Here is a 57,671-nt window from a genome sequence, read left to right on the forward strand (position 1 = left end):
CCGGATCGAGGCAGCTTGAGCCGCGTCCAGGCCGCGTCGGATTGCCGACATTGCTGCAAGATGCGCGCCACAGCGTGCGGCGGGTGCGCAGCGGAGTGAGCGACGGGCGGGGCGGCGCTGCCCGTGCACGGCAGCCGGTGCACGTGGGCAATGGCGGGCGTCAGGCGGCCTGGCGCGCCCGGCGAATGGCGGCGGCGTGGACGCACCGGGCTGCACCTGCGGCAGGCCGGGTCACGCCAGGCGGCCTGCCGTCTTCGTGTAGTCCAGGCGCACCTGGGTGTCCTTGCGTCAGCGTGGGCGCCGGCGACCGGTCTGCAGCAAACGTTGCAGGTGCAGCGCGTTGGGCACCGCCAGCCCGGCGGCGGTATTGTCGAAGATCACCCAGCGTTCTGCCTGTGGATGCGCCGCATCGTGCGCCGGTTTGCGCACCGCGTCGGCCAGTGCCTGCAGCGCACTGTCGTCGTAGCTGCTGTAGTAAATGCGTGGTGCGCCATGCCAGCGCCAGTACTGCGGGCCGGCTGTCGTCCCCGGTGTGGCGGCGTCCGGCACCGGTGCCGGGTCGGCGGCGCAGCGTGCGATGCGGTGGCGCGCCAGCAGCGCCTGTGCCTGCGGCAGGAACCAGCTGGCATGGCGCGGTTCGCAGACCACGCCGCCGTCCCAGCGCCGCCGCAGCATGGCAAAAAACCTGGCCGCCACTGCCGCATCGAAGACGGCGCTGGGCGGCAGTTGCAGCAGCAGGCAGCCCAGCCGCGTGCCAAGCGCGCCGGCCTGGGCGAGGAATGCATCCAGCAATGGGCCGGTGCCCTGCAGGCGTGCATCGTGGCTGATGCTGCGTGGCAGCTTGACTGAAAAGCGGAAATCCTCCGGCACGCTGTCGGCCCAGCGTGCATAGGTCCCGGCACGGTGCGGGCGATGGAACGAGGAGTTGATTTCCACTGCATCAAAACGTGTGGCATAGCGCTGCAAGACGCTGGTGCCATCGCCGAATGCGGCGCGGTCGGCGGCCGGAATCGACCAGCCCGCGCAGCCACAGCGCACGCGCGGCAGGGCGACGGATGAACGAGCTTGCATAGGGTGTGCGCAAGTCCAGTGGGCAGCACTCTATGCATGCGCGCGCGTCAGCGCCGCGTGTGCACCGCGCTCACGGGCGACTCACCGACGACTTCGATACTGGGCACATGCCAGAAGGCCCCTCCCTTGTCATCCTGCGCGAACAGACCGAGGCGTTTGTCGGTCGCAAGATCCTGCGCGTGTCCGGCAACAGCAAGCAGGACATCGCGCGGCTGGGGCAGCAGAAGGTGCTGGCGTTACGCAGCTGGGGCAAGCACTTCCTGATCGAGTGCGCGCAGTTCAGCGTGCGCATCCACTTCCTGTTGTTCGGCAGTTATCGCATCGACGAAGACAAGCCGAATGCGGTGCCGCGCCTGTGTCTGGAATTTTCCAAGGGCCAGCGCCTGAATTTCTACGCCTGCTCGGTGCAGTTCATCGAGCGCCCGCTGGATGAGGTCTACGACTGGACGGCCGATGTCATGAACCCGCACTGGGATGGCGCGCAGGCACGGCGCAAGTTGCGCGCCGCGCCCAGCATGCTCGCCGCCGATGCATTGCTGGACCAGGACATCTTTGCCGGCGTCGGCAACATCATCAAGAACGAAGTGCTGCATCGCATCCGTGTGCACCCGGAAAGCCCGGTGGGCGCGTTGCCGGCGCGCAAGCTTGGCGAGCTGGTCACCCAGGCGCGCGCGTACAGTTTCGATTTCTACACCTGGAAAAAAGCCTTCGTGTTGAAGAAGCATTACCAGGTGCATACCAAAAACAGCTGCCCGCGCGACGGCGCGCCGTTGCAGTATCGCAAGCACCTGGGCAAGGCCGGGCGGCGGGCATTCTTCTGCGAGGTCTGCCAGCGGCTGTACCGCTCGGAGGACGGCTGAGGCGGGTCCCGCACCAGCGAGCGTGGTCGGTCGTGATGGGCGTGCGCCCGGTGCACGGCAGGAAGGATGCGTGCCGTTGGGGCAGTGGCTGAGGCCGTTGGCAGGCGCTGCAATGACCCGCCGTGCTTGCCAATGTGAATGGCGGCTGGCGTTTGCCGCCCAAACAACGAATTTCAAACGCGCGCTGGCGCCGCGCCCGCTAGATTTGCGCATCCTGCACCGGGTTCACGGTGCGCGCACGCATCCCCCATCTCATCGGTCTCCCGCATTGTGATTACCCGCAGGAAGGAAACGCTTGTCCCGCATGTCGCTGCTGTCGCATGCACGGGCGCCATCCTGTTCTTTCTTGCCTGTCTGTTGCTGTACATGCCGCCGCCGCGCGACCCGGTGCGACGCGACGACAGTTTGCAGGTGTATTTCGTGCCGCGTCCGCAATTGACGCTGCCGGCGCCGGTGACGCCGCCGCCGCAACGCGACCCCACACCGCGCGTTGCGCCGGCCGCGGCCTCATCCGCCCGCACTGCGCCACCACCGACACGCACCCCGCCGCCGCAGCGGCAGGTGGCGGCCGCCAATGCGCCGGCTGGCGAGTCGATGGCGGCCCAGCTCTACACCGGGCAAGGCCGCTTGCGCATGCCGCGTGACGCGCAGGTCGACCCGATGGCGCAGCCCGGTGCAGCGCCGCCGGGCATGACCGACGAACGCGCGCAGGCCAAGGCGCGCAACGTGATGGAACGGGTCAATCCGGTGCAGTACCAGGACACGCGCTTTGCCAAGGACTGGAAGAGCGACGGCACGCTGGGCGATGTGGCGATGCAGGAAATGAATCGCGGCATGAAGAAGTTCAACGACATGCTCAACGGGCCGCAGACGCAGGTGGCCAAGGCGCGGCCACCGCCGGATGTGCGCTTCAACCCCGCGTTGGCCGGCAACCAGGCCGAGATGGGCAGCGAAGCGACCGGCGATGCCTACAAGGCCGCGCCAATCGCGCACGAGACGCCGCCCGACCTCAAGGGCGAAGCCAGCCGCCGTATCCGCGAGGCGCTGGCAGCGCTGGAACAACGCAGCGCGCGCTGCGATGCGTCCAAGCGCAAATCCCTGTTGTCGCCGGTGCGTACGCATCTGGGCGACCTGGAACGCGCCGAACACGCCTTGAACAACGGCGCCGACCCGGTGATGGCCGCGCAGATGCTGCCGCGCCAGGCCGATAGCGCCTACGACCTGGCCCGCCGCGCGCTGTGGTATGCGGACCGCCAGTTGAAGCAGTGCGCGATCGGGTGAGTGGTTCGGTGAGCGCGTTTGCCTGCTTTGCGCTGTAGGTGGCTGACAGCACCTTTAGAACGCTGCTGACAAAACGACTGAATGTCAGGGCGTCGCGGTATCTGGGTGTAGTCAACAGCTCGGCGAGTCGAGTGCGCGGTGCCTTACCGCTTGTGGGACACGCCGTGAACCGGTCCCGCAACCGGCGAGGGCACCGCACCAGACAGTTGGTCGGCGCTCATCTGAAAAGCTGTCTGTCGTGCGGTGTGCATCAGACCTGGAGCCGATGCTTCGATGATCGAACAAGACGTATCCGGCACCGCTCTTGCCATGCACACCGACCATCCCGACTGGTCCTTGCCCGCCTACCGTCGCGGGACCTTACGCGGCATGGATGCCGCGTAAAAGCCTACAAGGATGTACTTGCGGCGTGTCCTGCGATGGTGGGCGGGCAAGGACTCTGCAGCCAAACCGCAGCTCCGCGGCTCTGCAACCGACTCACCCACACCGCTCAATCACCTGGTCGCCGCGCGAAGTGGAAGTGGACGAGTGAGGAAGGTGGTGTGGTCGGAGACAGCCAGGAGCTATGAAAGCTTGCATGCCAAGCGCGCCGCACGAGCGCGTAGCAACCGCACCCTCATCCGGCGCTGCGCGCCACCTTCTCCCGGTGGGAGAAGGGAAGCGTCCCGACAGGAATTGAAGAAGTAAGGCAGTAATTGAAGAAGTAGGCAGTCTTCGTCAGATATCGCAAATAGACCCCCTCCCGCCGGGGCGAGAAGGCACGGCTTTCGCAGCGAGGGCGCGTGTGCCTTGGAGCGCCCGCGCCGCAAGCGCGGTTGGAGGCGCGCAGCGGAAGGTGTGAGGGCACGTCTATGAAACGGCGGATCAGCCGGCAGCCGGACTGTCGCCCGCGCTACATCAGGCGCTGAGTCCGTCCTGCGCCAGACTCTGGCGGTAACGGTCCTTCTCCGCACTCAGCGCGACTTCGGCACGTAGGAACACTTGCCCGATCGGCTCGTCGCCGCGGGTTGCCTGCGCCTGGCCGATCAGCACCGTCAGGCCGTGGGCATGCTGTTGGTGGGCGATATCGCGCAGGCGCTGCAGCTTCTGGTCGGCATCTGCGCCGCGCAGCACGGCGATGAATTCGGCACTGTCGGTCACCCGGTCCACGCTGTCGCCGTCGGCTTGTGCCTGCGCTGCCAGGGCCTGGTCGAGCTGTTGCAAGGCGCGGCCCAGCAGCCGCTCGCTTTGTTTTTCGGCCAGCGCGGCCAGTTCCTGCACTTCCAGGATCACCAGGTAATAGCCGGTGTCGGCGGCCGCCGGGGCGGCAACCGGTGCCACCGGCTGCAGGATCGCTTCGCGCTCGAGCTGCAACTCGCGCTTGCGCTCGTCCAGCAGGCGCATGGTGACGCGTGCCAATGCCTGCAGCCCGGTGCGTTGCATGTCGGTGAGCGTGCGCGGCTCGGTGTCGAGCACGCAGACCGTGCCCAGGGCCACGCCGTCGGAGGTGACCAGCGGCATGCCGGCATAGAAGCGCGCACCGGTCTCGCCGGTGACGACCGAGACGTCCGCAAAGCGGCTGTCCTGGGTGAGGTCGGGCACTTCCATCAGTTGCTCTGGGCTGCGGATGGCGTGATCGCACACCGCCTGGCTGCGGTCGGTCTGCTGCATGCCCAGGCCGAGCTGGGCCTTGAACCATTGGCGGTCACGGTCGACCAGCGACATCAGGGCGATCGGTGTGTCGCACAGCGAGGCCGCCACCTGCACGATGTCTTGGTAGGTGTCCTCGGGCAGGCTGTCGACGATGCGATAGCCGTCCAGGACCTGTTGGCGAGAGGCTTCGTCAGCCGGGGGCATGTGCTTCATCGAATAAGCCGGGCAAGCGCGAACGAGAAAGATGCCACGATACCGGCGCTGCCGATAACGCGGCGTGGATATCGGCCACGCGCCCTGGCGTGACCTCACGGGCGGATCCGGATCCGCATCCATGTCGCACTGCGCAGGCGAGGAAGCAGGAACCGGCGGGCTGAAGCGCCGGGGGCCAGCTTGCCAGCCCGCGTGGGATGCCTGCGTCTTGCGCGCAGGAGCCGGGTACTGAGACGCACACACGCCATTGCGTACCGCGCACCTGGCGACGGCGCGGCTCGCAGGCCGCGCCGTCGGTGTGCGACTGATCAGCCTCAGCGCTTGACCGGCTTGCCGTCCACGTCCAGCACCTGCACCTCACCCAGCTTGAGCGCCCGCACCGGGGCCTCGATCTTCTTCAGGTCGCCCACGATCACCCAGGTCATCGCATTGGGGGCGATGATTTCCTTGATGGCGGCCTGCGCGGCCGGCTGGTCGATCGCTTCCAGGCGCGGCTTGAGCGTCTGCACGTAATCGTCGGGGCGGTCGAACTGCACGATGCCCTCGATCGCACCCAGCACCGCGCCGGTGGTTTCGAAGCTGCCGGGCAGGGCGCGGATGCGCTGGTTCTTGATCTTCTCGATCTCGTCGGAGGTCAGCGGCTTGTCGCCGATGACCGCGCTGGCTTCCTTGAGGATCTCGTTGGCCGACTCGGCGGTCTTGTCGGTCTGCACCGGCGCGGAGAACATGTACGGCCGCTGGCCCTGCGCATCCAGCATGCGGGTGCCGGCGCCGTAGGCCCAGCGCTTGTTCTCGCGCAGGTTCATGTTCAGGCGCGAGGTGAAGGTGCCGCCGAAGGCACCGTTGGCCACGCCGATCGCCAGGTTGTCCGGCGCCTTGGTGGACGGTGCGAGCAGGCCGGCCAGGATCACCGACTGCGGCGCATCCGGCCGGTTGATCAGGTACACGCGCGGCTTGGGCTGCGCGGCGACGTTGACCAGGTTCTTCTTCGGCAGGGGCGTGGCCGGCGCCTTCCAGTCGCCGAAGGCGGCATCGAGCTGCGGGATGATCTGCGCCAGCGTGGTGTCGCCGGCCACCAGGATGCGCAGGTTGTCCGGACGCAGCCACTGGCGGTGGAAGGCCTGCAGGTCCTGGGCATTGAGGCTCTTGATCGCCGCCTCGGTGCCGCTGCCGGTGAGCGGGATGCCGTAGGGGTGGTTCTGGCCGAACAGCAACGGCGGCAGCGCACGCAACGCCAGGCTGTTGGGCTGGGTCTTTTCCTGCGCAATGCCGGCCAGCCATTGGCCGCGGATGCGCTCGATGTCGGCAGCCTTGAAGGCCGGGTTGCGCACGATGTCGGCGAACAATTGCAGCGACGGCTGCAGCTGGTCGTTGAGCGCATCCAGCGAGGCGCTGCAGCTGTCCAGGTCGCAGCCGACCGCGGTGATCGCGCCCAGGCGCTGGCGACGCTGCGCCACTTCCACCGAATCCAGCGCCGCGGTGCTCTCGTTCATCAGCGCGGCGCTGAAGCTGGCGGTACCGAGCTTGTTGCCCTGGTCGGCCGCATAACCGGCATCGAACAGCAGCTCCACCTGGGTGACCGGAATGGTGTGGCGCTCGGCCAGGATCACCTCGATGCCGTTCTTCAACTTGCCGCGCTGCAATTGCGGGAAGCTCAGGTCGGGGAACTGGCTGGTCTGCGGCACGCCCTTGCCGCGGTCCAGTGTGGAGGCGGTGACGTTGTACTTGCCGGCGGCCGGCAGCTTGGGCACCGGCTTGCCGGGTTCGGCGCCACGGGCGACCACCGCCTTGTCTTCGGCGGCGGGGTCGAAGCCCTTGCCGGCCGGCAGCACGGTGAGCAGGTAGTCGCCCTTGCCGAACCAGGTGGCGGCGGTCTGCTTGACGCTGTCCACGGTGGCGGCCTGGCCGCGCTGCAGATCCTGCTTGTAGGCGCCCGGGTCGCCGCGATAGACCTGGCCCTCGGCCAGGATCACCGCCTTGCCACCGAAGCCGCCGACCTTTTCCAGCCCGCGCACGAAGCCGGCGCGGTAGGCCACCTGCGCGCGCTGCAGTTCGTCGGCGGTCGGGCCCTGGGCGATGAACTTCCTGAGTTCCTCGTCGATGATCGCCTCCACCTTGGCCGGGTCCACGCCGTCCTTCACGTCGGCCTGGATCTGCACCTGGCTGGACAGCGCGAACGGCTGGATCGCCGCGGACACGTCATCGACCAGATTGTCCTGATAGACCAGGCGCTGATACAGCCGCGAGGTCTTGCCGCCGCCGAGCACGGTGGTGGCCAGATCCAGCTGGATCGCCGCATCGCTGCCCAGTTGCGGCGCCACCCAGGTGCGATAGATGCGCGGCTGCGAGACGTGGTCGTGCTGCACGCCACGCTTCTGCGCGGCCAGCGGGGTCACCCACGGCTGCTGGCGTGCCACCGGCTTGCCGGACGGAATGTCGCCGAAGTACTGCAGCGCCTTGGCGCGCGCCTGCGCCACGGTGATGTCGCCGGCCAGCACCAGGGTGGTGTTGGCGGCGCCGTAGTTGTCGTTGAACCACTGTTTGACGTCGGCCAGCGAGGCCGCGTCCAGGTCTTCCATCGAGCCGATGGTGTCGTGCTGGTACGGATGGTTGGCCGGGAACAGGTTGGACAGGATGTTCTGGTCCACGCGGCCGTAGGGGCGGTTCTCGCCCTGGCGCTTCTCGTTCTGCACCACGCCGCGCTGGGTATCGAGTTCTTCCTGGCCGATCGCGCCAAGCAGGTGGCCCATGCGGTCCGATTCCAGCCACAGCGCGGTGTCCAGCGCAGTGGTCGGCACGGTCTCGAAGTAGTTGGTACGGTCGAACCAGGTGGTGCCGTTCATGTCGGTGGTGCCGACCTTTTCCAGCGGCGCAAAGAAGCTGCCCTTGTTGTTTTCCGAGCCGGAGAACATCAGGTGCTCGAACAGGTGCGCAAAGCCGGTCTTGCCGGCCGGCTCGTCACCGGAACCGATGTGGTACCAGATGCTCACCGCCACCACCGGCGCCTTGTGGTCTTCGTGCACCACCACGGTCAGGCCGTTGGGCAGGGTGAAGCGGGTGTAGCCGATCTCGGGGATGGCACTGCTGGCCGCAGGCTTGGACAGGCTGGCCGGGGCGGCCGCGACGGCGGGGGCAACGGGACCGGCAGCGGCGCCGAGCACACCGGCGATCAACAGGGACAGCGGACGCAGCATGTGACACTCCAGGGGCAAGACAATCGGCCGAGGGTAGTGGCTGGCTGGCGGCGTCGCAAATGCTGTCCGGCAGGGGGGGGCATGTGCGGGTGCCGGCAGGGCGGCAGGTGAACGAGGCCGGCTCGGGCGTCGGCCAGGGCGCGGCGGTCGGACCGGGCACCTTCGGGCGTGCCGGAGCGGCCCCCGATCCCAACCCGGGCCTGACGGCAAGGCGCGTGCAGGTGGCCTGGGTCATTCGCTCCCCCGCCGGGCGCGGTCGATTGCGCAGGCACGGCAAGTGCACCGGGCCGAGCAGCGAAGCCTTGCGACATTCAGATGCCAGCGGATCTGCCGGCGCGCACTGCGACCGCGCTGACCAGCCATCAAGCAGGCCCGGCCGCACATGCTCAAGTTGCCCGTCGCTTCGCCGTTACCTGGGGCGACCTACCTTGCCCAGACCTGACCTGCCGACCACGCCATGACCGTCCTGTTGCCGCCCGTGCCCGTTCCCGCCGACGACGCCTTGCGCGTGGAGGCGGTACGTCGGTTGGGGGTGCTGGACACCGAGCCGGAGGCCGAGTTCGACGATATCGCCTGGCTGGCTGCACACATCACCGGCGCCCCGATGGCGCTGGTGTCGCTGCTGGACGCCGACCGCCAGTGGTTCAAGGCACGTTGCGGCACCGATCTGGAAGGCACCCCGCGCGCCATGTCGTTCTGTTCCTATACGGTGATGGGGACCGAGCTGCTGGAAGTGCCCGATGCCGTGGCCGATGCGCGTTTTGCGCGCAACCCGCTGGTCACCGCCGCGCCAGGGGTACGTTCGTATGTGGGCGTTCCGCTGATCGGCCGCGAGGGCTATGCCTACGGCACCCTGTGTACGCTCAGCACCCAGTCGCGCCTGCTCGACGAGAGCCAGAAGCAAGGCCTGATCCGTCTGGCGCGCCAGGCGGTCAGCCAACTGGAGGCGCGCCGCGACCGGCTGGCCGCGCAAGCGCAGCGGCAGACCCTGAGCCGCCTGCTGGAAGCCATGCCCGATGGCGTGGTGTCCTGCGACAGCGACGGGCTGCTGCATGAGTTCAACCACGCCGCGCGGCAATGGCACGGCACCGATCCGCGCCTGTTGCCGCCATCGCAATGGGCGCAGCACTTCGACCTCTACACTGCCGACGGCAGTGCGCTGCTGCCCACCGAGGCCATTCCGCTGGTGCGCGCCTGGGCCGGCGAGCACGTGCGCAATGCCGAGATGGTGATCCGCTCCACCGGCCAGCCGGCACGCAGCGTGCTGTGCAATGCCGATCCGGTGGTCAGCGACCAGGGCGTCGCCCTGGGTGCCGTGTGCGTGATGCATGACATCACCCAACTGCGCGATGCCTCGGCTGCGTTGGCGGGCGAGCGCGCACGCCTGCAGTCGCTGGTGGACGCTTCGCAGGATGTGGCGATCATCGCGTTCGATCCGAACGGGCGCATCGAATTGTTCAATCCCGGTGCCGAGCGCCTGCTGGGCTACGCGGCGGACGAGGTGGTGGGCAGCTGCCCGGCGCAGTTCCATCTGCCGGCCGAGCTGGAGCGGCACATGGCCACGCTGGCGTTGTCGCCGCCGTCCTACCTCAAGCTGGCCGCCGCCGCCGCGGGCGATCAGCTGGAAGAAGAAATCTGGACCCTGGTGCGAAAAGACGGCGGACTGCGGCGCGTGCGGCTGTGCTTCAACATCATCCACGACGCACAGCAGGGGGTGTCCGGCTACCTGGCCATGGCCATCGACGTCACCGCCGAGCTGCAGGCGCAGGCCGCCGCGCAGCTGGCGGCGGAACACTTCAGGGGGGCGTTCGAAACCGCCCCGCAGGGCATGGCGATCGTCTCGCTGGACGGCGCCTGGCGCGACGTCAACCCGTCGCTGTGCAGCATCCTGGGATATCCGCGCGAGCAGTTGTTGCGCACCACCTTCCAGACCATCACGCATCCGGACGACCTGGATATGGACCTGCGCCTGGTGGAAGAGCTGATCGACGGCAAACGCGACAACTACAGCCTGGCCAAGCGCTACATCAGCCAGCAGGGCGCGCTGATCTGGGCGCAACTGTCGGTGTCGCTGGTGCGCGACAGCAGCGGCGCGCCGGTGCATTTCGTCTCGCAGATCCAGGACGTGACCGAACGCCATGTCGCCGCCGAACGCCTGGCCGAAAGCGAAGCGCGGCTGCGTGCGATCAGCGATGCCACGCCCACCCTGGTGGGGCACTACGATGCCGCCCAGCGCTGCCTGTTCGCCAACCAGGCGCACCGCGACTGGCTCGGCGTGGAGCCGGCCAGCCTGGTCGGCTCCACGATCACCCAGGTGCTGGGCGAGGACCTCGGTGCGGACGCGCGCGCTGCGCTGGCGCAGGTGAGCGCCGGGCAACGGGCCAGCTTCGAACACGTCCTGCGTGGCGGCGCGACACCGCGCGATGTGGAAATCACCCTGGTGCCGGAAATGCAGGGCACGGCGACGCAGGCACAGGGATTCTTCCTGATGGCGCACGATGTCACTGCGCACAAGTCCCTGCACCGGCTGATGCACGAACGCGCCACCCGCGATGCCTTGACCGGCTTGCCGAATCGCCACGCCTGGTCCGAGGCGCTGCAGGTCGCGGTGACCCAGGCGCAACAGCAGCAGTGCGCGGTCGCGGTGATGTTCCTGGACCTGGACGGCTTCAAACGCATCAACGATGTCCATGGCCACCGTGCCGGCGACGCGGTGCTGGTCGCCTTCGGCCGCTGCCTGCAGCAGGCCGCAGGCAGCCGCTATCTGGTGGCACGCCTGGCCGGCGACGAGTTCGTGGTGTTGCTGGACGACCTGCAGGATCCGCAGACCGAATGCGCCGCAATGGCAGAACGGATTCGCGCCGCGGCCGCAGCGGGCGCCGTGTTCGGGGAGCAGCATCTGCCGATCCACCCAAGCATCGGCGTCGCCTGGCAACGCGGCCAACACGCCGACGCTGCCAGCCTGATGCATGCGGCAGACGAAGCGATGTACGCCGCCAAACGCGCCCGCTGCGGCAACGCCACCACCCCCACCGGACGCGACGCCTCGCGCTGACGCAATGCATCCAGCACCACTCCCTTCTCCCCGGGAGAAGGCGCCCGCAGGGCGGATGAGGGCACGGTCGACCCGCAAAGCTGCATCAACCAGGAACATACCCTTCCCCCTCCGGGAGACAGTGCCCGCAGGGCGGATGAGGACACGGCCGACCCGCAAAGCTGCATCAACCAGGAACATACCCTTCCCCCTCCGGGAGACAGTGCCCGCAGGGCGGATGAGGACACGGCCGACCCGCAAAGCTGCATCAACCAGGAACACACCCTTCTCCCTCCGGCAGAAGGTGCCCGAAGGGCGGATGAGGGCACGGCCGACTCGCAAAGCTGCATCAACCACGAACACTCCCTTCTCCCTCCGGGAGAAGGTGCCCGAAGGGCGGATGAGGGCATGCCCTGCCCATAAAGTCGCGTCAGTCAGAAGTGCGCACTGCACGGATCGATGTGGCGCTGGCAATGCAATCGCATCGATCGATGGTCACTGTCCGCGGCGTTGAAGCTCTAGATCCCTGTCGTGTTTAGAGGCGATAACCGTATGGAAGCGTCGATTGCACAGCGGCTGATCTGCGGCCTGGCTGCAGGTCCCTTGCCCGCCCACCATCGCGGGGACACGCTGCAAGTACGTCCATGTCAGCTCCTAGGCGGCGCCCACGCCGCGTAAGTTCCCGCGACGGCGGTGAGACAAGGAACCGTCAGAAGGGTCGGTGCGCATGGTTACGAGCAGGACAGGGGCGTGCGTTGTCCGGATCACCGCGCCCCCGATCCGCCGCCCCCGATCCGCTGCTCCCAGGCAGGCGCACCAGTGGCGTGCCTGCCGTTTCTTCCCGCCGCGCAAAAACGCGGGCGATCACCCCATCGATCAAGCCGCCTGCACGACCGAGCGCCGTTGCGGCAGCGCAGCCTGCTGCGGCACCAGGCGGAACACTGCCACGGCGCGCGTCAGATCCGCCGCCTGATCTTCCATGCTGCGTGCAGCGGCGGTGGCTTCTTCCACCAGCGCCGCGTTCTGCTGGGTCATTTCATCCAGCTGCATCACCGTGGTGCTGACCTGCTCGATGCCGGCGCTTTGCTCGGTGCTGGCGGCGGTGATCTCGGCCATGATGTCGGTCACCCGCTTCACCGAGCTGACCACCTCGGTCATCGTGCTGCCGGCCTGCTGCACCAGGTCCGAGCCCTGCGCCACTTTTTCCACCGAATCGGAGATCAGCTGCTTGATCTCCTTGGCGGCGCCGGCCGAACGCTGCGCCAGTGCGCGCACTTCGGTGGCCACCACCGCAAATCCGCGGCCCTGCTCACCGGCGCGTGCCGCTTCCACCGCCGCGTTCAGGGCCAGGATATTGGTCTGGAACGCGATGCCGTCGATCACCCCGATGATGTCGGAGATGCGCGCCGACGATTGCGTGATCGCCTGCATGGTGGTGACCACTTCCTGCACCACGCGCCCACCGCTCTCGGCCACCTCGCCGGTGCCCTTGACCAGCTGATTGGCCTGGCGCGCGTTGTCGGCGTTCTGGCGCACGGTGGAGGTGAGTTCTTCCATCGACGCGGCGGTTTCTTCCAGGTTCGCGGCCTGATGCTCGGTACGCGTGGACAGGTCGGCATTGCCGCTGGCGATCTCGCCGGCGGCGGTGTTGATCATCTCGGCCGAGTGCTGGATGCCCTGCACGATGGTGGTCAGCTGGATCGCGGTGCGGTTGGCCGCATTGGCCAGGCGGCCGAATGCGCCCTCGTAATGCGATTCCACCCGCTGCGACAGGTCGCCATCGGCAATCGCGGCCATGATGCGGCCGACATCGTCCAGGCCTGCATCGGCCTGCTGCATCAGCCGGTTCAAGGCCTGCACCATCTCGGCGAACGCGAACTGGTAGCGTGCCTGCTCGCCGCGTGCGGAGAAGTCGCCGCGCGCGGCCGCATCGGCCAGGCGTGCGATGTCGCTGTTGATCGCCGACAGATTGCCCTTCACCGTATCCAGCGCCTCATGCAGCGCCGCGCGCTGGCCGGGCAGGCGGCGCATGTCGCGGCGCAGATCGCCACGGCCATACTCGCCCATCAGGTCCATCGCCTCGTTGATGGCATCCAGATGCTCGAATACCACCGTGTTCACGCCGTGCGCCAGGGTGCCGTAATCGCCGGGGAAATCCTCCGGAATGCGGTGCGCGATGTTCTCGCCCTGCTGCAGCCGGATCATGGTCTGCATCTCGCCGTTGAAGCGCTGCAACTGGGTCTGCATCTGCTGCATGCTGTGCATCAGCTGGCCGGTTTCGTCGCGCGACTCGACCCGGATATCGTTATCGAAGCGGCCCGAGGCAATCGCCTCTGCAGTGCGCGATGCTGCACGTAGCGGTGCCGCCATCGCCGAGGCGATCAACCAGCACAGGCCGATCACCATGGCCACCAGGGCGCCGCCGATCAAGGTCAGGGTGCGGGTGAAACCCCAGGCCTGCACCTGGATGTCCTCGGCGTACACGCCCATCACCAGCACCCAGTTCCAGGCCGGAAAGGTCTTGGCATAGCTGATCTTGGGCAGCTGTTCCTGCTTGCCGGGCTTGGGCGCATCGTAGTAACTGAAGCCGTCGCCGCGCTCGATCGCGGTCTTGATGTCACGATAGACGTACTGCCCGGCATCGCTCTTGTAGTCGCTCATGTCGGTGCCGACGGCGCGCTTGGGATGCATCAGGATGCGCATCTGCGGGTCGACGATGAAGAAGTAGTCCACGCCGTCGTTGGTACGCATGTCCGCCAGCGTGGTGCGCGCAGCTTCCTTGGCCTGTTCGACCGTCAGTTCGCCGGCCTTGGCCTTGTCGGCATAGTGCTGCATCACGGTCAGGCCCATCTCCACCTCGGTCTTGACGCTGAGCTTGCGCGCCTCGATCAGGTCCAGATACTGCAGGCGTGCCGCGGCCACTGCCAGCAGGATCACGCCCACCGTCAACAAGCTGCACAGCAGGACGAACTTGCGGGTGAGCGGGAGATTGGCAACGTGACGACGCAGCAGGGACACGACAGGCATGGCAACGAGATCCAGAACGCGCACACGGCGCTATGTCATGGATAGCGGCTGATTCACATGCGGGTTGAATGCTAATTGCGGCAGCGTTCGCTTGCGACAGCTGCAATGTAGGAGCGCCCCCGGGCGCGATGGGGCGTTATCGATAACGCCCCATCGCGCCCGGGGGCGCTCCTACAAGGTCATGGGCATCGATCCAGCGATCGATGGATGACGCGATATTGGTGACTTGCAGACTGTCGGCAGCGTGCAAGCGACGGCGGGCACGCACTGCGTGCCCGCCGCAGTGCATCAGCCTGCCGCGCAGAAGCCGAACTCGGCCGTCGCACCGGCCGCCAGGGTGCGGTTGAAGTCCACGCCGCTGGCCTTGAGCGTGCTGCCGCTCTGCGACCAGGTGACGTTCCAGGCATTGTTGACGGTGCCGGTGACCGGCAGCGAGATCGCCCAGGTGCCGCTGGCGGTGCCGGTATTGGTGACCTGCACGCGATTGCAGTAGCCGCCGTTCCACTGGCTGTCCACGCTCACCTTGGTGCTGAAGCTGCCGCTGGGTGTCGGCGTCGGCGTCGGTGTTGGCGTGGGAGTCGGAGTGGGAGTAGGCGTCGGCGTGGTGCTGCTCACCGTGCCCCACAGCGTCCGCAGCAGCGCCATCTTGTCATCGCGCACGCTGGTCCAGTCGTCGCGCAGGATACCGCCAGTGTCGCCACTGTTGGGATTCCACGACCAGTAGAAGCCCTCGTTGATGCCCTTGCTGCGCAGGTACTGCACCAGCGCGTCCTGCCAGACCTTGTCGCGTGCGTCGCCTTCGCCGTACTTGCCGCCGAATTCGCCCAGCAGCAGCGCATACGTGCCGGCGAACTGGCCAAAGTGACGGTCCCAGATCGCCGGCATGTTGTTGGGGAAGTTGCTGTCGTTGAAGTACGCCTGCGCGTACACGTCCGGCCCGTACACATGCGGTGCCAGCAGCAGCCGGTTGGCCGGAATGTTCAGCGGGGTGCAGGCCAGCGGCTGCAGGTTGCCGCCCCAGAAGATGCCGCCATTGGTCGAGCAGACCGGATTGTCGGTGATGCCTTCCACCGCGATGATCCACTTCGGCGCCACCGCCAGTACTGCGGCCGAGCCGCGCTCGGCGGCCTTGTTCCAGTCGGTGGCCGCGTTGCCGGTGCCCCAGGTGGCGGCACCGTGCGGTTCGTTCTTCAGGTCCAGGCCGATCACGCTGGGCACGTTCTTGTAGCGGTTGGCGACAAAGCGCAGATCGTCCAGCCACTGCGCTTCGGAATACGAGCCGGTGTACCAGAGCTCGGAGATGGCAGCGCAATCGGGAGTGTGGTGATCCAGCAGCACATACATGCCGCGCGCGTTGAATTCGTTGATCACCTTGTCCAGGATCTGCAGCGAGCTCAGGCCCTGCAGATCGGCATTGAGGCTGTAATCGATGCTGGTCGGCATCGTGCTGCTGCGCAGGGTGGCCGGGCAGAACGGCAGACGCACGGCGTTGAAGCCCAGGCCCTGCATCTGGTTGATCATGTCCTTCCAGTTGCGTGCCCATAGACCGTGCATGACATGGTTGCCGGTCTCGAAGCCGAACACGTTGACGCCCTTGAGCTGGACCACCTTGCCGCTGTCGTCGACAATCTTGTTGTTGCTGATGGAGTAGCTGAAGGCCGGTGCGGCGGCGAGCGCCAGCGCGGTGGCCAGTGCGAGCGTACTGGCAGTCCTGAAAATGGACATGGTGATCTCCCTAGCGAACCCGGCTCGACACCCGAACCCGGTGAGGGGGGCATCTTGGTCCGCGGCCGCATCGTTTGGCGTGATCCGGACCACAGAAAAGCGCATTGCCGCACTGGTCACACGCCGGCTGCGGGCCGGGTCGCTTTCGCGCACACTATCGCCGCTGTCGCCTGTCCGCAGGCTGTCCTTTCTGTCCCCGGAGTGTCTTCCAATGTCCTTTCTGCGTGCCGAACTGGCGCAATGGCGCGCCTCGCCTGCGCGCGAACTGATGGCCGGTGCGGTCGCTACCTTTGCGCTGATTCCCGAAGTGATCGCCTTTGCGTTCGTGGCCGGCGTCGACCCGCAAGTGGGGCTGTTCGCGTCGTTCGTGATCGGGATTGTCATCGCGTTCTTCGGCGGCCGCCCGGCGATGATTTCCGCTGCGGCCGGGTCGGTGGCCCTGGTGGCCGCACCGCTGGTGGCCGCGCACGGCTTGCCCTATCTGCTGGCGGCCGGGCTACTGGCCGGTGCGGTGCAGATCCTGTTCGGCCTGTTGCGGCTGGGCGTGCTGATGCGCTTTGTCAGCAGCTCGGTGCGCACCGGCTTCGTCAATGCGTTGGCGGTGCTGATCTTTGCAGCGCAGCTGCCGCATCTGCAGCACGCCAACCTGGCCACCTGGGGCATGTTGGCGTTGGGCCTGCTCATCATCTACGGCCTGCCACGGCTGCCGCTGCCGGGCGTGTCGGCGATTCCGTCGCCGTTGCTGTGCATCCTGGTGCTGACGCTGCTGGGCTCGGCCCTGCATCTGCCGCTGGAGACGGTGGCCGACCTGGGCAAGCTGCCCGACGCGCTGCCATTCCTGCAATGGCCGGCGGTGCCGCTGACGCTGGAGACCTTGCGCATCATCGCCTTGCCGGCGCTGGCCATCGCGATGGTGGGGCTGCTCGAATCGCTGATGACCGCACGCGTGGTGGACGAACTCACCGACACTCCGAGCAACAAGAACCGCGAGTGCACCGGGCTGGGCCTGGCCAACACCGCTGCCAGTCTGTTCGGCGGCATCGCCGGCTGCGGCATGATCGGGCAGACCGTGGGCAACGTGAAGTACGGCGGGCGCGGCCGTCTTTCGACCCTGTTCGCCGGCGTGTTCCTGCTGATCCTGATGGTGCTGCTCAAGCCGTGGGTCTCGCAGGTGCCGGTGATCGCCTTGGTGGCGATCATGGTGATGGTCTCGGCCGAGACCTTCGACTGGCGTTCGCTGCGCACCGTGGTCACCCATCCGCGTACCTCCAGCGTGGTGATGCTGGCCACCGTGGCGGTGACCCTGGCCACCCGCAACCTGGCCGCCGGCGTGGCGGTGGGCGTGGTGCTGAGCGGTGTGTTCTTCACCTTCAAGGTGGCCGGGCTGCTGCAGATCACGCACAGCGACGGCGACGATGGCGTGCGCACCTACCACGTGCGCGGGCAGGTGTTCTTCGCCTCGGCCGACGTGTTCATCGACGCCTTCGACGCGCGCCAGGTGCCCGGTCGTGCGGTGGTGATCGATGTCAGCCGCGCGCATTTCTGGGACATCACCGCGGTGGCGGCGCTGGACAAGGTGGTGCAGCGGCTGCGCCACCATGGGCTGGAGGTCCAGGTCAAAGGCCTGAATGCCGGCAGCCGGCGGCTGATGCAGGCGCACGCGCTGGGCGACGATGCGCTGGAGTCCGCATTGCCCTGAGCGGCGCAGGGATGCAGGCCTGTCGCGCGCCTGCACATCCGTGTACGCCGGCTGGCCGTGCGCGGCGGCGGCCGGCGGACAGACTCAAGTTCGCGCGCGCAGCGCCGATGAACCGGCATCGAGATTGCCGGTAACCCGTCGTGATGCCAGTGCGTTCCAGCCCGAGAGGTGTGCCCGCGTGCCGTGACCGGCGCTGCGGGCCTGCGTCCGCCCGCGGGATGGTGCGGCAATGACCACGGCACCGTTGCTGGAGCGCATGGTGGACCTGACCGCCATCCGCGACGCCGATCTGCTCGATCTGAGCCTGTTGCGCACCATGCGCGAGGTCTGCGCGTCCGAGGAGCTGTCGTTGCTGCGCATCGCCCCGGATGGCCGCACCATGGCCGAGACGCGGCTGCGCGAGGATGGCCGGCTGTCGCTGACGGTGGCCGACATCCACGACGCGCACCTGCGCACGCAGCTGGCCGACCTGCACGGGCCGGGCGATGTGGTGCAGTTGCAGCAGGACGGCCGCGCGTTGCTGGTGTATCCGATGATGGAAGCACGCGGGATCCGCACCTGCCTGCGCGTGGGCGGCACGCGCGCACCCGGCGCCGCCGAGCAGGTGATGCTGCAGGGTTTTGCACGTTTCTTCCAGAATTACCGCAGCCTGCTCGACGATGCCCAGCGCGATGCGTTGACCGGCCTGCGCAATCGCAAGACCTTCGACGATGTGATCCTGCGCCTGTTCTCCGGTGGCGCGGATGCAGCGGCCAGCGAAGGCGTGTGGCTGGGGATCGTGGACATCGACCACTTCAAGCGCGTCAACGACGGCTTCGGCCATCTGTATGGCGACGAGGTGCTGCTGCTGGTGGCCCAGTTGATGCAGCGCTGCTTCCGTCAGGACGACCTGCTGTTCCGCTTCGGTGGCGAAGAGTTCGTGATCGTGTTGCGCGGAGTGGATCGCGACACGGCGGTGGCGTTGTTCGAGCGCTTCCGTGTGGCGGTGGCCGAGCATGTATTTCCGCAGGTCGGCAAGGTCACGCTCAGCGCCGGCATCGTCGAGCTGACCGACGGCCGGCTGATCAGCCAGTTGCTCGACGAGGCCGACAAGGCGCTGTACTGGGCAAAGCAGCATGGCCGCAACCGCGCCGAGGTCTACGCCGAACTGGTGGCCAGCGGGCAGATGCGCCAGGTTGCCCAGCAGGTCGGCAGCGTCGACCTGTTCTGAGACGCATCGGCGCTCGCCAGCGGTAGCGCTGCAGTGTCGGCCGTCGCGGCATGCGGCGGCTGGACGCCACCCGGCGCCATGACGCGCCCGCACAGCGCAGGCCGCGCGTCGGTGGCAGCGTCGTCGCATGGCATCGCCACCTGGCCATGTCGATCAGTGCTGCGTCGCTGCCACTCTGCACGTCGCCGCGCGCATCGGTTGCCGCCGTGCACACCCGATCGAACGCCGCAGTGGCTACACTCCAGGGCTGTTCGGACACTACCTGGGTGCTGCAGTGAAGCGAGTTGTTACCAAACGCGTTGCAATGGGAATGTTGGCGATGGCGGTCTCGACCGCACTGATGGCGGCCACGCCGACCTTCGATGGCGCGCGCATCTCGCGCGACGTCAAGGAGCTGGCCTCCGATGCCTACGAAGGCCGCGGCCCGGCCACTGCCGGCGAAGAAAAGACCATCGCCTACCTGAGCAAGCAGTTCGCCGCTGCCGGCCTGCAACCGGGCGGCGATCTGCGCGACGGCAAGCGCGCCTGGACCCAGGCGGTGCCGCTGCGCCGCGCCGATATCGTCGGCACCCCGACCATCGCCCTGCAGCATGCCGGCAAGCCGCAGGCGCTGACCCAGGGCAAGCAGATCGCCATCCGCGCCGCGCTGGACGGCTCGTCCAAGGTCGACATCGCCAACGCACCGCTGGTGTTCGTCGGCTACGGCGTCAAGGCGCCGGAGCGCGACTGGGACGACTTCAAGGGCGTGGACCTGAAAGGCAAGATCGCGGTGGTGCTGATCAACGACCCGGACTTCGAAACCGGCAAGGGCGCCTTCGACGGCGCCGGCATGACCTACTACGGCCGCTGGACCTACAAATACGAAGAAGGCGCACGCCAGGGCGCGCTCGGCGTGCTGGTGGTGCACGAAACCGCGCCCGCCTCCTACGGCTGGGACACGGTGGCCAGCTCCAACACCAACACCATGTTCGATGTGGTGCGCGACAACCCGCGCACCGCGCATCCCACCCTGGAAGGCTGGATCCAGCGCGACCTGGCCGCCGACCTGTTCAAGCAGGCCGGGCTGGATTTCGATGCCTTGAAGAAGCAGGCGCAGACGCGCGGCTTCAAGCCGGTCGAACTCAAGGGCCAGGGGTTGAGCGCCAGCTACCAGGTCAAATCCGATGTGATCACCTCGCACAACGTGGTGGCGCGGCTGGATGGCAGCACGCATCCGGATGAAACGCTGATCTACAGCGCGCATTGGGACCACATCGGCGTGGGCAAGCCGGACGCACGCGGCGACACCATCTTCAACGGCGCGCTGGACAACGCCAGCGGCACGGCCGCACTGCTGGAACTGGCGCGCGGCTTTGCCGCCGGCCCCAAGCCGCAGCGCTCGGTGGTGTTCCTGGCCGTCACCGCCGAAGAAAAGGGCTTGCTGGGCTCGGAGTTCTACGCCTCCAAGCCGCTGTACCCGCTGGACACCACGGTGGCGGTGATCAACATGGACGGTATGAGCCCGTTCGTGCCGTCGCGCGATTTCGGCATCTACGGCACCGCAAAACTCCAGTTGCTCGATCAGCTCAAGACCGTCGCCGGCCAGTGGAAGCTGCGCTACACGCCCGATCCCAAGCCGCAGGCGGGGTACTTCTTCCGCTCGGATCATTTCTCCTTCGCCAAGCGGGGCGTGCCGGCGCTGTCGTATGCGGCCGGGCAGGATTGGGAAGTGGGCGGCGTGGCCGCAGGCAAGGCCGCCTCCGACGACTACACCGCCAAGCGCTATCACCAGCAGGGCGATGAGTGGAAGCCGGACTGGACCTTCGCCGGTGCCGCGCGTGACCTGGGCGTGCTGTACGCGCTGGGCCAGCAGCTGGCCGATTCGCGCCAGTGGCCGAACTGGAGCAACGATTCGGAATTCCGCGCCACCCGCGATGCCAGCGAGGCGGCGCGCAAGTAGGACGGCTGACGCGGCGACGGCGCTTCCATCAGCGGCGTCGCTGTTGCCCGATGCGGCATGTGCCCCGTGTGCATGTCGCCATCCGGCTCAAGCCACGTGCCTGGTGCTCGGGAGGTCTTGTCAGTTGCTTCAAGGCGGTGAGCCTGCGGTTGTCCAGGCAGGCTCGGTGCCACGCATGCGTCGTTTGCAGAGCGGTTGATGAGAGGCCCGGCTCTCAAGCCAATGCCAGCGCATCGGCGTGCGGTGAGGGCGCCAGAGCGGCAGAGCCGCGGGTTGGCTGCAGGGCCCTTGCCCGCCCACCATCGCAGGACACGCCGCAAGTACGTCCGTGTAGGCTCTGGCGCGGCATCCATGCCGCTCAAGGTCCTGCGACGGTGGGCGGGCAAGGACCAGTCGAGATGGCGGTGTGCGTGGTGCAAGCAGGGCATGGCGTGCGTTGTTCGAATCACGTTGCGTCCGATCAGTTCCTCGCGCAAGCCGAGCGGCAGACAGGCCTCCAACACGCAACCTGCAAACGTCTCGTCTGCTCCCCGCAAGCCGGGCAACACGCTTTCAAGAAAACAGCCGACCAACTGCCTGGTGCGGTGTCCTCGCCGTTCGCGGGACCGTGTGGCGGCATGGAGGCCGCCACCGAGCCCCCAGGGAGGGGTTCACGGCGTGTCCCGCGAGCGGTGAGGGCGCCGCGCCCTCGACCCGCCAGGCGTTTGACCTGGCCTTCTGACTGCATCTAGACGCGGCACCGACGCGAGAATCCCGGTTGTCTTGAAGCGGTTACAGAGTGCGGAACGCACCGCCCGTGGCCAGAACAAGGTCGGCGCGGGCCTATAGCGCTGATTTCGAGACCCCCCTGACGCGCGCCTGCCGTCGCAATCCGGTCAACGTCATCGCCGCGATCGCCAGCGCCGGCAGGCTGTCGCTACAACCGATTGCGCCTCCTGGCACATCTATTGCATTTGTCTGACACGACAGCGTGGTTTGACGCCCGTGACGGCACGCGTGCCAGACTGCAATCTGTTGGGGTAGCGTTCGGTCGCTGCGGCGTAGTCTGCCGCGCGGTCCTCGTCAGGTGGGGCGAAGACTGCAGCGCGGCCTTCGTTTCCTTTAACGGTCGATTCTTTAAGATGAGCCGCGGCGTCATCGTCGCAGCCAGGAGAGCTTGTGCATCGGAGTGGTCTTAGAGCTGCTAATTCTGCGACGTGGTCGCGCACCGCCGGGCCTGCCCGGACCAGGGTGCATGCGACGGCGGCGCCACGCGTAGCGGGTAGGGATCTTCCGCTTCAGCCCACACTGCCGCGATCGTGCGGCGGGCAGCCTTGATGGACGGCACAGTGACTCTTTCCCCCGCACCAACCGATCTTCCCCCCGTTTCCGCCCTCGACGCCGGTCAGCCCACGCTGCCACCGGAAGCGCCGCTGGCCATGCCCGAGCAATCCCTGCGCGAAGGTCGCCTGCAGGTGCCGCATCAGCGCACCGCGCCAGTCGGCATCGGCCTGCGGCGTTTCTATCTGATTGGCGGCACCGTCGCCACCACTGCGGTGGCGGTCTGGGTGATGCTGAGCGTGCTGTGGCCCGATGGCCTGAGCGTGCTGGAAGGCTGCCTGCTCGGCCTGTTCGTGCTGCTGTTTGCCTGGATCGCGATGTCCTTCGCCAGCGCGGTGGCCGGCTTCGTCACCGTGGTGGCGCGCGCCGGACGCAAGCTCGGCATCGACCCGGACGCTCCGCTGCCGACCCTGCACACGCGCACCGCGTTGCTGATGCCGACCTATAACGAAGACCCGCGCCGGCTGCTCGCCGGCCTGCAGGCGATCTACGAATCGGTGGCCGAGACCGGCCAGCTGGAGCATTTCGACTTCTTCGTGCTCAGCGACACCACCCGCGAACACATCGGCGCTGCCGAGGAACTGGTCTACAACGAGCTGTGCGATCGCGTCGGCGGACACGGGCGCATCTTCTACCGCCGCCGCGCCGACAATGCCGCGCGCAAGGCCGGCAATGTCGCCGACTGGGTGCGCCGTTTCGGCGGCAACTACCCGCAGATGCTGATCCTGGACGCGGACAGCGTGATGACCGGCGACACCATCGTGCGGCTGGTCGCCGGCATGGAAAACAATCCGGACGTGGGCCTGATCCAGACCCTGCCGGCGGTGGTCAACGGGCAGACCCTGTTCGCCCGCATGCAGCAGTTCGGCGGGCGCGTGTACGGGCCGATCATCGCCTTCGGCGTGGCCTGGTGGCACGGTGCCGAGAGCAATTACTGGGGCCACAACGCCATCATCCGCACCCAGGCCTTTGCCGACCATGCCGGGCTGCCGTCGCTGCGCGGGCGCAAGCCGTTCGGCGGCCATGTGCTCAGCCACGATTTCGTCGAGGCGGCGCTGATGCGGCGCGGCGGCTGGGCCATGCACATGGTGCCCTACCTGCAGGGCAGCTACGAAGAAGGCCCGCCCACGCTGACCGACCTGTTGATCCGCGACCGCCGCTGGTGCCAGGGCAACCTGCAGCATGCCAAGGTGGTCGGCGCCAAGGGCCTGCACTGGATCAGCCGCATGCACATGCTGATCGGCATCGGGCATTACTTCACCGCGCCGATGTGGGGCCTGCTGATGCTGATCGGCATCGGCATTCCGCTGGCTGGTGGCGGCATCGATCTGGCCGGCGACCTGCCGTTCTCGCCCGCCCGCTACTGGCATGGCAGCAGTCAGGGCAATGCGATCTGGATCTTTGTCTGCACCATGTTCGTGCTGCTGGCGCCCAAGTTGCTCGGCTACATCGCGTTGCTGCTCAACCCGCGCGAGCTGCGTGCCTGCGGCGGCGCGATCCGCGCGCTGCTGAGCATCCTGCTGGAAACCGTGCTGGCGGCCCTGATGGCGCCGGTGGTGATGTACCTGCAGTCGCGCGGCGTGTTCGAAGTGCTGGCCGGCAAGGATTCGGGGTGGGACGCGCAGGTGCGCGACGACGGCAAGCTGTCGTGGCCGGCGCTGTTGCGCAGTTACGGCGGGCTGACCGTGTTCGGCCTGTTCATGGGGGCGGTGGCCTATACGGTGTCGCCGTCGCTGGCGGCCTGGATGGCGCCGGTGATCGTGGGCATGGCGGTATCGATCCCGGTGGTGGCGTTGACCTCGCTGCGTCGCACCGGCCTGGGTCTGCGCCGCGCCGGCATCTTCTGCATTCCCGAAGAGCTCGATCCGCCCAAGGTGCTGGTGCGAGCGGCCGAGCTGCGCCGCGCCGCCGCGCTGGAGCCGTCGCTGATCTGAGCGCCTGCCGGGCGCATGGCGGTATGGCCATGCGCAGCGTGAGCTACCCGCCTGTCCTGCCAGGCAGGCCGCGACAGTGGCGACCCGGGGTCACGCGCATGTCGCTTGGCCGCTCCGTGAGCGGCCCGGCCGATGGCGCAAGGCATAATGCCCAGCCCGCAAGCGGAGCTGGATGATGCTGGAAGTGATCGAACGCGAGACCGGACCGAACCCGCAATGGACCGTGCTGTGGCTGCACGGCCTGGGCGCCGATGGCAGTGACTTCGCCCCGATGGTGCCGGAGCTGGTGCGCCCGCAGTGGCCGGCGCTGCGTTTCGTGTTTCCGCATGCGCCGGTCCGCCCGATCACCATCAACAATGGCGTGCGCATGCGCGGCTGGTACGACATCGTCGGCATGGATTTCGCCACGCGCGCCGACAAGGCCGGCATCGCCGAATCGGTGGCCCAGGTCGAGGCGTTGATCGCCCATGAGCAATCCCGCGGCATCGCTCCCGAGCGCCTGTTGCTGGCCGGGTTCTCGCAAGGCGGCGCGGTGACCCTGGCGGTCGGGCTGCAGCGCCGCGTGCCGCTGGCCGGGTTGATCGCCCTGTCCACCTACCTGCCAGACCCGGCGGCGGCCGCCAGCCAGCTGCAGCCGGCTGCCGCCCGCCAACCGGTGTTCATGGCCCACGGCACGGCCGATCCGGTGGTGCCGTTCGGTGCCGGCCAGGCCAGCATGCAGACCCTGCGCACGCTCGGGTTCGAACTGGACTGGCACACCTACCCGATGGGCCACCAGGTCTGCCTGGAAGAGATCGAGGCCTTGCGCAACTGGATGCAGGCGCGCTTCACCGCCGCCTGAGGTCATGGCCCAGCACGCGCCCCAGATCGCCTGGATGCCGGACCTGTGCCGGCTGCCACGGTTGGGCGCCATGCTGGGCCTGGCCGAACTGGTGGTGCTGGTGGTGACCCTGGTGCCCGACGCCGGTGCGGCGCGCACTATCACCGTGTCGCGCTTTGTCTCGGCCAGCGGCCTGGCGCTGTGGCTGGCGCTGGCGGTCAGCGTGCTGCTGTGCGTGCTGCGGCCGTCGTTGTCGCGGCTACCGCCACGCGTGGGCGCGCTGGCCGCGCTGTCGATCGCCGCGGTGGTGGCCATGCTCGGTGCCGGCATCGTGCATGCCCTGTATGCGGCGCTCGACCAGGCCCCGCTTGGCCCCCTGGTCGGCTTCTGGCGCTTCACCCTGGGCAGCGCGGCGACCGTGGTGCTGATCACCGCGCTGGCGCTGCGCTACTTCTACGTCAGCGACCGTTGGGAAGCACAGGTGCAGGCCAATGCGCGTGCCCAGGCCGATGCCTTGCAGGCGCGCATCCGCCCGCATTTCCTGTTCAACAGCATGAATCTCATCGCCAGCCTGTTGCGCCGCGACCCGGTGGTGGCCGAGCAGGCGGTGCTGGATCTGTCGGACCTGTTCCGTGCCGCGCTCGGTGCCGGCGAAGGCGTGTCCAGCTTGCGCGCCGAATGCGAACTGGCCGAGCGCTATCTGGCGATCGAATCACTGCGCCTGGGCGAGCGCCTGCAGGTGCGCTGGCATCGGCAGGAGCCGTTGCCATGGGAGCTGCCGATGCCGCGCCTGGTGCTGCAGCCGCTGGTGGAGAACGCCGTGCTGCATGGCGTCTCGCGCATGCCCGAGGGCGGCACGCTGTACCTGTCGCTGCGCCAGCGCGACAACCAGTTGCAGATCCGTATCGTCAATCCCGCCCCGCAGCCGGGCACCCAGTTGCCGCTGGTGGCCGGTGCCGGCCACGCCCAGGCCAGCATCTCGCACCGGCTGGCATTCCAGTTCGGGGCCGGGGCACGGATGGCGGCCAGCTGGGCCGAGGGCTACTATGCTTGTGAGATCACATTGCCGCTGTCGTGACGGGGGAGTCGCTGCAGCGAAGGGGGATGTCCATGACGGCCACGCAAGTGCGGGTGCTGATCGCCGATGACGAGCCGCTGGCGCGCGAGCGCCTGCGCCTGCTGCTGGGCGAACATCCGCATGTCGAAGTGATCGGCGAGGCCGAAAACGGCCAGCAGGTGCTCCAGCAGTGCCACCACCTGCATCCGGATCTGGTGCTGCTGGACATCGCCATGCCCGGCGTCGACGGCCTGGAAACCGCGCGCCTGCTGCGCCAGAACCAGCCGCAGCCGGCGGTGGTGTTCTGCACCGCCTACGACCAGCATGCGCTGTCGGCCTTCGATGCCGCCGCGCTGGATTACCTGATGAAACCGGTGCGCCCCGAACGCCTGGCCGCCGCGCTGGAAAAGGTGGCCACCTTTCTGGCCGGGCGTGCGCCCAGCGCCGCGCCGCCGCGCACGCACCTGTGCGCACGCCTGCGCGGCAGCCTGCGGCTGATCGCCATCGGCGATATCCGCTACCTGCAGGCCGAGGAAAAATACGTCATCGTCCACCACAGCCGTGGCGAGGACCTGATCGAAGAGTCGCTCAAATCGCTGGAAGACGAGTTTGCCGATCGCCTGGTACGCATCCACCGCAACTGCCTGGTCGCGCGCGCCGAGCTGGTGGAGCTGCGCCGCAGCGGCGATGGCCAGGTGCATGCGGTGCTGCGCAACGTGCCGCACCCACTGGAAGTGAGCCGCCGCTGCGTGGCCAGCCTGCGCGAGCAGTTGCGCTAGCGCGCGGCATGCCGGGTGTGGCCGGGTGCATTGGCCGATCGGCGGCGCGGTGTTGCGGGCGCCGGCGTGCGGCCCAGGTAGGAGTTCCGCGCCCGGTCCGTGATAATGGCCCGATGACCACGCTCCGCATCGCTACCCGTAAGAGCCCGCTCGCCCTTTGGCAGAGCGAACACGTCGCCACCGCGCTGCGCCAGCACCACCCGGGGCTGGAGGTCGCGCTGGTGCCGATGAGCACCCGTGGCGATGAGGTGCTGGACCGCTCGCTGGCCGCGATCGGCGGCAAGGGCCTGTTCCTGAAGGAGCTGGAGCTGGCGATGTTGCGCGGCGAGGCCGATTGCGCGGTGCATTCGCTCAAGGACGTGCCGATGGAGCTGGACGCGCCCTTCGTGCTGCCGGCGATCATGGAGCGCGGCGATGCGGCCGATGCGCTGGTGTCCAACCTCTATGCCAGCTTGCAGGCGCTGCCGCTGGGCGCGCGCGTGGGTACGTCCTCCCTGCGGCGACAGGCGCAGTTGCGCGCCGCGCGCCCGGATCTGGAATTGATCGACCTGCGTGGCAACGTCAACACCCGCCTGGCCAAGCTCGACAACGGTGGCTACGACGCCATCGTGCTGGCCTGCGCCGGCCTGCAGCGGCTGGGCCTGGATGCACGCATCACCGCGCGCCTGGACGTCCCCGACTGGTTGCCGGCGCCGGCCCAGGGTGCGGTGGCGGTGGAATGCCGTGGTGACGATGCGCGCATCCACGGGCTGCTGGCGGTGCTGGATGCCGGCCGCACGCGCGCCTGCGTGGAAGCGGAGCGGGCAATGAATCGCGCGCTGCACGGCAGCTGCCACGTACCGGTGGCGGCATTCGCGCGTTGGGAGGGGCAGGGCCTGTTCCTGCAGGGCATGGTCGGCAGCGCCAGCGACGGACGCCTGATCCACGCCGAGGCGCACGGCAGCGCCGACGACACCGAGGCACTGGGCCGCCTGGTCGCACAAGGCCTGTTCGACAAGGGCGCCGCGCAGCTGCTGGCCGAGCTGTAAACACGCCGCCGCGTCACCTGTACCTGTAACGCAGTCGGCATCGAGATGGCGGCAGGTGCAAGTCCAGCCCTCGCCGCCAAGCAAGCAATACCGCCTCACGCAACGCCCGCTCTCGTAGGAGCGGCCCCGGCCGCGAGAGGCTCTACCGGGAAAGCCCCTCGCGGCCAGGTCCGCTCCTACAGGGCGCGGCTGCGTATTCGAACGTGGGGCGATCGACCGCCGCGTCGCGGCCTGTCCGCCAAAGGCACCGCTCGTCGTAGGAACGGCACCGGCCGCGAGGGGCTTCACCGGGAAAGCCCCTCGCGGCCAGGTCCGCTCCTACCGGGCGCGGTTGCGTATTCGAACGTGGACCGATCGATCGCCGCGTCGCGGCCTGTCCGCCAAAGGCACCGCTCTTCGTAGGAGCGGCCCCGGCCGCGAGGGGCTTTACCGGGAAAGCCCTTCGCGGCCAGGTCCGCTCCTACAGGGCGCGGCTGCGTATTCGAACGTGGGGCGATCGACCGCCGCGTCGCGGCCTGTCCGCCAAAGGCACCGCTCTTCGTAGGAGCGGCTCTTCGTAGGAGCGGCCCCGGCCGCGAGAGGCTTTACCGGGAAGGCTCCTCGCGGCCAGGTCCGCTCCTACGGGGCGTGGTTGCTTATTTGAACGTGTAGACCAGGTTCACCGTGGTCAGCGTGTCGGTCTTTTTGTCGCCGTCGCTGACCTCGCTGTTGTGGCGCATCTGCCAGGCGGCCTTGAGCGCGAAGTGCGAGTTCATGCTGACCTGCACGCCGAAATCGTTCTGCGCGTAGGTGTTGTATTCGCCCGATTCCACCAGCAGCGTGTTGATCAGGTCGGTGTTGTCGGTGACGGTGTACTTGAGGTCGAACAGCCCGCGCCCGATCAGGCCGGTCTCGTTGCGGTCTTCGTCGCTGTTGTGCGCGCGCCGGATACCCGGGCCGATCTGTGCATCCAGATAGAAGCGCTCGGCATCGATCAGGCGCGTGCCGTAACCGATACCGAAGGTGGCCAGGCGGTCGTAGGTGGCGAAGTCGTCGTGTTCGTAACGGCCGGTGGCGGTGAGCTGGCGGTGTTCGCCCAGCTGCAGCGCGCTGCCGGCGCTGCCGGTGTAACGCTCGGCCGTGGTCTGGCGTTCGCGCGAGGTGCTGCCGTCGTCGTTGGTATTGGTGTACTCGGAGCTGGAGCGCAGTGCGGTGGCATCCAGGCTATGGATCCAGTCGCCGTCGGTGTAGCGCAAGCGGACCCGGCCGTTGAGGCTGTCGGTGGTGCTGTTGCCATGGGCGGCGGCGTAGCCGAGCTCGCCACTGCTCCCGCTCCACGGCGACGGCATCACGGCGGCAGCGGGGTCCGCCGGTGCCGGTGCGACTGCCTGGGCCCAGACGGTGGGCGTGATCAACAACAGTGGCAGCAGGGCAGACAACGGGGCACGGCGGGACATGGGCGGCTCGCTTTGGAGGACAGGGGCGAAGAAGGGTGGAAGCGATTTCATGATAACGGACTGATCGGCTGCGTCATGAGCGAGTGAACGCTACGCTTCAGAAGAGGTTGGGGCGCCGGCTCCGAAACGGCAGCGACTGGCCCGGTCGCGCACCTCGCAGGCAGATCCGGCCCGCGCGCAGCACAGGCGAACGCGCTGGCCACGGTGGCACCGCCGCGGCGGCGTCGCTGCGGGCATGATTGCCGGTAGACATCGACGCTCACCCCGCCACGCAAAGACTCGGACATAATCGACGCATGGACCGCTACGAACGCATCAATTCCCTGCATCGCTTGCTCAAGTCGGCACGCTACCCGGTCACGGTGGCGCGGCTGCAGGATGAGCTGAGCTGTTCCCGCGCAACCGTGTACCGCGACCTGGCGTTCCTGCGCGATGCGCTGATGGCGCCGGTGGAAGGCGACGGCGAATCGGGGTTCCGCTATCTCTCCGGGGAAAGCGATCGCTTCGAACTGCCTGGCCTGTGGCTGAGTTCGGAGGAGCTGCACGCGCTGCTGGCGTCCCAGCAATTGCTGGCGCGCACCGGCGGCGGGGTGTTGTCCTCGATGCTGGCGCCGCTGCAGCAACGCATCGAAGGACTGCTGGCCGCCCAGGCCGGTGTGTCGCAATGGCCGGTGGACCGGGTGCGGGTGATTCCGCACCGCGGCCGCAAGCTGGACGAGGCCAGCTTCCGCACCGTCGCCTCGGGTGTACTGGAGCGCAAGCAGCTGAGCTTCGACTATCGCGCCCGTTCCACCGACGAATCGACCAAGCGCACCGTGTCTCCGCAGCGCATCACCCACTACCGCGACAACTGGTACCTGGACGCCTGGGACCACGGCCGCGATGGCGTGCGCAGCTTTGCGGTGGACCGCATCAACCACGCGCGGCTGCTCGAGAGCGTGCCGCGCGATGTGCCCGACAGTGAGCTGGACGAGCAGCTGGCGGCCAGCTACGGCATCTTTTCCGGCGCGCCAAAGGGCTGGGCCACCATCGTGTTCAGTGCCAAGGCCGCGCGCTGGGTTGCCGACGAGCATTGGCACTCCAAGCAGCAGGGCCGCTTTCTGGCCGATGGCCGTTATGAGCTCAAGGTGCCCTATAGCAACTCGCGCGAGCTGCTGATGGACGTGCTGCATTACGGCTCGGATGCGGAGATCGTCGAGCCGGTCTCGCTGCGCGAGCAGGCCAAGGCGCTGCTATCGCTGGCATTGAGCAACTACGACTGAGCGTGCGTCAGCGCTTGCTTGGCACTTCAAAACCCAGGCGGTCCACCTGCTCGCGCAACTGCGGCACGCGCTTGAGCTTGTCGGTGTAGATGGAATAGTCGTCGCGCATCTTGTCGACCAGCTTGCGGTACTGGTCGCGGCTCATGTCCGGCTTGCGCGCGAAGATCCAGGCCAGGTCGCGGCCGGGATAGGAAATCAGCATCCATGAGCCGTCCGGCGCGATTTCCAGGATGCGCTGCTTGGCCGGAATGACCTTGTAGAACCACACCCGCCAATCGCGGTTGCCGCTCTCGGCGTCCACCGAGGCGCGCGCGTTGACCTCCTTTTCCGGCTCGCCGAAGCCTTCGCGGTACAGATAGCGCACCGCCACCTTGCCGTCTTCGACCAGGGTGTACTCGTCGCGGCTGGTGACGTGGCCACGCTCCACCGGGTTGGGCATACGCGCAATCACGTACCAGGTGCCCATGATCTTGGACAGATCGACTGCCGGCTCGCTGGCAGGCGTGTCCTTGGCGGATGCCACGGGCAGGCCGAGGACGAACAGAAAAGCGAGGGCGATCGTAACGGTCAGGCGCATCGCAACATCACAAAGGGGCAGTTGGAGCAGCACACTACCGCATGCAGGGGGCAAGTTCGCGTCAACGGTCGGGTCTGGCGCACGCGGCTGTCGCAGACGCGGCATCCGGGGACTGGGTCTGGGTGCGAAAGAGGGTGCCGTTGGCGGCCTGGCGGTGCTGGTCGCGTCGCCGGGAGCGCTGCCGCTGCCGTGCCGGAGCGTCTTGGTGCCGGAGCTTTTGCTGGTTTCGCGGCCAGGTCGCAGCCGGTGAGATGGGCGCAGGCAATCCTGCCGGCCTGTCCCGATCCTTCCTGCCACGGAGTGCCGCCATGTCGATTCGTCCTTCCCGTCGTTCCGAACGTCCCGACCCGCGCGTGCTGCGCCCGGTCCGGCAGATCGCCCTGGCCGGCCTGGCCCTGGTGCTGGTCTGGCCGGCCGCGCGCGGCCATAGCGAGTGGATCGGCTGGCTGCCGCTGTGGCTGGTCGGCATGCCGATGCTAGCCTGGTGGAGCCTGCACCGGTTCGCATTGCCGGCACTGGTGCGGCCAGGTGCGCGGCGCGGTGCGCCACGTCGGCGCGGGCCGCAGGCGCAACGCCGACGCAGCACGTCGCGTGCGGCGACACAGGCGCGCGCGGCCTGACCTTCGGCAGGGTCGGGCGGCGGAGGGCTATGCTACGTTCCCGGCGTTCGTTCTCCCGGAAACATTCATGTCCAAACTCGCCTCGATCTGCCTGGTTGCCGGTCTGATCACCGCTGGCGCCGTCTCTGCAGAGGAAACCGCCGTGTCCAACGATCCCTACGCCTGGCTGGAAGATGTCTCCGGTGCCAAGTCGCTGGACTGGGTCAAGGCCCAGAACGCCAAGACCGAGGCGCGCCTGGCCGCCACGCCGGCCTTCAAGCAGATGGAAACCAGCATCCGCGAGGTGCTGGATTCGGATGCCAAGATCCCGGGCGTGCAGAAGATCGGCGAGTACTACTACAACTTCTGGAAGGACAAGCAGCACGAGCGCGGCCTGTGGCGGCGCACCACGCTGGACGAATACCGCAAGCCGGCGCCCAAGTGGGAAACGGTGCTGGACCTGGATGCGCTCAACAAGGCCGAAGGCGAGAACTGGGTCTGGCACGGCGCCGACTGCCTGCGCCCGGACTACCAGCGCTGCCTGATCGCGCTGTCGCGCGGCGGCGCCGATGCCGATGTCACCCGCGAGTTCGACCTGGCCGGCAAGCAGTGGGTCAAGGACGGCTTCTTTCGTCCCGAATCCAAGGGCGGGCTGGGCTGGATCGACCAGGACACCGTCTACGTGTTCACCGATTTCGGTGCCGGCAGCATGACCAGCTCCGGCTATCCGCGCATCGCCAAGCAATGGAAGCGCGGCACCCCGCTCAGCGCCGCCACGGTGGTGTACGAGGGCAAGCCCACCGACATGTACATCGCGGCGATGCATGACGACACGCCCGGCTTCGAGCGCGATTTCGTCAGCCGTACGCTGGCCTTCTACAACGAGGAGCTGTACCTCAAGGGTGCCGACGGCAAGCTGGTCAAGGTGGACGCACCCAACTCGGCCAGCAAGTCGGTCAAGCGGCAATGGCTGACCCTGGAGCTGCGCGACCCGTGGACCGTGGGCGGCAAGACCTACAAGGCCGGCTCGTTGCTGGCGACGCGGTTTGACGACTTCATGGCCGGCAAGCGCAGCTTCGATGTGCTGTTCGAGCCCACCGACAGCACGTCGCTGGCTGGCACGGCGTGGACGAAGTCGCACCTGGTATTGAACGTGCTGGAAGACGTCAAGAACCGCCTGAGCGTGATCACGCCCACGCAGGATGGCTGGAAGAAGAGCGCCTTCGTCGGTGCGCCGGCATTCGGTACCGTCGATGTCGGCGCGGTGGACAGCGACGACAGCGACGCGCTGTGGTTGACCGTCACCGACTACCTGACCCCGACCACCTTGTCGTGGGTGGAGGTGGGCAGCGCGCCGCAGCCGCTCAAGTCCATGCCGGCGTTCTTCGATGCCGGCAAGGACAGCATCGAGCAGCACTTCGCCACCAGCAAGGACGGCACCCGCGTGCCGTATTTCCTGGTGCGGCCCAAGGCGTTGACGCTCGATGGCAGCGCGCCGACCCTGCTGTACGGCTACGGCGGTTTCGAGATCTCGATGACGCCGAATTACTCCGGCGGACTGGGCCGCGCCTGGCTGGAAAAGGGTGGCGTCTACGTGGTGGCCAACATCCGCGGCGGTGGCGAATACGGTCCGCGCTGGCACCAGGCCGCGCTCAAGCAGAACCGCCACAAGGCCTATGAAGACATGGCCGCGGTGGCAAAGGATCTGGTCGCGCGCAAGATCACCTCGAACAGGCACCTGGGCGTGCAGGGCGGCAGCAATGGCGGCCTGATGACCGGCAACATGCTGACCCAGTATCCGGAGCTGTTTGGCGCGGTGGTGGTGCAGGTGCCGCTGCTGGACATGAAGCGCTACAGCCATCTGCTGGCCGGTGCCTCGTGGATGGCCGAATACGGCAACCCGGACACCGACGACTGGAAATTCATCCAGACCTTCTCGCCGTATCACCTGTTCGATCCGAAGAAGACCTATCCGCCGGTGATCTTCCTCACCTCCACGCGCGACGACCGCGTGCATCCGGGCCACGCGCGCAAGATGGCCGCCAAGATGATCGAGGCCGGCAAGGACGTGACCTACTACGAAAACATCGAAGGCGGCCACGGCGGCGCGGCCAACAACGCGCAGGCAGCGCACATGGCGGCGCTGGCCTACAGCTTCCTGTGGGAGCGACTGGCCGATTGATCAGGCGTTGATCGAACGCAGTCGGTAACGCGATTGCGTTGCTCATGCGGTGCCTTGAAGAAGCCCTGGGCCAAATGGCCAGGGCTTTTTTTTCCTTCTCCGCCGGGAGAAGGTGCCCGAAGGGCGGATGAGGGTACATGCGCACGCAACCGGCGACGCCGGGACGGGGCGCACGTACTGCCAGGCGCGGCTGCGGTGCAGGCCTCGCTTCAGCGCGAGGCCTGCCCGCAAACAGCAGTGCAAAAACAGCGGCCAGCAGCAGTCACGGCTGTTTCCATCGGCGCAGTGAACCTGCGGCTAGGGCCAGGCGCTACCCAGAGGAGCCGTGCGCACTGCCGGCCGTCTGATCAAAGGCCTTGTAACCCACGCGCAATCCGCGCCACCGCCTGTTCCAGGCGCGGCAGGCTTTGCGTGTAGGCGATGCGCACGTGCTGGTTGGCGCGGTGGACGCCGAAGTCGATGCCGGGGGTGAAGGCGACATGCTCGGTTTCCAGGAAATGCGCGCAGAAGGCCTGGGCATCGTCCGAGAATGCGCTGATGTCGGCGTAGAGATAGAACGCGCCCTGCGGTTCGACGGCGATGTCGAAGCCGAGCTGGCGTAGCGCCGGCAGCAGATAGTCGCGGCGTTGCCGGAACTCGGCGCGGCGGGCTTCGAAGATGGCGATGCTCTCGGGCGTGAAGCAGGCAAGCGCGGCGTGCTGGGCGATGGTGGAGGCGCTGATGTAGAGGTTCTGCGCGAGTTTTTCCAGCTCGGGCACCGCCGCCGGAGGGGCGATCAACCAGCCCAGGCGCCAGCCGGTCATGCCGAAGTACTTGGAGAAACTGTTCAGCACGAAGGCGCTGTCGTCCACTTCCAGCACGCTGTGCGCGTCCATGCCATAGGTCAGGCCGTGGTAGATCTCGTCCACCACCAGATGCCCGCCGCGTGCATGCAGCGCCTGCGACAGGTCAGCCAGTTGCGCGCGCGACAGCACGCTGCCGGTGGGGTTTGCGGGCGAGGCGACCAGTGCGCCGACGCTGCCGGCGTTCCAGCAGGCCTCGACCAGGCCAGGCGTCAGTTGGTAATCGGTGTCTGCGCCGACCGGCACCAATTGCGCGGCGCCTTCGACCAGGCGCAGGAAGTGCCGGTTGCACGGATAGCCGGGGTCGGCGAGCAGCCAGTGTTTGTCCGGGTCGACCAGCAGGCTGCTGGCCAGCAGCAATGCACCGGAGCCGCCCGGCGTGACCAGGATCCGTTCCGGGTCGAGATCACAGCCATAACGCTGCGCATAGAAGCCGGCGATGGCGGCACGCAGCGCGGGCAGGCCACGTGCAGCAGTGTAGCGGGTGTGTCCCGCCGCCAGTGCGGCCTGTCCGGCCGCGACGATCGGTGCGGCGGTGGTGAAATCCGGCTCGCCGATTTCCAGGTGGATCACATCGTGGCCGGCCTGTTCCAGCGCATTGGCGCGCGCCAGCAGCGCCATCACATGAAACGGGGCGATGTCCTGGCTGCGGCGGCTGTAACCGGAGAAGTGCGGAGGCGTGGTATCCATCGCCATGATGGTAGACCAGCGGCGGCGCGGGATTTGTTACTGCACGGGAAAGCGCGCTACCGGCCCCCCCTGGCACATGACGCTGCGCGCCGGTCTCTTCTACACTCGGGCGCTGGGATGGCATTGCGTTCATCCAACGGACCCCAATCTGATGAAGCCTGTCCTCTCTTTTCTGATCGCCAGCCTGATGACCACATCTGTTCCTTCCGCCCTCGCAGCTCTGCCATCGCCGCCGGACGTGGCCAAGCGTCCGCATGTGGTCAAGGCCCCGTTCGGTGCCACCCGTGATGACGACTATTACTGGTTGCGCGACGACAAGCGTGAGGACAAGGCGATGCTGGCCTATCTCAATGCCGAGAACGCCTACACCGACACGGTGATGGCGCCGCTCAAGCCGCTGGAAGACACGCTGTACACCGAGATCGTCGGGCGCATCAAGCAGGACGACGCCAGCGTGCCGTATCGCGAGCGTGGCTACTGGTATTACACGCGCTTCGAAGCCGGCAAGGACTACCCGATCCAGGCGCGTCGCAAGGGCAGCATGGAGGCGCCGGAACAGATCCTGCTCGACGTCAACCAGATGGCGCAGGGCAAGGGGTACTTCAGCGTCGGCGATGCGGAAGTCAGCCAGGACAATCGCATCCTGGCCTGGGCCGACGATGCGGTGGGCCGCCGCCAGTACACGATCCGCTTCAAGAACCTGGACACCGGCGAGATCTACCCGGACACGGTGGAAGGCGTCTCGCCCAACGTGGTCTGGGCCGACGACAACAAGACCCTGTTCTATGTCGAAAACGATCCGGAAACGCTGCTCACCGTGCGCGTAAAGAAACACGTGCTGGGCACGCCCGCCAAGGACGACGTGCTGGTCTACGAGGAGAAGGACGACAGCTTCTACATGGGCATCGGCCGTACCCGCGACGACAAGTACATCACCATCGGCGTGGAAAGCACGGTGTCGTCGGAGACGCGTTACGCGCCGGCCGACAATCCGGAGCGGTTCACGCTGCTGGCCAAGCGCCAGCGCGATGTCGAATATCACCCCGAGCATTTCGACGGCCGCTGGGTGATCCGCACCAATGCCGATGGTGCCAAGAATTTCAAGCTGGTGACCGCACCCACCGACGCGACCACGCGCAAGCAGTGGACCGACTGGGTGGCGCACGATGACAAGGTCTACATCGAGAATTTCGAGCTGTTCGATGGCTTCACCGCGGTCGAGGAGCGCTCCGGCGGCCTGGAACGCGTGCGCCTGCTCAAGCGTGACGGCAGCCAGGAGTACGTCAAGGCCGATGAGCCTGCGTATTCGATGGGCCTGGCGATCAATTCCGAGCCGGACACCGCATGGTTGCGTTACAGCTACACCTCGCTGACCACGCCGGCCACGACGTACGAACTCAATACGCAGACCGGCGAGCGCAAGTTGCTCAAGCAGCAGCCGGTGATCGGTTACGACGCCGGCAAGTACGTCACCGAGCGCGTCTGGGTGACCGCGCGCGACGGCGTCAAGGTGCCGGTGTCGCTGGTGTACAAGCAGGGCTTCAAGAAGGACGGCAGTGCCGCGTTGTTCCAGTACGCCTACGGCAGCTACGGCATGTCGATGGACCCGGCATTCAACCTGCCGGCGATCAGCCTGCTGGACCGTGGCGTGGTGTATGCCATCGCGCACATCCGCGGCGGCCAGGAAATGGGCCGCCAGTGGTACGACGACGGCAAGTTGCTGCACAAGAAGAACACCTTCACCGACTTCATCGACGTCACCCGTGGCTTGGTGGCACAGGGCTACGCCGCCAAGGATCGCGTCGCCGCCTCCGGTGGCAGTGCCGGTGGATTGCTGATGGGTGCGGTGGCCAACATGGCCCCGCAGGACTACCGCGTGATGGTTGCGCAGGTACCGTTCGTCGACGTGGTCACCACCATGCTCGATGCCAGCATCCCGCTGACCACCAACGAATACGACGAGTGGGGCAACCCGGAAAAGAAGGCCTATTACGACTACATGCTGTCCTACTCCCCGTACGACAACGTGACCAAGCAGGCCTATCCGGCCCTGTTCGTCGGCACCGGCCTGTGGGATTCGCAGGTGCAGTACTGGGAGCCCGCCAAGTGGGTGGCCAAGCTGCGCGACGACAACACCGGCACCCAGCCGATCGTCTTCCGCACCAACATGGAAGCTGGCCATGGCGGCAAGTCCGGCCGTTTCCGCCGCTACCGCGAACTCGCCGAGTCGTATGCGTTTGTGCTGGAGCAGCTTGGGGTCAGGTAGCTGAGGGGCGGGGATTGGGGATTGGGGAGTCGGGATTGGGGATTGGGGATTGGTAAGAGCAGGTGGCTGGGTCCAACGCCGATTCCAGGCCACCTCAACGCCGGCTGGCCGTATCATTTACCCATGACGCGACCGACTCGATTCCGCTGGGCCTGGTGGTTGCTGGCCTACGCCAGCCTGGCGACCGGCATCGTCGGTATCTTCGTGCCCGGCCTGCCGACGACCGTGTTCATCCTGATTTCCGCCTGGGCCGCCTCGCACGGCTCCGAGCGCCTGCACACCTGGCTGCTCTCGCACCCGCGCTTCGGCCCGGCGATCGTCGAGTGGCAGACCTATCGTGCAGTCAGCCGCAAGGCCAAGTGGATGGCCACGCTCACCATGAGCGTGTGCGCCGCCATCATGCTGTGGTGCGTGCCGGTGTTCTGGGTCAAGTGCGTGTCGATCGGCAGCATGGCGGTGGTGGCGACCTGGTTGTGGCTGCGCCCCGAGCCGCCACCGCGCGCGATCTCGGCGCCGCGCTGAGCACACGTCAGTCAGGGTGTTCTGGCTATACTTCGACGCATGAGCCTTCTGTCCCGACCATCCGTTCGCCTCGCACTGGTTGGTGCGACCTTTGTCCTGCTTGCCGCCTGCGGCAACAAGGGCCCGCTGGTGATGCCGCAGAAGCCGGTGCCGGTGGAAGCCCAGCCCGTGCCGCAGCCGCCGGACGCGCCGCAACCACTGGACGAGTCGAACCCGGCACCTGCGCCGGTGAATACCGATCCGCAGCCCGCGCCCACCACCGACCAGCCCGCTAGCAGCGGCAATGAGCGCTGACGGTCGCAGCGGGCGCCTGCGTTTCACCAAGATGCATGGCGCCGGCAACGATTTCGTGGTGCTGGACCTGCGCGACGGCACGCCGCCGCCGGATGCCGCGCTGGCTGCACATCTGGCCGACCGCCATTTCGGCGTGGGCTGCGACCAGATCCTGACCATCGAGCCTCCGCGCAGCAGCGAGGCGGTGGCCGCTTACGGCATCTGGAATTCCGACGGCACGGCCGCGCGCCAATGCGGCAACGGCGCTCGCTGTGTGGCGGCCTGGCTGGTGCGCGACGGCACTGCGCAGGGCGATGATTTCGTCATCGATAGCCCGTTCACCTCCCACCGCGTGCAACGTCTGGACACCGGCACCTACGCGGTGGCGATGGGCGTGCCGCAATTCGAGCCCACACAGATCCCGCTGGCCGGCTTTGCGCGCGCGCGCGAGGAATACGCGCTGCCGGTGCATGGCGAAACCGTGCGCTTTGGCGCGGTGTCGATGGGCAACCCGCATGCGGTATTGGAAGTGGGGCGGGTGGATGCGGCGCCAGTGGAGCGCGTCGGCGCCTCGCTGCAGCAGAACGCCGCGTTCCCCGATTCGGTCAATGTCGGCTTCGTGCAGGTTGTCGACCCCACACACGTGCGCCTGCGCGTGTTCGAGCGCGGTGTCGGCGAAACCCTGGCCTGCGGCAGCGGCGCGTGCGCGGCGGCGGTGGTGCTGATGCAGCGCGGCCGTGTCGAGCGCGACGTGCAGGTGTCCTTGCCCGGTGGCGAACTGCGCATTCGCTGGGATGGCGATCAGCAGCAGGTGGTGATGTCCGGTCCGGCCGTGTTCGTCTTCGATGGAGAGTGGAACTGATGAGCGAGAACACGGACAAATTCGGCGCGCACGACGTGGCAACCTGGTTGCGACGCCATCCGACCTTCCTCAAGCAGTTCCCGGACCTGGCGGTGAGCCTGCTGGTGCCGCGCGACGACGGCCCGACCGCGTCGCTGGCCACCTACCAGCTGGAAGTGCTGCGCGACAAGAATCGCGAGCTGTCGCGGCGCCTGCACGAGCTTGGCCACAATGCGCAGGACAACGAGCGCCTGGCCGTGCGCACGCATCAACTGACCCTGGCGCTGATGCGCCAGACCAGCGCGGCCGACACGCTCAAGGCGATGGCCGCCTCGCTGGCGGAGGATTTCAACGGCGAACTGGTACGGCTGGTGTTGCTCAAGCCGGTTGCCGGCCTGGAGGCCGACTGGCTGCAGGTCATTGCCGCCGATGACGCGCGGCTTGCCCCGTTCCGCGATTGCCTGGGCGACGGCGAGCCGATCTGCGGCCGCCTGCAGACGGAAAAACATGCGCTGCTGTATGCCGGCCAGGCCGCCGACGTGCAATCCACCGCGCTGCTGCCGTTGCCCGGCATCGGCCTGATTGCGGTCGGCAGCAGCGACGCCAACCGCTTCTATCCCGGCATGGGCACCTTGTTCCTGCGCATGATGGGCGAGTCCTTGAGCGTGGCGTTGCAGCGCTTCGATACATGATGCGTGGCGCGGGCTGCGCCGATGCGTGCCGCCTGCGCTGGATGGCCGCGCCGATGACGTGGCAACGAGGAGTCTGAGGTGGCGTCGGTCGACGATTTCCTGGCGTATCTGCAGGTCGAGCGGCAGGTGTCTGCGCATACGCTGGATGCCTACCGGCGCGATCTCGCCGCGTTGGTGGGGTGGGCCGGCGAACAGGCCATCGACGATGTTGCGCAGCTGGAGAGCGCGCAGTTGCGGCAATTCGTCGCGGCCGAGCACCGGCGCGGCTTGTCGCCCAAGAGCCTGCAGCGCCGTCTGTCGGCATGCCGCAGTTACTACGCCTGGTTGCTCAGGCATGGCCGCATTGCCGCCAGTCCTGCCGCGGCGCTGCGTGCGCCCAAGGCGCCACGCAAGTTGCCGCAGGTGCTGGATGCCGACGAGGCGGTGCGTCTGGTCGAGGTGCCGACCGATGCGCCGCTGGGCCTGCGCGATCGCGCCTTGCTGGAGCTGTTCTATTCGTCCGGGCTGCGCCTGAGCGAGCTTTGCGCGCTGCGCTGGCGTGATCTGGATCTGGACAGCGGGTTGGTGATGGTGCTCGGCAAGGGCGGCAAGCAGCGCCTGGTGCCGGTAGGCTCGCATGCGATCGGCGCCTTGCGCCAATGGCTGCGCGACAGCGGCGGGCGTGCCGACACGCATGTATTCCCCGGCCGCGCCGGCGGAGCCATTTCGCAACGCGCAGTGCAGATCCGCATCAAGCAACTAGCGGTACGCCAGGGCATGTTCAAGGACGTGCATCCGCATATGCTGCGGCACAGTTTTGCCAGCCACATCCTCGAATCGTCCGGCGACCTGCGTGGCGTGCAGGAGTTGCTTGGGCATTCGGATATCGCCACCACGCAGATCTACACGCATCTGGATTTCCAGCATCTGGCCAAGGTCTACGACGCCGCGCATCCGCGGGCAAAGCGCAAGAAAGCCGCCGAGTAGGCGGGACGCAGCGCCTGACGTTGCGATCGACTGGTCCGCAGCGCAAGGATCTGCCGATTGCGTGATGGACAGCCACAGGCAGTTGATGCACGTCGCCGGCCGACCACCGCAGCTATCGCCTGTCCGCCGGTGCGAGAGGGGCTTGACCGCACTCAGGTGCTGCCATGTCCGAAGGCGGCGAGCAGGGCCGGCACGCGTGCGTCACGCTGCGCTTCCGCCTCTGGAAGATCGTCATGGCCTCGTTTCGTTTGACCGGGCTCGATCCGGCCCTGTTCGCCCATCTGCACGGACTCGATGACGTTGCGTTGACCAGCCACCACGCAATACGTGTGATCGCCGATGCCGATCACGGATTTCCGTGTCGTATCAGCCTGCAGGATGCGCGCGCAGGCGAGCAGTTGCTGCTGCTGCCATATCTGCATCAGGCAGCCGACTCGCCCTACCGCGCGAGCGGGCCGATCTTTGTGCGTGCCGCAGCGGTGCCTGCACGGCTGGAGCCCGATGCGGTGCCGGCTGGGATCCAATCGCGGCTGATCTCGCTGCGCGCCTACGATCATCGCCATCATCTGGTGAACGCCGAGGTGTGTGCAGGCGACCACGTCGCAGCGTGGTTGCACGCGTGCCTGGACGATACGCAGATCGCCTACGTGCACCTGCATCACGCCCGTCAGGGCTGTTACGCGTGCCGCGCCGATCGCGTTGCGGGGACTGAGCGTGATTGAAATCCTCGCCCAGCACCCCGGCGTGTGGCGAGGGTAGGCACGGGCGATGGATCGGCCGATGGCAGGCCGGATACCGTGCAGAAACCCGCGGCCCATCTGCCCGAAGCAGGCCTGCGGGCGTTGAGGCGCCGAAGGTGCCGGGAGCAGTCCAGGGCGGACGCTGTCGCGCGCGTAGGGCGCACTCACCCCCGCCTCGATGCGACGCCTGGTCGCAGCGCGCTTGAACCCGGCAGGGGCGTCCCCACCTCATGGGAAACCCCCGGAGGACCCATGGATCCCAGCCAGAATCCCAACATCGTTCACGCCACCACCATCATCTCGGTTCGGCGTGGCGGGCATGTCGCCGTCGCCGGCGATGGCCAGGTCACCCTCGGCCACACCGTCATGAAGGGCAATGCGCGCAAGGTGCGCCGGCTTGGCCGCGAAGGGCAGGTGCTGGCCGGTTTTGCCGGTGCCGCCGCCGATGCGTTCACCCTGTTCGAGCTGTTCGAAGCCAAGCTCGACAAGCATGGGCAACTGACCCGCGCCGCTGTGGAGCTGGCCAAGGACTGGCGCACCGAGCGCCGCCTGGGCAAGCTCGAAGCGCTGCTCGCGGTCGCCGATAAAGAAACCTCGTTGATCATCAGCGGTACCGGCGATGTGATCGAACCGGAAGACGGCATCATCGCCATCGGTTCGGGTGGCTCGTACGCCTTGTCGGCCGCTCGCGCGCTGCTGGCGCACACCGAGCTCGATGCCAAGACCATCGCTACCGAAGCGATCAATATCGCCGGCGATATCTGTATCTATACCAATCGCAATGTGGTGGTCGAGGAGCTGTGAATCGGGAGTGGGGAATCGGGAATCGCAACAGCGGTTTCGGTTCCACCCCGACGACAGAGGCTCTTGATTTCGCGCTTGCGATTCCCCTTTCCCCATTCTCGATTCCCCAATGCCAAATCCCGATAGCTCAACCATGACTCCGCGCGAAATCGTGCAGGAGCTCGACCGTCATATCGTCGGCCAGCACGATGCCAAGCGTGCGGTTGCCATCGCGCTGCGTAATCGCTGGCGTCGCATGCAGCTGCCCGAAGAGCTGCGCAACGAGGTGATGCCCAAGAACATTCTGATGATCGGTCCGACCGGCGTCGGCAAGACCGAGATCGCACGCCGCCTGGCCACGTTGGCCAATGCGCCGTTCGTCAAGGTCGAAGCCACGCGCTTTACCGAGGTCGGCTATGTCGGCAAGGATGTGGAGCAGATCATCCGCGATCTGGCCGATACCTCGGTCAAGCTGTATCGCGAACAGGCCAAGGTGCGCGTGCGCAACCAGGCCGAAGAGCGCGCCGAAGATCGCATCCTGGACGCGCTGCTGCCGCGCCGTGCGGCCGGGATCGGCTTCGATCCGGAAGCAGCACGCAACGAGCCCTCGTCGCAGGACAACGACACCCGCATCAAGTTCCGCCGCATGCTGCGCAGTGGCGAACTGGACGAGCGCGAGATCGAGCTGGAAGTGGCGGTCAATGCCAGCATGGACATCATGACCCCGCCGGGCATGGAGGAAATGGGCCAGCAGTTGCGGCAGATGTTTTCCAACCTGGGCAGCGGCAAGTCGCAAAAGCGCAAGCTCACCATCAAGGCCGCGCGCCCGCTGCTGATCGAAGAAGAAGCCGGCAAGCTGGTCAACGAAGACGATGTGCGCACGGCGGCGATCGAAGCCTGCGAACAGCACGGCATCGTGTTCATCGATGAGATCGACAAGGTGGCCAAGCGTGGTGAGGCCGGCTCCAATGGCGGCGATGTCAGCCGCGAGGGCGTGCAGCGCGATCTGCTGCCGCTGGTGGAAGGCTCCAATGTGTCGACCAAGTACGGCACGGTCAAGACCGACCATATCCTGTTCATCGCCTCCGGTGCATTCCACCTGGCCAAGCCCAGCGATCTGATTCCCGAATTGCAGGGCCGCTTTCCGATCCGCGTGGAATTGACCGCGCTGACCAAGGCCGATTTCGTGCGCATCCTCACCGAGCCCAAGGCGGCGTTGATCAAGCAGTACGAGGCCCTGCTGCAGACCGAGGGCGTGCGCCTGACCTTCGGTACCGATGCGGTGGAGCGCCTGGCCGAGATTGCCGCACAGGTCAACGAGCGGCAGGAAAACATCGGCGCGCGCCGCCTGCACACGGTGCTGGAGCGTCTGCTCGATGTGCTGAGCTACGAGGCACCGGACCGTGACGGGCAGAGCGTCACCGTCGATGCGGCCTATGTCGATGCGCAGCTCGGCGAGCTGGTGCAGGATCCGGACCTGAGCCGCTACATCCTCTGATCGCAGCGCACCTGCGCGCAGATGCGTAATGCAATGCGCGTATGGCATCTGGCGTGAAATGCAGTGCAAGCGTGGCAGAAACGCATTGCAGGACGATGCAAGCTGGCCGCATGCTGGCAGATGCAGTCAAAAGCCGAGTCGGTGGAGGGCGCGATGCCCTCACCGCTTGCGGGACACGCCGTGAATCCATCCGTGGAGGCTCGGTGGCGGCATTCATGCCGCCACACGGTCCCGCAACCGGCGAGGACACCGCCCCAGACAATTGGTCGGCACTCATCTAAAAGGCTGTCTGCATTGTGGCGTGCATCAGACATGGAGCCGATGCTTCATGATCGAATGAGGCGCATCCAGCACTGCTCTGCCATGCACACCGACCATCTCGACTGGCCCTTGCCCGCTCACCGTCGCGGGACCCTGAGCGGCATGGATGCCGCGCCGGAGCCTACAAGGACGTACTTGCGGCGTGTCCTGCGATGGTGGGCGGGCAAGGGCCCTGCAGCACACTCGCAGCGCCGAGCGCGCGGCGCCCTCACCGCTTGCGGGACATGCCGTGAATCCATCCGTGGAGGCTCGGTGGCGGCATCCATGCCGCCACACGGTCCCGCAACCGGCGAGGGCACCGCACCAGACAATTGGTCGGCGCTCATCTAAAAAGCTGTCTGTCGTGCGGTGTGCATCAGACCTGTAGCAGATGCTTCAATGATCGAACAAGGCGCATCCAGCACCGCTCCATCATGCGCACCGACCAACTCGATAGGTCCTTGCCCGCCCATCGTCGCGGGACCTTACGCGGCATGGATGCCGCGTAAGAGCCTACATGGACGTACTTGCGGCGTGTCCCGCGATGGTGGGCGGGCAAGGGCCCTGCAGCCAGGTTGCAGATCACACCCTGCAACGAAGGCGCAGATCATCGGCTCTGCAACTGGCCCTCACCTTGGCAGTCGCCTGCACAGCACAGCCAACCTGCTAAATCCGGCAAACCGCTCAGTCCTCGCCGATATCCTCGTTCCATACGTCGGGGTTGGCGGCGATATAGCCGCCCAGCAGGTCGATGCATTCCTGGCTCTGCAGGTCGATGACAGTGACGCCATGCTCGCGCAGCCAGGACACGCCGCCCTGGAAGGTGACCGACTCGCCGACCACCACGGTGCCGATATTGAACTGGCGCACCAGTCCGCTGCAGTACCAGCAGGGCGCCAGCGTGGTGACCATGATGGTGTCCTTGTAGCGGCGCTGACGGCCGGCCTTGCGGAAGGCATCGGTTTCGCCATGCACGGAGGGATCGTTTTCCTGTACGCGGCGGTTGTGACCACAACCGAGCAGGCGCCCGTCGTTGTGATACAGCGCCGCGCCGATCGGGATGCCGCCTTCGGCCAGGCCCTGGCGGGCTTCGGCAATGGCGGTGTCGAGCAGGGCGCGGTAGTCGGGGGTGGTGATCATGCAGGCTCCTGGGTGGCGGCGTCGGCGCGACGCAGCATGTCGATGTGGGGAATGCCGTCTTCCAGATAGGGGGCGGACGAGGGCGTGAAACCATGTGCGGCGTAGAACGCCTGCAGGTGCGCTTGCGCGCCGAGTTGCACGGCGCTGGCGGGCCAGTGTTGCTGCACCACGCGCAAGCCTTCGCGGAGCAGTGCATGGGCAAAGCCGTGACCACGCTGCGCGGCGGCAATAACCACCCGGCCAATGCTCGGCTCGAGATAGCTCACGCCGGGCGGCAAGACGCGCAGATAGGCAGCCAATGCATCATCATCATCGGTGCTGCCGAGCAGATGCAGCACACCCGGCAGGCTGTCCTTGCCATCCAGCTCCGGATACGCGCATTGCTGCTCCACCACGAACACGTCCGAGCGCAGCCGCAGCAGCGCGTACAGCTGCGTGGTGCTCAGTTGGTCGAAGCGCAGGCACTGCCAGTGCAGCGAGGGTGGGGGCAGGGACGACATCAGCGCATGATAGCGGCTGTGTCGCCTCAGTCGACCGCGCTGTGGGTATCGATCGCCACCACCACCGACATGCCCGGGCGCAGCCGCGGTGCCAGCGGCTGGTCGGGATCGACGCTGATGCGCAGCGGAATGCGCTGGGCGATCTTGACGAAGTTGCCGGTGGCATTGTCGGCCGGCAGTACGCTGAATTCCGAGCCGGCGGCCGGGGAGATGTCCTGCACGCGCCCGTGCAGGCGCGCATTGTCCAGCGCATCCACGGTGAAGCTGGCGCGCTGCCCGATGCGGATCTTCGCCATCTGGGTTTCCTTGAAATTGGCCACGATCCACAGCGTGTCCGGCACCAGCGCCATCAGCTGCGTGCCATTGGTGACGTAGGCGCCCTGGCGTACGCCGAGCTGGCCGAGCTGGCCATCGCGCGGGGCCAGGATGCGCGTGTTGTCCAGATTGATCTGCGCCAATTGCACCGCCGCCTGCGCGTTGGCCACTGCCGCTTCCAGCGCGGCGCGATTGACGGTGACGCTGCGTGCGTTTTCTTCGGCGGCCTGCACTGCGGCACGCGCCTGTGCCACGCCGGCATCGGCCTGCGCCCGTGCGGCGAAGGCGGTGTCGCGGTCCTGTTCGGAGACCAGTTTCCGGTCGGCCAGCTGCTGCGCGCGCGCATAGGCCGAGCGGGTGCGGTCGCGCTGGGCCTGGTTGCTGCTCAGTGCGGCGCGTTGTTCGGCGATGGTGGCAGCGGCGCTATGCCGCTGCTGGTCCCAGTTGGACAGGTTGGCCTGCGCGGTCTGCAGTTGCGCCCTGGCCTGCTCGAGCTGCTGGGCGTAGATGCGGTCGTCGATTCTGGCCAGCAACTGGCCGTGTTTGACGTGGGCGAAGTCCTGCACCGGCACCTCGGTGACGTAGCCGCTGACCTGCGGTGCGATCACCGTGATCTGGCCATGCACCATCGCATTCTCGGTGCGCTCGACGGCGCTGACGAAGGGCGGCAACCGCCATGCATACAGCACCAGTGCGACGCCGAGCAGGGCAAGCCCGCCAAAGCCGATCACGCCACCGATGCGACGACGTCTGCGACGTTGCCGATCGGCAGCAGAGGTTGAATCTGCAGGTGTATTCATGGGCGTGGACTGGAAGCCGGAGAAGGGGGCGAAGCGGGTGGGCGCAGATAACGCCGCCACACCAGCACGGACAGGATCCACAGCCCGGTGGCGATGGCGATGCAGCCGATCAACAGGAACACGTCGTTATAGGCGAGCACGTTGGCCTCGCGCGTGGCCACGCTGCCCAGGGCGCGGACACCCTGGGCCTGGCGCAGGGCCGGGTCGCCGATGCTGCGGCCGTACAGGGTGGCATAGGCCTGCACGCGTGCGGCCACTTGCGGGTCGGTCAAGGTCAGATGCTCGACCAGCTGGCTGGAATGGTATTTCTCGCGCACGATCTGCACGGTGCCGAGCAGTGCGCTGCCGAGCAGGCCGCCCATGTTCTGCGCCATGCCGAACAGCACGATGAAGCTAATCAGATTGGCCGGCTGCGCAATGACCCGGCCCAGCCCGGCCACCATCGCCGGGCCGATGAAGAAGGTGCTGCCAAAGGCGAGCAGGAACTGGCTGAGGTACATCTGCTCCGGGCGGGTGAGGCTGGTGGCATGGGCATCCATGAAGCAGCCGATGCAGATCGCCGCCACCGCGATGATCAGGTGCTCGGCCACGCGCGCCGGGTTGATCAGCCACGCGCTGGCGGCCACGCCAACCACCGCGCCCAGCAGCATCAGCACGAACAGGGTCTGCAACTGCGTGTTGGCCAGCCCCAGGGTCTGGAAGAAGCCGATCGCACCGGTGCTCTGCTCGGACAGCACCAGCCGGATCAGCAGGATCGCCAGACCCAGCCGCAGCATGTCGCCGCTGGCCAGCCAGCGCGTGTTGATCATCGGGTTGCGGCGGTTGTGCTCGATCCACGCCGCCGTGCACAGCAGCACGATGGAGGCCGCCAGCACCACGCCCAGCCACGGTGTGCTGGTCCACCACAGTAGCCGCCCCAGCGACAGCACCGCCGCCAGGCCGGCCGCACCGGCCGCGAACAGGCTGAAGGTGAGGAAATCCAGCGGCTCGAACACGCGATAGCGATCGCTCGGCGGCAGCTTGAGCGCCAGCACGCAGGCCAGCGCGAACACCGCCAGGCCGAGTTCGAACAGGTACAGGCCCTGCCACTGTGCAAATTCCAGCAGATCGGTGGAGAACACCCGCGCCAATGGCAGCGCCAGCTGGGTCACCCCCAGCCCGGTCACCACGGCCTTGAGCCGGTACCGGGCCGGAAACGCCTGGATCACGTAATACAGCCCCAGCGAACTGAGCGCCGCGCCCACCAGTCCATGCGCGGCACGCACGGTGATCGCCGAGCTCAGGCTGTGCACGAACAGGTGCGCGAAGGCGATGACCGCATACAGCGCCAGGAAGATCTCGGTGAAGCGCCGCAGCCCGAACTGCTGGCGGAACTTCACCAGCAGCAGGTTGGCCGACATGTTGGTCATCACGTAGGCGGCCGGCAGCCAGGCCATTTCGGTGGCGTAGGCGCCCAGCGTGCCCTGCAGATAGGTCAGGTTGGCGGTGACCAGCGCATTGCTCAGCCCGCCGGTCAGCGCCACCACCACGCCCACCAGCCCGTACTGGATGCGGCGCCGGGTGGAATGCAGGGGCGTGGAGGCCGACCCGGGCAGGGTGGGCTTCTCGTGGGGCTGCCAGTCGCGCTGGACGTACTTGTCGTGCACGCAGGGCTCGCAGGGCTGGTCGCAGGGGAGACAGCGATTGTGGTCCGGTTGCGGTCATGGCGGCGTCAGCAGTGCGATAATCCGCCCATGAGCGAATCCCCCTATACCTCCGGTACCACCCATTTCGGCTTCCGCGACGTCGCTGCCAAGGACAAGCAGAAGCTGGTCGGCGAAGTGTTCACCTCGGTCGCGCGCAATTACGACCTGATGAACGATCTGATGAGTCTGGGCGTGCACCGCGCATGGAAACGCTACTTCGTGGCGACCGCGCAGGTGAAGCCGGGCGACCGTGTGCTGGATCTGGCCGGCGGCACCGGTGACATCGCCGTGCTGCTCAAGGAGCGCGTCGGCAACGAGGGCGCGGTGGTGCTGGGCGACATCAACGCTGGCATGCTGTCGGTGGGCCGCGACCGGCTGACCAACCGCGGCCTGGTGGCCGGCTTCGATTACGTGCAATGCAATGCCGAGGCGCTGCCGTTCCCGGATCAGAGCTTCGATCTGGTGACCATCTCCTTCGGCCTGCGCAACGTCACCGACAAGGACGCCGCGCTGCGCGAGATGTACCGCGTGTTGAAGGTGGGCGGGCAGGCGCGCGTGCTGGAATTTTCCGAAGTCACCGCCGACTGGTTCAAGCCGATCTACGACTTCCACTCGTTCAAGATCCTGCCCAGGCTGGGCCAGCTGTTCGCACGCGATGCCGACAGCTACCAGTACCTGGCCGAGAGCATCCGCAAGCACCCGCCGCAGGAATCGCTCAAGGGCATGATGGGCGAGGCCGGGTTCGCGCGTTGCCACTACAAGAATCTGACCGGCGGCATCGTGGCGATCCATTCCGGCTACAAGATCTGAACCGGATCGGGCGGGTGCGTGTCTGAGCATCCCGCCCGGCGCACATCCCGCGCCGGGTATCGCGCGCCGGACATCGCACGAGCACGCCATGCTCGTGTTCGCTTGCCGCACGATTGCAGTCTGCGCGTGTGCGTTTGCCGACAAACTTTTGAGACTCCCGTCGCGTCGGCTCCACCAACGGTCGGCGACACTAGGCGCTCTTTTGTCGGAGACGTGGATGCGCTTGTACGCAGGGTTGTCGCGCGTGTTTCCCCGCTCCTTCAGTGCCAAGCTGCTGGCGGTGACCTTTGTCGGCATCCACCTGCCGCTGCTGTTGTTGATCGCCTGGCTGGCCGCGCAGAGCGAGTTGAGCGGGCGCCCGCTGTGGTCGGTGGTGATTGTGGCGCTGCTGGCCACGTTGGCAGGCACCGCGGCCACCTTGTCGGCGCTGTACCGCCTGCTCGCACCGCTGCGCATCGCCGCCGACGCCCTGGATGCGTATTACGCCGACCAACGCCTGCCCAGCCTGCCCGAACATGGCGACGACGAGCTGGGGCGGTTGCTGCGCGGAATCAATCGCAGCCTGCGCGGCATCGACGCCGGCATGCGCGATCTCAAGAAGCATGCCCTGTTCGACCCGCTGACCGAGGCCTTGAACCGGCGCGGCTGCGAACAGGCGATGCGCGATTCGGTAACCGCCGCACAACGCGAAGGCTGGCCGTTCGTGCTGTTCGTGCTGGACATGGACAACCTCAAGCCGATCAACGACCGCTTCGGCCACCTGGCCGGCGATCGCGTGCTGGTGCGGCTGGTGGAATCGGCCTACGGCTGGCTGGGCGCGCAGGACTGGATCGGGCGCTGGGGCGGCGACGAATTCCTGATCGGCGTGCATGCCAGCGAAGACGACGCCACGCTCAAGCTCAATCAATGGCTGTCGATGCTCGAACGCGAGGATGCCGACGAGGCGCCGCTGCATGTGAGTGCCGGCAGCGCGGTGTGCGAGCGTGGGCTGGACGCCACCGAGCTGTATCGCCGCGCCGATGCGGCGATGTACCGCGCCAAGTTCTCCGGCGGCCGGCGCCTGGTGCGCGACGGGCATGACAGCCCGCGCAGCCATCCGGTGGTCTAGGCGCGATCCGGAGATCACCTGGCGGCCGGGCCGCAGGCTGCCGCGCGGCTGCGCACCGGCGGCATGCATCACGCTACCGCTGCGGCGGCCGCAGACGGTTCGCGCCGTTCCAGGCAGCGACATGGGCGTGGTCCTTTGCCGCCGCAGCTTGACCGGCCGCCAGGCTCGCCTGGCGCCGCACAGGCAGGCGACGGTGCGGAGCGTTAAAATGCCCAATTCCCTCGCTGCGGTGCCGTCGATGCGCTTCCCGTTCCTGTCGCTGTCCCTGGCCGTGTCCATCGCGCTGGCCGGCTGTTCCAATGAGTCCACGCCGCCGGCCGCCAGCACCGCCGCGCCGGCCACCACTGCCAAGGCCCCCGTGAAAGCAGACGCCCGCAACCACGATGAAAGCTCCTACGCCCAGCCGCAGCTGGTGGTCATCAAGGATCTGGCGCTGGACCTGAAGCTGGACTTCGACAGCAAGCAGATTGGCGGCACGGCCACCTATACGCTGCAGTGGAAGGACAAGGCCGCCAAGCAACTGGTGCTGGACACGCGCGAGCTGAGCATCGCGCAGGTGCAGGCCGACGACGGCAAGGGCGGCCTGGCACCGCTGCAGTTCGCGCTGGCGCCGGCCGACAAGACCTTCGGCAGCAAGCTCACCATCGAAGCGCCGACTCAGCCGGCCAAGGTCGTGATCACCTATCACACCGCACCGACCGCCTCCGGCCTGCAGTGGCTGGAGCCGTCGATGACCGAAGGCAAGCAGCTGCCCTTCATGTTCAGCCAGTCGCAGGCGATCCACGCACGCAGCTGGGTGCCGTTGCAGGACACCCCGAGCGTGCGCTTCACCTACAGCGCGCATGTGACCTCGCGCCCGGACGTGATGGTGCTGATGAGCGCCGACAACGACCCCAAGGCCGCGCGCGACGGCGATTACAGCTTCAAGATGCCCGAGCCGATTCCGTCCTATCTGCTGGCGATCGCCGCCGGCGATGTGGTGTTCAAGCCGATTTCCGCACGCTCGGGCGTGTGGGCCGAGCCGGCGATGGCCGACAAGGCCGCCAAGGAATTCGAAGACACCGAAAAGATGATCGGTGCCGCCGAAAAACTCTATGGCCCGTATCGCTGGGGCCGTTACGACATGCTGGTGCTGCCGCCGTCGTTCCCGTTCGGCGGCATGGAGAATCCGCGCCTGACCTTCGCCACGCCCACCGTGATCGTCGGCGACAAGTCGCTGGTCTCGCTGGTGGCCCACGAACTGGCGCATAGCTGGTCGGGCAACCTGGTGACCAATGCCAGCTGGAAGGACATCTGGCTCAACGAAGGCTTCACCACCTACGTGCAGGCGCGCATCACCGAGGCGCTGTATGGCGCCGAGATGGCCGAGATGGAGCGCGAGATCGACCAGGGCGATCTGCTGGCCGAAGTGAAGGACATGGCGCCGGCCGACCAGGCGCTGGCATTGCCGCCGCTGGCCGAGCGCGACCCCGACGAGGCCCTGAGCCAGGTGGCCTACGTCAAGGGTGCGTGGTTCCTGCAGTTCCTGGAGCAGCGCTTCGGGCGCGCGGTGTTCGACCCGTTCCTGCGCGGCTGGTTCGACGATCATGCGTTCCAGAGCGCCACCACCGACCAGTTCGTCGATTACCTCAACAAGAACCTGCTGGACAAGCATCCCAACACGGTCAGCGCGGCCGAGGTGGACGCGTGGCTGAAGCAGCCGGGCATCCCGGCCTTCGCCACCAAGGCGCGCTCGCGCAGCTTCTCGATCGTGGACACCGCGCGCATTGCCTGGAGTGGCAGCGGCACGCTGCCGAGCAAGCAGGTCACCGGCGAATGGGGCACGCAGGAGTGGGTGCACTTCCTCAGCGGCATGGGCGCCACGCTCAAGCCCGAGCAGCTCAAGCAGCTGGATGATGCCTACCACTTCACCGGCACACCGAACGGCGAAATCGCCATGCGCTGGTACCCGCTGGCGATCCGCAGCGGCTACACCGATGCGCGCGCCGCCGCCGGTGAGTTCATCGAACGCGTCGGCCGCCGCAAGCTGGTGCTGCCGATCTACACAGAACTGCTGAAGACCCCGGACGGCATCGCCTTTGCCGAACAGGCCTTCGAAAAGGCCAAGCCCGGCTACCACCCGATCACCACCGCATCGGTGGCCGAGATGATCGCCAAGGCCAAGTCGGCACCGCCGGCGCAGCCGCAGCCGTAATGGCAGAGGAGGGCGTTGCAGACGCCCTCCGTCGCTTCCATCGCCAAATCGCCTGCAACCACCGCCGTAGGAGCGCACCCGGGCGCGACCGGGCTTTCCCGGTGAGGCCCGATCGCGCCCAGGTGCGCTCCTACGATGCGGGGTGGCTGATCGCGGGTGGTGCGGCAGGCCGGTATCGTTGCCGCTGCCGTCCATGCCTTCCGGAACCGACGATGCAGTCGCGCCGTGGTGCATGCCCGCCCGCCGCTTCCATCGCCGCATCGTGCCTGCAACCACCGCGGTAGGAGCGCACCCGGGCGCGACGGTGCTCCACCGGGAAAGCCCCGTCGCGCCCGGGTGCGCTCCTACGCTTTGCGGCGGTTGATCGCGGGGCATGCGGGCAGGCTGGTATCGTTGCCGCTGCTTTTCATGCATTCCGGAGTCGACGATGAAGTATCTGCTGAGTGCGGCCTTGTGCGTCGCTGCAGTGAGTGGCTGTACTGATCGCGAGGCGCAACGCCAGGCGCAGGAAACTGCGCAGGCGCAAGCCAAGGAACACGATGCCGATGCACTCGCCAAGCAATACGACGAGGCAGTGAAGGCCGAAAACTGGGACATGGCGCGTGCGCATGGCGCCGCGGTGCTGGAAGGGTTTCCGGGCACGGCGGCGGCCACACGCATCGAGCCCGGTTATGCCGACATCAAGGCCAAGGGCGAACAGGCGCGCGAACTGCGCCGCATGCAGGCGTTGTGGCAGTACTCGCAAGTGCCGGCCAAGGGCGGCACACAGCGCTCGGCGATGATCGATGCCAAGAGCCGCGTGGATGTCGACGGCAGCGGCCCCAAGCCGGTGAGCCTGGTATTCCGCGATCATCCGCAGTGGAAGCGCCACAGCTATCTCGTGCTCAAGGCCGGCGACTTCAACTGCTATCGCGGCTGCAAGGTGCAGGTCTCGGCCGATGGTGGCGCACCACGCGCGATGGCCGCGCACCGCCCCGATACCGACGAAGCGATCGCGATGTTCATCGACGACGACAAGGCGCTGTGGCAGCTGGTGCGCAACGCCAAGCGCATCAGCATCGCGTTCCCGGTGAAGGCCGGCGGCACCCGCACGGCAGAGTTCGACGTGGGCGGCCTGGAGACCACCCAGATGCCGGGCTGGAAGTAGGCACGACCGCCGGCTGCCTGGCACCAGGCGCGCGCTCGGCGCACGGCATCGGCATGGACTGCTGGTCCATTGGGGTGAATGCGCCAGGTGTGGGTTCACCTGACGACGGCTTGCGGTATCGCGTCAACCATCTCTCGAGTGTTTGCACGTATGGACGGTAGGACCATCCCACAAATAACTCCCGCACTCTCCACCTACCGCCATTGGGTGTTCGACATGGACGGCACGCTGACCGAAGCCGTGCATGATTTCGCGTTGATCCGGCGCACGTTGGAGATCCCGCCCGAGGCGGACATCCTGCATCACCTGGCAGCGCTGCCGGCCGAGCAGGCCGCAGCCAAGCATGCCTGGTTGCTCGCGCACGAGCGCGAACTCGCGCAGGCCGCACAGCCGGCACCCGGTGCAGTGGCATTGGTGCGCGCGTTGCAGGCCGCCGGCTGCCGGCTGGGCATGCTGACCCGCAACGCGCGCGCGTTGGCGCAGGTGACGTTGCAGGCGATCGGCCTGCACGATGCGTTCGCCTGGGACGACATCGTCGGCCGCGATGAAGCCGCTCCCAAACCCGCGCCCGACGGCCTGCAGTACTTTGCACGACGCTGGTCGGTGGAAGGCGCGGCCCTGGTCATGGTCGGCGACCACCACAACGACCTGGCCTGCGGTCGTGCAGCCGGCGCCCGCACCGTGCTGGTCAACACGCCCGGCGATCCGTGGCCCGGCCTTGCCGACTGGCGATTGCAGGATTGCACGCAGTTGCTGGCGCAGTGGAACCGCTAGCGTGAGGTTTGGCGAGTAGGCCAGGCGCGCGGAAGGATGGATCGCGACGTGTGACTGGCCGCGTGTCGCTGGAGGTTGCTTGCGATCAGGACATCGTCATCGCATTGGACCCCGTCATCGCATTGGAAGAGTGGCATGCGCCCGAGAGGCGTGGACGCTGCTGAATCCTGCAACGCGTCATCGGCAAGCCGGACACCACACGGGCTGTCTGCGCCGTCAACGCATCCACCCGTCGGGCAGCGTCTCCCGATGGCAGAAAGAAATGCGGCGGCACCTTGGTCAACCCTGTCGTACGGTCTGTGGATGATCTGCGGCATCGAGTTGCACGAACCAGAGACAAGCATGTCGCCTCGCGCAGGCTGAGTTCATGGCACCGGCTGACAGGCCGTTCCACATCCGCTGCGCCACCAATGTCACAGCACGCCCGGCGCAAACTGTGCCAGAACCGTGACAGTGCGCCTGGCGCAAGCCACTGCCATCACTGCAGATGCCTGCTGCTACGACATGGTGCGTCGCACCAGTACGCTGGCATGGCGTTTGCTCTTTCCCTCTCGACGTTTCCGACGTCCGTGACGCAACTGGCGGGTGCAACGCCGGCGCCGCGGGATGTTTCAACCGACTGGTTGTTCAATCGAGAGGGGTAGACGCACATGCACCAATCTTCCTGCCGCAGCCTGCGCAGCAGTGTGCTGCTCATGCTTGCGCTGAGCGCTGCGCTGGCCGGCTGTAAAAAAGAGGCCGCCAACGAGACCGCTGCGCCGGCATCGGCCGCTGCACCCGCTGCTGCGCCGCCGGCCGCCGCCGTGGTCGATACCGATGGCGAATTCACCACCAATGCCAGCAATCCGGACAACTGGGGCGGCATCGGGCGCGACTTCGCGCTCACCCGGCACAGCCCGCTGGCCGAGATCAATCGCGACAACGTCAAGAACCTGAAGATGTCGTGGGAAATGAAGACCGATGCCACGCGCGGCCACGAAGGCCAGCCGCTGGTGATCGGCAGCATCATGTACATGGTCAGCGCGTACCCGAACAACGTGTTCGCCATCGACCTGGCGGCGCAGGACGACGGCGGCAAGGTGCTGTGGAAATACACCCCGCAGCAGGACGAGCGTTCGGTGGCGGTGGCGTGCTGCGATACGGTCAACCGCGGCGCCTCGTATGCCGATGGCAAGCTGGTGTTCGGCAGCCTGAGCGGCGATGTGATCGCACTCGATGCCAAGACCGGCAAGGAAGTGTGGAAGCAGAAACTCGCGCACCCGGACAAGGGCGAGACCATCACCATGGCGCCGATCATCGCCGACGGCAAGGTGGTGGCCGGCATCAGCGGCAACGAGTTCGGCGTGCTCGGGCGTGTGGCCGCCTACAACCTGGCCGATGGCAAGCAGGCCTGGTCCTGCGATGCGGCCGGCACCGACAAGGCGATCTGCCTGGGTGCGGAGTTCAACAAGGCCAATCCGCAGCACGGGCAGCTCGGCGATCTGGGCGTCAAGACCTTTCCCAACGACGAATGGAAGCGTGGCGGCGGCGCGGCCTGGGGCTGGTACAGCTACGACCCGAAATTGAAGCTGCTCTATTACGGCACCGGCAATCCCGGCCTGTGGAGCCCGTCGTATCGCTGCGGCAAGACCTCGCAGGAGGAATGCAACAACGGCGAGCACGACAACAAGTGGTCGATGACGCTGTTCGCGCGCAAGATCGATACCGGCGAAGCGGTGTGGGGTTATCAAAAGACCCCGTTCGACCAGTGGGATTACGACGGCATCAACGAGCCGATCCTGGTGGACCTGACCATCGACGGCAAGCAGGTGCCCTCGGTGGTGCAGTTCGATCGCAACGGCTTTGCCTACGTGCTTGATCGTCGCGACGGCACCTTGCTGCGCGCGCACAAGTTCGTGCCGGCCAACTGGGCCGAACGCATCGACATGAAGACCGGCCGCCCGGTCAAGGTGGCCGCGCATTCGCCGCTGGAACGCGGCAGGAAAGTGCAGGCCTTCCCCTCGGCCATGGGCGGCAAGGACCAGCAGCCGTGCTCGGTGGATCCGGCCAACTCCGCAGTGTTCTTCTGCGGCACCAACAACTGGCACATGGAGCTGGAACCGCAGGAGCGCGGCAACACCATGATGGGCCTGCCCTACGTGTTCGCCAACGTGATGATGAAGCCCAACGAGCCGGGTGCGCTGGGCATCGTCAAGGCCTTCGATGTGGTGGAAGGCAAATCCAAGTGGGAGATCAAGGAGAAGTTCCCGGTGTGGAGCGGCACCCTGGTCACCGACGGCGGGCTGGTGTTCTACGGCACGCTGGATGGCTGGTTCCGTGCGGTGGACAAGGACACCGGCAAGAAGCTGTGGGAGATGAAGCTGCCCTCCGGCATCATCGGCAACCCGATCGCCTACAAGGCCAACGGGCACCAGTACGTGGCGGTGTTCTCCGGCATCGGCGGCTGGATCGGCCTGCCGGTGGCCGCAGGTCTGGATCCGTCCGATCCGTATGGCGCGCTGGGGGCTGCGGGGCTGGCGTTCGGCGCCGGCTTCGACAAGATCCCGCTCGGCGGCATGGTGCACAGCTTCCGTATCGATGGTGCGGGCAAGACCGTGACCGCCGGTACCACCGCCACCGCAGCGGCAGGCGGCGGCGCGGCCAACGCCGTCGCGAAGACCGCACGATGAGATCCACGCAAGGCGTTGGACGCACACGTCGGCAGAGCTGTGCCGGCGTGCGCGGCATGCCCCGGCATCTGCACAAGATGCTGGTGGTTTGCAGCCTCGGACTCGTCGCCGCAGGCTGCACACGCGAGCCGTCCTCACCGACGGCTCGCGCTTCTGATTCCGCAGCGGCGCCCACAGCGGCGGCTGCCTCCAGTGCACTGCCGGCTTCGGCGCAATCGATGGCAAGCACGCCACCGC

General features: G+C 67.0%; 41 protein-coding genes and 1 pseudogene (1 of these 42 cut by a window edge). 30 read left to right on the forward strand and 12 right to left on the reverse strand.

Features of this window, described 5'->3' with window-relative positions; translation table 11 throughout:
* Positions 1–288: 288 nt before the first annotated feature.
* The gene (locus H7A86_RS03130) at positions 289–1,071 is read right to left on the reverse strand and encodes a DUF72 domain-containing protein (protein ID WP_119130555.1); all 783 of its coding nucleotides are present in this window, start codon (positions 1,069–1,071) and stop codon (positions 289–291) included.
* A 107-nt stretch (positions 1,072–1,178) separates the two neighbouring features.
* On the opposite strand from H7A86_RS03130, the gene H7A86_RS03135 reads away from it, so the two are divergent.
* Complete coding sequence (locus tag H7A86_RS03135; protein ID WP_119130557.1) at positions 1,179–1,931, forward strand: DNA-formamidopyrimidine glycosylase family protein; 753 nt, start codon at positions 1,179–1,181, stop codon at positions 1,929–1,931.
* A 270-nt stretch (positions 1,932–2,201) separates the two neighbouring features.
* Entirely contained in the window at positions 2,202–3,212 is a 1,011-nt protein-coding gene (locus H7A86_RS03140; protein ID WP_166767619.1) for a hypothetical protein, read from the forward strand.
* 897 nt (positions 3,213–4,109) lie between these two features.
* On the opposite strand, the gene H7A86_RS03145 is transcribed toward H7A86_RS03140, so the two are convergent.
* Together H7A86_RS03145 and H7A86_RS03150 are read right to left on the reverse strand one after the other, a co-directional pair.
* Positions 4,110–5,057: a GAF domain-containing protein gene (locus H7A86_RS03145; protein ID WP_119129541.1), complete on the reverse strand. Its 948-nt coding sequence runs from the start codon at positions 5,055–5,057 to the stop codon at positions 4,110–4,112.
* Between the two features lie 314 nt (positions 5,058–5,371).
* The gene (locus H7A86_RS03150; RefSeq protein WP_119130559.1) at positions 5,372–8,251 is read right to left on the reverse strand and encodes a M16 family metallopeptidase; all 2,880 of its coding nucleotides are present in this window, start codon (positions 8,249–8,251) and stop codon (positions 5,372–5,374) included.
* Positions 8,252–8,633: 382 nt separating this feature from the next.
* Here H7A86_RS03150 and H7A86_RS03155 point away from each other — a divergent pair.
* Positions 8,634–11,306, forward strand: a pseudogene (locus H7A86_RS03155) (PAS domain S-box protein).
* 855 nt (positions 11,307–12,161) lie between these two features.
* On the opposite strand, the gene H7A86_RS03160 reads toward H7A86_RS03155, so the two are convergent.
* On the reverse strand, positions 12,162–14,294 hold the full coding sequence (locus H7A86_RS03160) for a methyl-accepting chemotaxis protein (protein WP_180496982.1): 2,133 nt from the start codon (positions 14,292–14,294) through the stop codon (positions 12,162–12,164).
* 306 nt (positions 14,295–14,600) lie between these two features.
* On the reverse strand, positions 14,601–16,037 hold the full coding sequence (locus H7A86_RS03165; protein WP_119130562.1) for a glycoside hydrolase family 5 protein: 1,437 nt from the start codon (positions 16,035–16,037) through the stop codon (positions 14,601–14,603).
* A 211-nt stretch (positions 16,038–16,248) separates the two neighbouring features.
* Between H7A86_RS03165 and H7A86_RS03170 the strand changes: the two genes are divergently transcribed.
* From H7A86_RS03170 to hemC, 8 genes are all read left to right on the forward strand, one after another.
* Positions 16,249–17,736, forward strand: coding sequence for a SulP family inorganic anion transporter (locus tag H7A86_RS03170; protein ID WP_119129544.1), 1,488 nt, complete (start codon positions 16,249–16,251; stop codon positions 17,734–17,736).
* 229 nt (positions 17,737–17,965) lie between these two features.
* Positions 17,966–18,946, forward strand: a complete 981-nt coding sequence (locus H7A86_RS03175) for a GGDEF domain-containing protein (RefSeq protein WP_164738999.1) — start codon at positions 17,966–17,968, stop codon at positions 18,944–18,946.
* A 310-nt stretch (positions 18,947–19,256) separates the two neighbouring features.
* Entirely contained in the window at positions 19,257–20,885 is a 1,629-nt protein-coding gene (locus tag H7A86_RS03180) for a M28 family metallopeptidase (RefSeq protein WP_119130564.1), read from the forward strand.
* Between the two features lie 1,316 nt (positions 20,886–22,201).
* Positions 22,202–24,139 carry a glucans biosynthesis glucosyltransferase MdoH gene (gene mdoH / locus H7A86_RS03185; protein ID WP_119129545.1) on the forward strand — a complete coding sequence of 646 codons (1,938 nt, stop codon included), beginning with the start codon at positions 22,202–22,204 and terminating at the stop codon, positions 24,137–24,139.
* 172 nt (positions 24,140–24,311) lie between these two features.
* Entirely contained in the window at positions 24,312–24,980 is a 669-nt protein-coding gene (locus H7A86_RS03190) for an alpha/beta hydrolase (RefSeq protein WP_119130566.1), read from the forward strand.
* 4 nt (positions 24,981–24,984) lie between these two features.
* Positions 24,985–26,037, forward strand: a complete 1,053-nt coding sequence (locus H7A86_RS03195; protein ID WP_119130568.1) for a sensor histidine kinase — start codon at positions 24,985–24,987, stop codon at positions 26,035–26,037.
* A gap of 32 nt (positions 26,038–26,069) precedes the next feature.
* A complete protein-coding gene (locus tag H7A86_RS03200) occupies positions 26,070–26,795 on the forward strand; it encodes a LytR/AlgR family response regulator transcription factor (RefSeq protein WP_180708025.1) in 726 nt (241 codons plus the stop codon).
* A gap of 113 nt (positions 26,796–26,908) precedes the next feature.
* Positions 26,909–27,823, forward strand: a complete 915-nt coding sequence (hemC, locus tag H7A86_RS03205) for a hydroxymethylbilane synthase (protein ID WP_104583745.1) — start codon at positions 26,909–26,911, stop codon at positions 27,821–27,823.
* A gap of 635 nt (positions 27,824–28,458) precedes the next feature.
* On the opposite strand, the gene H7A86_RS03210 is transcribed toward hemC, so the two are convergent.
* A complete protein-coding gene (locus tag H7A86_RS03210) occupies positions 28,459–29,259 on the reverse strand; it encodes a DUF481 domain-containing protein (RefSeq protein WP_104583746.1) in 801 nt (266 codons plus the stop codon).
* 296 nt (positions 29,260–29,555) lie between these two features.
* Between H7A86_RS03210 and H7A86_RS03215 the strand changes: the two genes are divergently transcribed.
* Positions 29,556–30,521 carry a helix-turn-helix transcriptional regulator gene (locus H7A86_RS03215; RefSeq protein ID WP_024940221.1) on the forward strand — a complete coding sequence of 322 codons (966 nt, stop codon included), beginning with the start codon at positions 29,556–29,558 and terminating at the stop codon, positions 30,519–30,521.
* 7 nt (positions 30,522–30,528) lie between these two features.
* On the opposite strand, the gene H7A86_RS03220 is transcribed toward H7A86_RS03215, so the two are convergent.
* Positions 30,529–31,098: a lipocalin family protein gene (locus H7A86_RS03220; protein WP_104583747.1), complete on the reverse strand. Its 570-nt coding sequence runs from the start codon at positions 31,096–31,098 to the stop codon at positions 30,529–30,531.
* Positions 31,099–31,406: 308 nt separating this feature from the next.
* Between H7A86_RS03220 and H7A86_RS03225 the strand changes: the two genes are divergently transcribed.
* Positions 31,407–31,718, forward strand: a complete 312-nt coding sequence (locus H7A86_RS03225; RefSeq protein ID WP_024940223.1) for a hypothetical protein — start codon at positions 31,407–31,409, stop codon at positions 31,716–31,718.
* Positions 31,719–31,785: 67 nt separating this feature from the next.
* The gene (locus H7A86_RS03230) at positions 31,786–33,879 is read left to right on the forward strand and encodes a prolyl oligopeptidase family serine peptidase (RefSeq protein WP_119130660.1); all 2,094 of its coding nucleotides are present in this window, start codon (positions 31,786–31,788) and stop codon (positions 33,877–33,879) included.
* Between the two features lie 347 nt (positions 33,880–34,226).
* On the opposite strand, the gene H7A86_RS03235 is transcribed toward H7A86_RS03230, so the two are convergent.
* Positions 34,227–35,411: a pyridoxal phosphate-dependent aminotransferase gene (locus tag H7A86_RS03235; protein WP_119130662.1), complete on the reverse strand. Its 1,185-nt coding sequence runs from the start codon at positions 35,409–35,411 to the stop codon at positions 34,227–34,229.
* 151 nt (positions 35,412–35,562) lie between these two features.
* Here H7A86_RS03235 and H7A86_RS03240 point away from each other — a divergent pair, with 151 nt between their 5' ends.
* The 9 genes from H7A86_RS03240 (at position 35,563) to hslU (ending at position 43,992) form a co-directional block, all read left to right on the forward strand.
* On the forward strand, positions 35,563–37,677 hold the full coding sequence (locus H7A86_RS03240) for a S9 family peptidase (RefSeq protein ID WP_164739779.1): 2,115 nt from the start codon (positions 35,563–35,565) through the stop codon (positions 37,675–37,677).
* 123 nt (positions 37,678–37,800) lie between these two features.
* A complete protein-coding gene (locus H7A86_RS03245; protein WP_119130659.1) occupies positions 37,801–38,199 on the forward strand; it encodes a YbaN family protein in 399 nt (132 codons plus the stop codon).
* Positions 38,200–38,238: 39 nt separating this feature from the next.
* On the forward strand, positions 38,239–38,493 hold the full coding sequence (gene lptM, locus H7A86_RS03250; RefSeq protein ID WP_104583750.1) for an LPS translocon maturation chaperone LptM: 255 nt from the start codon (positions 38,239–38,241) through the stop codon (positions 38,491–38,493).
* Positions 38,483–39,334: a diaminopimelate epimerase gene (dapF, locus tag H7A86_RS03255; RefSeq protein WP_115675981.1), complete on the forward strand. Its 852-nt coding sequence runs from the start codon at positions 38,483–38,485 to the stop codon at positions 39,332–39,334. The genes lptM and dapF overlap by 11 nt, the downstream gene beginning before the upstream one ends.
* Complete coding sequence (locus H7A86_RS03260) at positions 39,334–40,005, forward strand: DUF484 family protein (RefSeq protein ID WP_164739002.1); 672 nt, start codon at positions 39,334–39,336, stop codon at positions 40,003–40,005. Before dapF ends, H7A86_RS03260 begins: the two co-directional genes overlap by 1 nt.
* 78 nt (positions 40,006–40,083) lie before the next feature.
* A complete protein-coding gene (gene xerC, locus H7A86_RS03265; RefSeq protein ID WP_104649238.1) occupies positions 40,084–40,971 on the forward strand; it encodes a tyrosine recombinase XerC in 888 nt (295 codons plus the stop codon).
* A gap of 164 nt (positions 40,972–41,135) precedes the next feature.
* Positions 41,136–41,693 carry a DUF1203 domain-containing protein gene (locus tag H7A86_RS03270; RefSeq protein ID WP_232099234.1) on the forward strand — a complete coding sequence of 186 codons (558 nt, stop codon included), beginning with the start codon at positions 41,136–41,138 and terminating at the stop codon, positions 41,691–41,693.
* Between the two features lie 270 nt (positions 41,694–41,963).
* Positions 41,964–42,515 carry an ATP-dependent protease subunit HslV gene (hslV, locus tag H7A86_RS03275; protein WP_005997221.1) on the forward strand — a complete coding sequence of 184 codons (552 nt, stop codon included), beginning with the start codon at positions 41,964–41,966 and terminating at the stop codon, positions 42,513–42,515.
* A gap of 109 nt (positions 42,516–42,624) precedes the next feature.
* On the forward strand, positions 42,625–43,992 hold the full coding sequence (gene hslU, locus H7A86_RS03280; protein WP_119130658.1) for an ATP-dependent protease ATPase subunit HslU: 1,368 nt from the start codon (positions 42,625–42,627) through the stop codon (positions 43,990–43,992).
* A gap of 984 nt (positions 43,993–44,976) precedes the next feature.
* Here the strand turns inward: hslU and H7A86_RS03285 are convergent.
* From H7A86_RS03285 to H7A86_RS03300, 4 genes are read right to left on the reverse strand one after another with little or no spacing between them, the layout of a single operon-like run.
* Entirely contained in the window at positions 44,977–45,432 is a 456-nt protein-coding gene (locus H7A86_RS03285) for a nucleoside deaminase (protein WP_047126085.1), read from the reverse strand.
* Positions 45,429–45,932 (reverse strand): GNAT family N-acetyltransferase, encoded by a 504-nt coding sequence (locus H7A86_RS03290; protein ID WP_119130663.1) that lies wholly within the window; start codon positions 45,930–45,932, stop codon positions 45,429–45,431. The genes H7A86_RS03285 and H7A86_RS03290 overlap by 4 nt, the downstream gene beginning before the upstream one ends.
* A 26-nt stretch (positions 45,933–45,958) precedes the next feature.
* On the reverse strand, positions 45,959–47,047 hold the full coding sequence (locus tag H7A86_RS03295; protein WP_119130664.1) for an HlyD family secretion protein: 1,089 nt from the start codon (positions 47,045–47,047) through the stop codon (positions 45,959–45,961).
* Entirely contained in the window at positions 47,044–48,693 is a 1,650-nt protein-coding gene (locus tag H7A86_RS03300) for an efflux MFS transporter permease (RefSeq protein WP_119130665.1), read from the reverse strand. Before H7A86_RS03300 ends, H7A86_RS03295 begins: the two co-directional genes overlap by 4 nt.
* An 87-nt stretch (positions 48,694–48,780) precedes the next feature.
* Here H7A86_RS03300 and ubiE point away from each other — a divergent pair, with 87 nt between their 5' ends.
* The 7 genes from ubiE to H7A86_RS03335 all read left to right on the forward strand — a co-directional run.
* Positions 48,781–49,542: a bifunctional demethylmenaquinone methyltransferase/2-methoxy-6-polyprenyl-1,4-benzoquinol methylase UbiE gene (gene ubiE, locus H7A86_RS03305; protein WP_016903622.1), complete on the forward strand. Its 762-nt coding sequence runs from the start codon at positions 48,781–48,783 to the stop codon at positions 49,540–49,542.
* Positions 49,543–49,759: 217 nt separating this feature from the next.
* Positions 49,760–50,650: a GGDEF domain-containing protein gene (locus H7A86_RS03310; protein ID WP_024940237.1), complete on the forward strand. Its 891-nt coding sequence runs from the start codon at positions 49,760–49,762 to the stop codon at positions 50,648–50,650.
* Between the two features lie 238 nt (positions 50,651–50,888).
* Positions 50,889–52,844: a M1 family metallopeptidase gene (locus tag H7A86_RS03315; RefSeq protein ID WP_180708122.1), complete on the forward strand. Its 1,956-nt coding sequence runs from the start codon at positions 50,889–50,891 to the stop codon at positions 52,842–52,844.
* A 427-nt stretch (positions 52,845–53,271) separates the two neighbouring features.
* Positions 53,272–53,991 carry a hypothetical protein gene (locus H7A86_RS03320; protein WP_119130667.1) on the forward strand — a complete coding sequence of 240 codons (720 nt, stop codon included), beginning with the start codon at positions 53,272–53,274 and terminating at the stop codon, positions 53,989–53,991.
* A 150-nt stretch (positions 53,992–54,141) separates the two neighbouring features.
* Positions 54,142–54,765 carry an HAD family hydrolase gene (locus H7A86_RS03325; RefSeq protein WP_115675990.1) on the forward strand — a complete coding sequence of 208 codons (624 nt, stop codon included), beginning with the start codon at positions 54,142–54,144 and terminating at the stop codon, positions 54,763–54,765.
* Between the two features lie 650 nt (positions 54,766–55,415).
* Complete coding sequence (locus tag H7A86_RS03330) at positions 55,416–57,434, forward strand: methanol/ethanol family PQQ-dependent dehydrogenase (protein WP_338063646.1); 2,019 nt, start codon at positions 55,416–55,418, stop codon at positions 57,432–57,434.
* On the forward strand, positions 57,431–57,671 hold the beginning of the coding sequence (locus H7A86_RS03335) for a quinoprotein dehydrogenase-associated putative ABC transporter substrate-binding protein (protein ID WP_119130668.1). 1,535 nt of this gene lie beyond the right edge of the window; 241 of the gene's 1,776 nt are visible here — the first part of the coding sequence; its start codon is at positions 57,431–57,433; its stop codon lies beyond the right edge, outside the window. Before H7A86_RS03330 ends, H7A86_RS03335 begins: the two co-directional genes overlap by 4 nt.

This window comes from Xanthomonas euroxanthea, from assembly GCF_903989455.1.
Classification (GTDB): Bacteria; Pseudomonadota; Gammaproteobacteria; order Xanthomonadales; family Xanthomonadaceae; genus Xanthomonas; species Xanthomonas euroxanthea.

Coding starts and splice junctions, on each gene's coding strand:
- H7A86_RS03290 (WP_119130663.1), bottom strand. CDS start 45,932: ATGTCGTCCCTGCCCCCACCCTCGCTGCACTGGCAGTGCCTGCGCTTC.
- lptM (WP_104583750.1), top strand. CDS start 38,239: ATGAGCCTTCTGTCCCGACCATCCGTTCGCCTCGCACTGGTTGGTGCG.
- H7A86_RS03200 (WP_180708025.1), top strand. CDS start 26,070: ATGACGGCCACGCAAGTGCGGGTGCTGATCGCCGATGACGAGCCGCTG.
- H7A86_RS03210 (WP_104583746.1), bottom strand. CDS start 29,259: ATGTCCCGCCGTGCCCCGTTGTCTGCCCTGCTGCCACTGTTGTTGATC.
- hslU (WP_119130658.1), top strand. CDS start 42,625: ATGCCAAATCCCGATAGCTCAACCATGACTCCGCGCGAAATCGTGCAG.
- hemC (WP_104583745.1), top strand. CDS start 26,909: ATGACCACGCTCCGCATCGCTACCCGTAAGAGCCCGCTCGCCCTTTGG.
- H7A86_RS03190 (WP_119130566.1), top strand. CDS start 24,312: ATGATGCTGGAAGTGATCGAACGCGAGACCGGACCGAACCCGCAATGG.
- dapF (WP_115675981.1), top strand. CDS start 38,483: ATGAGCGCTGACGGTCGCAGCGGGCGCCTGCGTTTCACCAAGATGCAT.
- H7A86_RS03270 (WP_232099234.1), top strand. CDS start 41,136: ATGTCCGAAGGCGGCGAGCAGGGCCGGCACGCGTGCGTCACGCTGCGC.
- mdoH (WP_119129545.1), top strand. CDS start 22,202: ATGGACGGCACAGTGACTCTTTCCCCCGCACCAACCGATCTTCCCCCC.
- H7A86_RS03165 (WP_119130562.1), bottom strand. CDS start 16,037: ATGTCCATTTTCAGGACTGCCAGTACGCTCGCACTGGCCACCGCGCTG.
- H7A86_RS03145 (WP_119129541.1), bottom strand. CDS start 5,057: ATGAAGCACATGCCCCCGGCTGACGAAGCCTCTCGCCAACAGGTCCTG.
- H7A86_RS03330 (WP_338063646.1), top strand. CDS start 55,416: ATGCACCAATCTTCCTGCCGCAGCCTGCGCAGCAGTGTGCTGCTCATG.
- H7A86_RS03215 (WP_024940221.1), top strand. CDS start 29,556: ATGGACCGCTACGAACGCATCAATTCCCTGCATCGCTTGCTCAAGTCG.
- H7A86_RS03170 (WP_119129544.1), top strand. CDS start 16,249: ATGTCCTTTCTGCGTGCCGAACTGGCGCAATGGCGCGCCTCGCCTGCG.
- H7A86_RS03225 (WP_024940223.1), top strand. CDS start 31,407: ATGTCGATTCGTCCTTCCCGTCGTTCCGAACGTCCCGACCCGCGCGTG.
- H7A86_RS03150 (WP_119130559.1), bottom strand. CDS start 8,251: ATGCTGCGTCCGCTGTCCCTGTTGATCGCCGGTGTGCTCGGCGCCGCT.
- ubiE (WP_016903622.1), top strand. CDS start 48,781: ATGAGCGAATCCCCCTATACCTCCGGTACCACCCATTTCGGCTTCCGC.
- H7A86_RS03135 (WP_119130557.1), top strand. CDS start 1,179: ATGCCAGAAGGCCCCTCCCTTGTCATCCTGCGCGAACAGACCGAGGCG.
- H7A86_RS03130 (WP_119130555.1), bottom strand. CDS start 1,071: ATGCAAGCTCGTTCATCCGTCGCCCTGCCGCGCGTGCGCTGTGGCTGC.
- H7A86_RS03240 (WP_164739779.1), top strand. CDS start 35,563: ATGAAGCCTGTCCTCTCTTTTCTGATCGCCAGCCTGATGACCACATCT.
- H7A86_RS03260 (WP_164739002.1), top strand. CDS start 39,334: ATGAGCGAGAACACGGACAAATTCGGCGCGCACGACGTGGCAACCTGG.
- H7A86_RS03175 (WP_164738999.1), top strand. CDS start 17,966: ATGACCACGGCACCGTTGCTGGAGCGCATGGTGGACCTGACCGCCATC.
- hslV (WP_005997221.1), top strand. CDS start 41,964: ATGGATCCCAGCCAGAATCCCAACATCGTTCACGCCACCACCATCATC.
- H7A86_RS03180 (WP_119130564.1), top strand. CDS start 19,257: ATGTTGGCGATGGCGGTCTCGACCGCACTGATGGCGGCCACGCCGACC.
- H7A86_RS03235 (WP_119130662.1), bottom strand. CDS start 35,411: ATGGATACCACGCCTCCGCACTTCTCCGGTTACAGCCGCCGCAGCCAG.
- H7A86_RS03325 (WP_115675990.1), top strand. CDS start 54,142: ATGGACGGTAGGACCATCCCACAAATAACTCCCGCACTCTCCACCTAC.
- H7A86_RS03315 (WP_180708122.1), top strand. CDS start 50,889: ATGCGCTTCCCGTTCCTGTCGCTGTCCCTGGCCGTGTCCATCGCGCTG.
- H7A86_RS03285 (WP_047126085.1), bottom strand. CDS start 45,432: ATGATCACCACCCCCGACTACCGCGCCCTGCTCGACACCGCCATTGCC.
- H7A86_RS03295 (WP_119130664.1), bottom strand. CDS start 47,047: ATGAATACACCTGCAGATTCAACCTCTGCTGCCGATCGGCAACGTCGC.
- H7A86_RS03195 (WP_119130568.1), top strand. CDS start 24,985: ATGGCCCAGCACGCGCCCCAGATCGCCTGGATGCCGGACCTGTGCCGG.
- H7A86_RS03230 (WP_119130660.1), top strand. CDS start 31,786: ATGTCCAAACTCGCCTCGATCTGCCTGGTTGCCGGTCTGATCACCGCT.
- H7A86_RS03220 (WP_104583747.1), bottom strand. CDS start 31,098: ATGCGCCTGACCGTTACGATCGCCCTCGCTTTTCTGTTCGTCCTCGGC.
- H7A86_RS03320 (WP_119130667.1), top strand. CDS start 53,272: ATGAAGTATCTGCTGAGTGCGGCCTTGTGCGTCGCTGCAGTGAGTGGC.
- H7A86_RS03245 (WP_119130659.1), top strand. CDS start 37,801: ATGACGCGACCGACTCGATTCCGCTGGGCCTGGTGGTTGCTGGCCTAC.
- H7A86_RS03310 (WP_024940237.1), top strand. CDS start 49,760: ATGCGCTTGTACGCAGGGTTGTCGCGCGTGTTTCCCCGCTCCTTCAGT.